This window comes from Aestuariimicrobium ganziense (assembly GCF_015352975.1).
Taxonomy (GTDB): domain Bacteria; phylum Actinomycetota; class Actinomycetes; order Propionibacteriales; family Propionibacteriaceae; genus Aestuariimicrobium; species Aestuariimicrobium ganziense.
Genome location: NZ_JACYIZ010000002.1, coordinates 342296 through 397675 on the forward strand (window position 1 = coordinate 342296; position 55380 = coordinate 397675).

General features: G+C 69.3%; 59 protein-coding genes, 2 tRNA genes and 5 pseudogenes (1 of these 66 running past the window's edge). 38 read left to right on the forward strand and 28 right to left on the reverse strand.

Annotated elements, in window-relative coordinates:
* Positions 1 to 75 precede the first annotated feature (75 nt).
* The 6 genes and pseudogenes from idi to IE660_RS05310 all read left to right on the forward strand — a co-directional run.
* Positions 76 to 618: pseudogene (gene idi / locus IE660_RS16350) on the forward strand (isopentenyl-diphosphate Delta-isomerase); the annotation flags it as partial.
* A 189-nt stretch (positions 619 to 807) separates the two neighbouring features.
* Positions 808 to 1728, forward strand: a pseudogene (locus tag IE660_RS16355) (polyprenyl synthetase family protein); the annotation flags it as partial.
* Positions 1725 to 3191 carry a phytoene desaturase family protein gene (gene crtI, locus IE660_RS05295; RefSeq protein ID WP_203567281.1) on the forward strand — a complete coding sequence of 489 codons (1467 nt, stop codon included), beginning with the start codon at positions 1725 to 1727 and terminating at the stop codon, positions 3189 to 3191. The pseudogene IE660_RS16355 and the gene crtI, both read left to right, overlap by 4 nt.
* A complete protein-coding gene (locus tag IE660_RS05300) occupies positions 3188 to 4117 on the forward strand; it encodes a phytoene/squalene synthase family protein (protein ID WP_203567282.1) in 930 nt (309 codons plus the stop codon). Before crtI ends, IE660_RS05300 begins: the two co-directional genes overlap by 4 nt.
* Complete coding sequence (locus IE660_RS05305; RefSeq protein WP_203567283.1) at positions 4114 to 4836, forward strand: class I SAM-dependent methyltransferase; 723 nt, start codon at positions 4114 to 4116, stop codon at positions 4834 to 4836. The genes IE660_RS05300 and IE660_RS05305 overlap by 4 nt, the downstream gene beginning before the upstream one ends.
* Positions 4833 to 6338 carry an FAD-dependent oxidoreductase gene (locus IE660_RS05310; protein ID WP_203567284.1) on the forward strand — a complete coding sequence of 502 codons (1506 nt, stop codon included), beginning with the start codon at positions 4833 to 4835 and terminating at the stop codon, positions 6336 to 6338. The genes IE660_RS05305 and IE660_RS05310 overlap by 4 nt, the downstream gene beginning before the upstream one ends.
* Before the next feature lie 58 nt (positions 6339 to 6396).
* Here IE660_RS05310 and IE660_RS05315 read toward each other — a convergent pair whose 3' ends face one another.
* Complete coding sequence (locus IE660_RS05315) at positions 6397 to 7425, reverse strand: Atu2307/SP_0267 family LLM class monooxygenase (protein WP_203567285.1); 1029 nt, start codon at positions 7423 to 7425, stop codon at positions 6397 to 6399.
* A 56-nt stretch (positions 7426 to 7481) separates the two neighbouring features.
* Here IE660_RS05315 and IE660_RS05320 point away from each other — a divergent pair.
* Positions 7482 to 7601 (forward strand): annotated as a pseudogene (locus tag IE660_RS05320) (IS3-like element ISAar45 family transposase); the annotation flags it as partial.
* 145 nt (positions 7602 to 7746) lie between these two features.
* Here the strand turns inward: IE660_RS05320 and IE660_RS05325 are convergent.
* The 7 genes and pseudogenes from IE660_RS05325 to IE660_RS05345 all read right to left on the reverse strand — a co-directional run bounded on the left by IE660_RS05325 (position 7747) and on the right by IE660_RS05345 (position 11231).
* Positions 7747 to 8058 carry a hypothetical protein gene (locus IE660_RS05325; RefSeq protein ID WP_203567286.1) on the reverse strand — a complete coding sequence of 104 codons (312 nt, stop codon included), beginning with the start codon at positions 8056 to 8058 and terminating at the stop codon, positions 7747 to 7749.
* A gap of 139 nt (positions 8059 to 8197) precedes the next feature.
* Positions 8198 to 8398 carry a hypothetical protein gene (locus tag IE660_RS05330; RefSeq protein WP_235997038.1) on the reverse strand — a complete coding sequence of 67 codons (201 nt, stop codon included), beginning with the start codon at positions 8396 to 8398 and terminating at the stop codon, positions 8198 to 8200.
* A 41-nt stretch (positions 8399 to 8439) separates the two neighbouring features.
* Positions 8440 to 8706: a response regulator transcription factor gene (locus IE660_RS15715; RefSeq protein ID WP_328701851.1), complete on the reverse strand. Its 267-nt coding sequence runs from the start codon at positions 8704 to 8706 to the stop codon at positions 8440 to 8442.
* 67 nt (positions 8707 to 8773) lie between these two features.
* Positions 8774 to 9061 (reverse strand): annotated as a pseudogene (locus IE660_RS15720) (response regulator); the annotation flags it as partial.
* The gene (locus tag IE660_RS05340; protein ID WP_328701852.1) at positions 9058 to 9792 is read right to left on the reverse strand and encodes a sensor histidine kinase; all 735 of its coding nucleotides are present in this window, start codon (positions 9790 to 9792) and stop codon (positions 9058 to 9060) included. The gene IE660_RS05340 and the pseudogene IE660_RS15720, both read right to left, overlap by 4 nt.
* A 29-nt stretch (positions 9793 to 9821) precedes the next feature.
* Positions 9822 to 10157 carry a MarR family transcriptional regulator gene (locus IE660_RS15525; protein ID WP_207730996.1) on the reverse strand — a complete coding sequence of 112 codons (336 nt, stop codon included), beginning with the start codon at positions 10155 to 10157 and terminating at the stop codon, positions 9822 to 9824.
* 6 nt (positions 10158 to 10163) lie between these two features.
* Entirely contained in the window at positions 10164 to 11231 is a 1068-nt protein-coding gene (locus IE660_RS05345) for a TerC family protein (RefSeq protein WP_203567288.1), read from the reverse strand.
* 587 nt (positions 11232 to 11818) lie between these two features.
* On the opposite strand from IE660_RS05345, the gene IE660_RS05350 reads away from it, so the two are divergent.
* Positions 11819 to 12703 carry a fructose bisphosphate aldolase gene (locus IE660_RS05350; protein ID WP_203567289.1) on the forward strand — a complete coding sequence of 295 codons (885 nt, stop codon included), beginning with the start codon at positions 11819 to 11821 and terminating at the stop codon, positions 12701 to 12703.
* Here the strand turns inward: IE660_RS05350 and IE660_RS05355 are convergent.
* Together IE660_RS05355 and IE660_RS05360 are read right to left on the reverse strand one after the other, a co-directional pair.
* Complete coding sequence (locus IE660_RS05355; protein ID WP_203567290.1) at positions 12603 to 13160, reverse strand: hypothetical protein; 558 nt, start codon at positions 13158 to 13160, stop codon at positions 12603 to 12605. The genes IE660_RS05350 and IE660_RS05355 overlap by 101 nt on opposite strands.
* 21 nt (positions 13161 to 13181) lie before the next feature.
* A complete protein-coding gene (locus IE660_RS05360) occupies positions 13182 to 13403 on the reverse strand; it encodes an NAD-dependent epimerase/dehydratase family protein (RefSeq protein WP_203567291.1) in 222 nt (73 codons plus the stop codon).
* Positions 13404 to 13608: 205 nt separating this feature from the next.
* Here IE660_RS05360 and IE660_RS05365 point away from each other — a divergent pair, with 205 nt between their 5' ends.
* The 3 genes from IE660_RS05365 (at position 13609) to IE660_RS05375 (ending at position 15643) form a co-directional block, all read left to right on the forward strand.
* Positions 13609 to 14769: a DUF1727 domain-containing protein gene (locus IE660_RS05365; protein ID WP_328701867.1), complete on the forward strand. Its 1161-nt coding sequence runs from the start codon at positions 13609 to 13611 to the stop codon at positions 14767 to 14769.
* Complete coding sequence (locus tag IE660_RS05370) at positions 14766 to 15491, forward strand: type 1 glutamine amidotransferase (protein ID WP_203567293.1); 726 nt, start codon at positions 14766 to 14768, stop codon at positions 15489 to 15491. Before IE660_RS05365 ends, IE660_RS05370 begins: the two co-directional genes overlap by 4 nt.
* 76 nt (positions 15492 to 15567) lie before the next feature.
* Positions 15568 to 15643, forward strand: a tRNA-Lys gene (locus tag IE660_RS05375).
* A 71-nt stretch (positions 15644 to 15714) separates the two neighbouring features.
* Here the strand turns inward: IE660_RS05375 and IE660_RS05380 are convergent.
* Together IE660_RS05380 and IE660_RS05385 are read right to left on the reverse strand one after the other, a co-directional pair.
* Positions 15715 to 16188, reverse strand: a complete 474-nt coding sequence (locus IE660_RS05380) for a hypothetical protein (RefSeq protein WP_203567294.1) — start codon at positions 16186 to 16188, stop codon at positions 15715 to 15717.
* A gap of 7 nt (positions 16189 to 16195) precedes the next feature.
* Positions 16196 to 16510 (reverse strand): DUF3618 domain-containing protein, encoded by a 315-nt coding sequence (locus IE660_RS05385; protein WP_203567295.1) that lies wholly within the window; start codon positions 16508 to 16510, stop codon positions 16196 to 16198.
* A gap of 25 nt (positions 16511 to 16535) precedes the next feature.
* Here IE660_RS05385 and bcp point away from each other — a divergent pair, with 25 nt between their 5' ends.
* Both bcp and IE660_RS05395 read left to right on the forward strand, forming a co-directional pair.
* Positions 16536 to 17015 carry a thioredoxin-dependent thiol peroxidase gene (gene bcp, locus IE660_RS05390; RefSeq protein ID WP_203567296.1) on the forward strand — a complete coding sequence of 160 codons (480 nt, stop codon included), beginning with the start codon at positions 16536 to 16538 and terminating at the stop codon, positions 17013 to 17015.
* Positions 17016 to 17052: 37 nt separating this feature from the next.
* Positions 17053 to 17134, forward strand: a tRNA-Leu gene (locus IE660_RS05395).
* A gap of 124 nt (positions 17135 to 17258) precedes the next feature.
* On the opposite strand, the gene IE660_RS05400 is transcribed toward IE660_RS05395, so the two are convergent.
* Positions 17259 to 17480, reverse strand: coding sequence for a substrate-binding domain-containing protein (locus IE660_RS05400; protein WP_203567297.1), 222 nt, complete (start codon positions 17478 to 17480; stop codon positions 17259 to 17261).
* A gap of 156 nt (positions 17481 to 17636) precedes the next feature.
* Here IE660_RS05400 and IE660_RS05405 point away from each other — a divergent pair, with 156 nt between their 5' ends.
* Positions 17637 to 18098, forward strand: a complete 462-nt coding sequence (locus tag IE660_RS05405) for an Hsp20/alpha crystallin family protein (RefSeq protein ID WP_203567298.1) — start codon at positions 17637 to 17639, stop codon at positions 18096 to 18098.
* A gap of 68 nt (positions 18099 to 18166) precedes the next feature.
* Here IE660_RS05405 and IE660_RS05410 read toward each other — a convergent pair whose 3' ends face one another.
* On the reverse strand, positions 18167 to 19003 hold the full coding sequence (locus tag IE660_RS05410) for a hypothetical protein (RefSeq protein WP_203567299.1): 837 nt from the start codon (positions 19001 to 19003) through the stop codon (positions 18167 to 18169).
* Between the two features lie 91 nt (positions 19004 to 19094).
* On the opposite strand from IE660_RS05410, the gene IE660_RS05415 reads away from it, so the two are divergent.
* The 15 genes from IE660_RS05415 (at position 19095) to IE660_RS05480 (ending at position 34570) form a co-directional block, all read left to right on the forward strand.
* Positions 19095 to 19706 (forward strand): CDP-archaeol synthase, encoded by a 612-nt coding sequence (locus tag IE660_RS05415; RefSeq protein ID WP_203567300.1) that lies wholly within the window; start codon positions 19095 to 19097, stop codon positions 19704 to 19706.
* Positions 19703 to 22135 (forward strand): PEP/pyruvate-binding domain-containing protein, encoded by a 2433-nt coding sequence (locus IE660_RS05420; RefSeq protein ID WP_203567301.1) that lies wholly within the window; start codon positions 19703 to 19705, stop codon positions 22133 to 22135. The genes IE660_RS05415 and IE660_RS05420 overlap by 4 nt, the downstream gene beginning before the upstream one ends.
* Positions 22136 to 22152: 17 nt before the next feature.
* The gene (locus tag IE660_RS05425; RefSeq protein ID WP_203567302.1) at positions 22153 to 22806 is read left to right on the forward strand and encodes a CDP-alcohol phosphatidyltransferase family protein; all 654 of its coding nucleotides are present in this window, start codon (positions 22153 to 22155) and stop codon (positions 22804 to 22806) included.
* Entirely contained in the window at positions 22803 to 23753 is a 951-nt protein-coding gene (locus tag IE660_RS05430; protein ID WP_203567303.1) for a phosphatidylserine decarboxylase, read from the forward strand. Before IE660_RS05425 ends, IE660_RS05430 begins: the two co-directional genes overlap by 4 nt.
* Positions 23750 to 24688, forward strand: a complete 939-nt coding sequence (locus IE660_RS05435; RefSeq protein ID WP_203567304.1) for a UbiA prenyltransferase family protein — start codon at positions 23750 to 23752, stop codon at positions 24686 to 24688. Before IE660_RS05430 ends, IE660_RS05435 begins: the two co-directional genes overlap by 4 nt.
* A complete protein-coding gene (locus IE660_RS05440) occupies positions 24688 to 26958 on the forward strand; it encodes a PEP-utilizing enzyme (protein WP_203567305.1) in 2271 nt (756 codons plus the stop codon). Before IE660_RS05435 ends, IE660_RS05440 begins: the two co-directional genes overlap by 1 nt.
* Positions 26958 to 28010, forward strand: a complete 1053-nt coding sequence (locus IE660_RS05445; RefSeq protein ID WP_203567306.1) for a hypothetical protein — start codon at positions 26958 to 26960, stop codon at positions 28008 to 28010. Before IE660_RS05440 ends, IE660_RS05445 begins: the two co-directional genes overlap by 1 nt.
* A 59-nt stretch (positions 28011 to 28069) precedes the next feature.
* Positions 28070 to 28360 (forward strand): LLM class flavin-dependent oxidoreductase, encoded by a 291-nt coding sequence (locus tag IE660_RS05450; protein ID WP_203567307.1) that lies wholly within the window; start codon positions 28070 to 28072, stop codon positions 28358 to 28360.
* A 10-nt stretch (positions 28361 to 28370) separates the two neighbouring features.
* Positions 28371 to 29807, forward strand: coding sequence for a recombinase family protein (locus IE660_RS05455; RefSeq protein WP_203567308.1), 1437 nt, complete (start codon positions 28371 to 28373; stop codon positions 29805 to 29807).
* A 393-nt stretch (positions 29808 to 30200) separates the two neighbouring features.
* The gene (locus tag IE660_RS05460; RefSeq protein ID WP_006215448.1) at positions 30201 to 30449 is read left to right on the forward strand and encodes a hypothetical protein; all 249 of its coding nucleotides are present in this window, start codon (positions 30201 to 30203) and stop codon (positions 30447 to 30449) included.
* A 351-nt stretch (positions 30450 to 30800) separates the two neighbouring features.
* Positions 30801 to 31406, forward strand: a complete 606-nt coding sequence (locus IE660_RS16655) for a Rep family protein (protein ID WP_456237012.1) — start codon at positions 30801 to 30803, stop codon at positions 31404 to 31406.
* A gap of 3 nt (positions 31407 to 31409) precedes the next feature.
* A complete protein-coding gene (locus IE660_RS16660; RefSeq protein WP_235997040.1) occupies positions 31410 to 32213 on the forward strand; it encodes an RNA helicase domain-containing protein in 804 nt (267 codons plus the stop codon).
* Positions 32210 to 32800, forward strand: a complete 591-nt coding sequence (locus IE660_RS05470; protein WP_203567309.1) for a hypothetical protein — start codon at positions 32210 to 32212, stop codon at positions 32798 to 32800. The genes IE660_RS16660 and IE660_RS05470 overlap by 4 nt, the downstream gene beginning before the upstream one ends.
* The gene (locus IE660_RS05475; RefSeq protein WP_006215444.1) at positions 32797 to 34083 is read left to right on the forward strand and encodes a relaxase/mobilization nuclease domain-containing protein; all 1287 of its coding nucleotides are present in this window, start codon (positions 32797 to 32799) and stop codon (positions 34081 to 34083) included. The genes IE660_RS05470 and IE660_RS05475 overlap by 4 nt, the downstream gene beginning before the upstream one ends.
* 10 nt (positions 34084 to 34093) lie before the next feature.
* Positions 34094 to 34570: a hypothetical protein gene (locus IE660_RS05480; protein ID WP_006215443.1), complete on the forward strand. Its 477-nt coding sequence runs from the start codon at positions 34094 to 34096 to the stop codon at positions 34568 to 34570.
* A gap of 370 nt (positions 34571 to 34940) precedes the next feature.
* On the opposite strand, the gene merA is transcribed toward IE660_RS05480, so the two are convergent.
* Complete coding sequence (gene merA, locus IE660_RS05485; RefSeq protein WP_203567310.1) at positions 34941 to 36362, reverse strand: mercury(II) reductase; 1422 nt, start codon at positions 36360 to 36362, stop codon at positions 34941 to 34943.
* A gap of 105 nt (positions 36363 to 36467) precedes the next feature.
* On the opposite strand from merA, the gene IE660_RS05490 reads away from it, so the two are divergent.
* The 8 genes from IE660_RS05490 (at position 36468) to IE660_RS05525 (ending at position 42821) form a co-directional block, all read left to right on the forward strand.
* Entirely contained in the window at positions 36468 to 36857 is a 390-nt protein-coding gene (locus IE660_RS05490) for a heavy metal-responsive transcriptional regulator (RefSeq protein ID WP_006215441.1), read from the forward strand.
* 38 nt (positions 36858 to 36895) lie between these two features.
* Positions 36896 to 37669, forward strand: a complete 774-nt coding sequence (locus IE660_RS05495) for an LLM class flavin-dependent oxidoreductase (RefSeq protein WP_203567311.1) — start codon at positions 36896 to 36898, stop codon at positions 37667 to 37669.
* A 62-nt stretch (positions 37670 to 37731) separates the two neighbouring features.
* Entirely contained in the window at positions 37732 to 39549 is a 1818-nt protein-coding gene (locus IE660_RS05500) for a SulP family inorganic anion transporter (RefSeq protein ID WP_203567312.1), read from the forward strand.
* Entirely contained in the window at positions 39536 to 40063 is a 528-nt protein-coding gene (locus IE660_RS05505; RefSeq protein WP_203567313.1) for an SRPBCC domain-containing protein, read from the forward strand. The genes IE660_RS05500 and IE660_RS05505 overlap by 14 nt, the downstream gene beginning before the upstream one ends.
* Before the next feature lie 45 nt (positions 40064 to 40108).
* Positions 40109 to 40564 (forward strand): acyl-CoA thioesterase, encoded by a 456-nt coding sequence (locus IE660_RS05510; protein WP_328701854.1) that lies wholly within the window; start codon positions 40109 to 40111, stop codon positions 40562 to 40564.
* Positions 40565 to 40628: 64 nt separating this feature from the next.
* Positions 40629 to 41867, forward strand: coding sequence for a type III sulfide quinone reductase, selenoprotein subtype (sqr, locus tag IE660_RS05515; RefSeq protein WP_203567314.1), 1239 nt, complete (start codon positions 40629 to 40631; stop codon positions 41865 to 41867).
* A 2-nt stretch (positions 41868 to 41869) separates the two neighbouring features.
* Positions 41870 to 42187, forward strand: a complete 318-nt coding sequence (locus tag IE660_RS05520) for a TusE/DsrC/DsvC family sulfur relay protein (RefSeq protein ID WP_203567315.1) — start codon at positions 41870 to 41872, stop codon at positions 42185 to 42187.
* A 13-nt stretch (positions 42188 to 42200) separates the two neighbouring features.
* A complete protein-coding gene (locus IE660_RS05525) occupies positions 42201 to 42821 on the forward strand; it encodes a DsrE/DsrF/DrsH-like family protein (protein ID WP_328701855.1) in 621 nt (206 codons plus the stop codon).
* A gap of 240 nt (positions 42822 to 43061) precedes the next feature.
* Here the strand turns inward: IE660_RS05525 and IE660_RS05530 are convergent, their stop codons facing one another.
* The 12 genes and pseudogenes from IE660_RS05530 to clpS all read right to left on the reverse strand — a co-directional run bounded on the left by IE660_RS05530 (position 43062) and on the right by clpS (position 53061).
* Positions 43062 to 44453, reverse strand: a complete 1392-nt coding sequence (locus IE660_RS05530) for a DNA polymerase IV (RefSeq protein ID WP_203567316.1) — start codon at positions 44451 to 44453, stop codon at positions 43062 to 43064.
* A gap of 3 nt (positions 44454 to 44456) precedes the next feature.
* Positions 44457 to 45413: a dihydrofolate reductase gene (locus IE660_RS16565; protein WP_203567317.1), complete on the reverse strand. Its 957-nt coding sequence runs from the start codon at positions 45411 to 45413 to the stop codon at positions 44457 to 44459.
* Positions 45414 to 45422: 9 nt separating this feature from the next.
* Positions 45423 to 46217, reverse strand: a complete 795-nt coding sequence (locus IE660_RS05540; protein WP_203567318.1) for a thymidylate synthase — start codon at positions 46215 to 46217, stop codon at positions 45423 to 45425.
* Positions 46214 to 46882, reverse strand: coding sequence for an RdgB/HAM1 family non-canonical purine NTP pyrophosphatase (rdgB, locus tag IE660_RS05545; protein ID WP_203567319.1), 669 nt, complete (start codon positions 46880 to 46882; stop codon positions 46214 to 46216). Before rdgB ends, IE660_RS05540 begins: the two co-directional genes overlap by 4 nt.
* Positions 46879 to 47607: a ribonuclease PH gene (gene rph, locus IE660_RS05550; protein WP_203567320.1), complete on the reverse strand. Its 729-nt coding sequence runs from the start codon at positions 47605 to 47607 to the stop codon at positions 46879 to 46881. Before rph ends, rdgB begins: the two co-directional genes overlap by 4 nt.
* A 59-nt stretch (positions 47608 to 47666) precedes the next feature.
* Positions 47667 to 48500, reverse strand: a complete 834-nt coding sequence (locus IE660_RS05555; protein ID WP_203567321.1) for an oxidoreductase — start codon at positions 48498 to 48500, stop codon at positions 47667 to 47669.
* 69 nt (positions 48501 to 48569) lie between these two features.
* On the reverse strand, positions 48570 to 49388 hold the full coding sequence (gene murI, locus IE660_RS05560) for a glutamate racemase (RefSeq protein WP_203567322.1): 819 nt from the start codon (positions 49386 to 49388) through the stop codon (positions 48570 to 48572).
* Positions 49389 to 49806: 418 nt separating this feature from the next.
* Positions 49807 to 49965, reverse strand: coding sequence for a hypothetical protein (locus IE660_RS16570; protein ID WP_407928999.1), 159 nt, complete (start codon positions 49963 to 49965; stop codon positions 49807 to 49809).
* 427 nt (positions 49966 to 50392) lie between these two features.
* Positions 50393 to 51697: pseudogene (feoB, locus tag IE660_RS15745) on the reverse strand (ferrous iron transporter B); the annotation flags it as partial.
* A gap of 111 nt (positions 51698 to 51808) precedes the next feature.
* On the reverse strand, positions 51809 to 52063 hold the full coding sequence (locus IE660_RS15750) for a FeoA family protein (RefSeq protein WP_203567324.1): 255 nt from the start codon (positions 52061 to 52063) through the stop codon (positions 51809 to 51811).
* Positions 52064 to 52145: 82 nt separating this feature from the next.
* Positions 52146 to 52733, reverse strand: a complete 588-nt coding sequence (locus IE660_RS05575) for a DUF2017 domain-containing protein (protein WP_203567325.1) — start codon at positions 52731 to 52733, stop codon at positions 52146 to 52148.
* A gap of 28 nt (positions 52734 to 52761) precedes the next feature.
* Positions 52762 to 53061 (reverse strand): ATP-dependent Clp protease adapter ClpS, encoded by a 300-nt coding sequence (gene clpS / locus IE660_RS05580; RefSeq protein WP_203567326.1) that lies wholly within the window; start codon positions 53059 to 53061, stop codon positions 52762 to 52764.
* A gap of 73 nt (positions 53062 to 53134) precedes the next feature.
* Between clpS and IE660_RS05585 the strand changes: the two genes are divergently transcribed.
* Complete coding sequence (locus tag IE660_RS05585) at positions 53135 to 54472, forward strand: nicotinate phosphoribosyltransferase (RefSeq protein ID WP_203567327.1); 1338 nt, start codon at positions 53135 to 53137, stop codon at positions 54470 to 54472.
* A 24-nt stretch (positions 54473 to 54496) separates the two neighbouring features.
* Here IE660_RS05585 and malQ read toward each other — a convergent pair whose 3' ends face one another.
* Positions 54497 to 55380 carry the end of a 4-alpha-glucanotransferase gene (gene malQ / locus IE660_RS05590; RefSeq protein ID WP_203567328.1) on the reverse strand. Its footprint extends 1288 nt past the window's final position, so the window shows 884 of its 2172 coding nt (coding positions 1289–2172); its start codon lies off the right edge, out of view — the gene reads right to left on this strand; it ends in the stop codon at positions 54497 to 54499.

The window sequence follows — 55380 nt, forward strand, 5'->3', positions numbered from 1 at the left end:
AGGCTGCTTTCTGCAACGATCTGGTGTTCCCCCGGACAGCGACCGCGCACGATTGGACGAACCTTGGAACTTCAGATGCCCGTCCAGCAGGACTCTGCGCCGCGCGAACCCGACGTCGCCGTCGCCGACGAAGTCGTGCTTCTCGACGAGCAGGGCCAGCCCGTCGGCGCCGCCGACCGGCGTAGTGTCCACACTCGCCAGACCCCGCTCCACCTCGCCTTCTCCACGTACCTGTTCGATTCCGAGGGCCGGGTGCTGATCACGCGGCGTGCCCTCCACAAGGCCACCTGGCCGGGCGTGTGGACCAACAGCTGCTGCGGGCACCCGCTTCCGGGCGAGGACATCGAGGCAGCGGCCCGGCGGCGCGTGAGGGAGGAACTGGGCCTGGAGGTCACCGAGCTGCTCCCGGCGGTGCCCGACTTCCGCTATCGGGCAGTGGACGCCAGCGGAATCGTGGAGAACGAGTTCTGCCCCGTCTTCATCGGCCACGTCTCCTCCTCCCGCGTCGCCCCCGACTCGGACGAGGTCGCTGAGCACGCTTGGGTGAGGTGGGAGGACCTGGTGGCCGCGATCACCGCCACCCCCGCTGTGTACAGCCCGTGGAGCGTCCTCCAGGTGCCCCGCGTCGCGCTTGCGCTCGAGGGCGCCTCGTGCACCCCGGCCCCTTCGCTCACGGATTTCGTCGACCGCGTGGACGGGCTGCTGACCACCACCTTGCGCGACCTGGCCGGCACCTGGGAGCGGACCAACCGTGCCGAGGGCGTCGAGGTGCTCCCTGACGACCTGCCGGCCTGGCTCGAACGCCTGCTCGTGGGGCGCGGCAAGCGCCTGCGCGCCACCATGCTCCACTGGGCCTTCGTGGCGGCCGGCGGTGACATCGCCGGCCCCGACTATCCGGGGCTGATCCGGATCGCCGCGGCCCTGGAGACCCTGCACCTGTTCGCCATGGTGCACGACGACATCATGGATGAGTCGGGGTCACGTCGCGGGATGCCGGCCGCACACGTCGAGGCCGCCGAATGGCACCGGCAGGCGGGGGCCGCCGGTGAGCCCAACGCCTTCGGGATCAACCTCGCCATGCTCTTGGGCGACTTGGCGCACACGCTGGCCGACAGCCTCGTCCAGCCGCTCCCCCTCCGACTGCGCCGCCTGTGGTTCGAGCTCTGCGTCGAGCTGATGGTCGGGCAACGCGCCGATCTCACTGGCGCCGCGGCAGGTCGACGTGACCTTGCCCACGCCGAGCACATCGCCCGGCTCAAGTCAGGCATGTACACCATCGAGCGCCCCCTGCAGCTTGGCGCGCTCGCTGCGAACGCCGCGGAGGGCACGTGCGCCGCACTGCAGCAATGGGGAGAGCACATCGGCCGCGCCTTCGCCCTGCGTGACGACCAGCTGGGGATCTGGGGCGACCCGGCGCTCACCGGGAAGCCGGCTGGCGACGATCTGGCCGAGGGCAAGGCCACGGTGATCCTCGCACTGGCCTTCGAGCGCCTGGAAGGTCCCGCCCGCGAGGCACTCACCCGCCTCGGGACCGTGGATCTTCGCCCGGGCGACGTCGCCGTGGTGAGTGATGCCCTGGTATCCACTTGCGTCCGCGACGACATCGAAACCATGATTGAGGACGCCGTGGCACACGCCGACGCCTGCCTCGCCCACGGCCAGCTCACCGAAGCCGGCATCGAGGGGCTGCGATCCGCGGCCCGCGCCATCGCCTGGAGGGACGCATGAACGTAATCGTCATCGGAGGCGGCCTGTCCGGCCTGTCCGCTGCGCTGCACCTGCGGGGGCAGGGTCACCACGTCACGGTGCTCGAGCGTGCTGCTGTGCCCGGGGGGCGGAGCGGCCGCATCGAGCGCGACGGGTTCACCTTCGACTCCGGCCCGACCGTGTTCACCATGGTGGACCTGCTCGACCAGGCCTTCCGCGCGGTGGGTCGCCGCGCGGACGACTACCTGACGATGCAGCTGCTCGACCCGGCCTATCGTGCGTGCTTCGACGACGGCTCCACCCTCCACGTGCGCCACGGAGTGGAGGCGATGCGCGCCGAGATCGCCCGCGAGTGCGGGTCGGTCGACGCCGCCGCCTACGAGGAGTTCGTCGTCTGGCTGCGCAAGCTGTACCTGGCTGAACTGCCCCACTTCATCGACGTGAACTTCGACCGTCCGACCGACCTGCTGCGCAACCCGGTCGCGGCCGCCCGTCTGGTCGCGCTGGGCGGCTTCGAGCGCCTCGGTCCCGCCATCGAGCGCCGCTTCTCCGACCCGCGCCTCCACCGCATCTTCAGCTTCCAGGCGATGTACGCCGGCCTCGCGCCCGCCCAGGCGCTGGCGCTGTACGCCGTCATCACCTACATGGACTCGGTCGAGGGCGTCTGGTTCCCCGAAGGAGGCATGCGCGCGGTCCCCGATGCGATGGCGCAGGCCGCCATGGACGCCGGGGTCGAGTTCCACTACGGGGCCACCGTTAACCGCATCACCTGCGCGCAGGGGCGAGCCACCGGCGTGCGGCTGGCCGGTGGAGAACGCCTGAACGCGGATGCCGTGGTCTGCACGCTGGACCTCCCGGTCGCCTACGAAGAGCTCCTCCCCGAGGTCCCCACACCCCGCGTCGCCGCGCGGGGGCGCTACTCCCCCTCGTGCGTGGTGTGGCACCTGGGCGTCAAGGGCGCCCCACCGCCGGAGGCCGCCCACCACAACATCCACTTCGGGCAGCAGTGGCACGACGCCTTCGACGACCTGCTCCGGCGCGGGCGTCCCATGGCCGACCCCTCCCGCTTCGTGGCCGTCCCGTCCCTGCACGACCGCGACGCGGCACCCGAGGGCTGCACCAGCCTCTACGTCCTGGAACCCACCCCCAACCTGGAGGTGGGCCGGCTCGACTGGCCCAGCGAAGGCCCCCGCCTGCGCGAACGCATGCTCACCGACCTGCAGCGCTGGGGCTACCCCACCGACATCGTGACCGAGGAGTTGGTCACTCCCCAGGACTGGCTGGCGCAGGGCATGGCAGCGGGAACCCCGTTCGCGCTCGCCCACACGTTCCGCCAGACCGGCCCCTTCCGCGCCAAGAACGTCGACAAGCGCGTGAAGGGCCTGGTCTTCGCCGGGTCGAGCACCACCCCCGGTGTGGGTATCCCCATGGTGCTCATCTCCGGGAAGCTCGCCGCCCGACGCGTTGCGGAGATGACCTGGTGAGCACCCTGCTGGAGGACGGGTACCGCACCGCCGCACGCCTCACCCGCGAGCACGGCACCACGTACTACTGGGGCGCCCTGCTCCTGCCCCCACCCCAGCGCCGGGACGTGCACGCGGTCTACGCGCTGTGCCGGCTGGCCGACGACATCGTCGACGAGCCGGACAAGACGCCCCACCCATCGGTGCCGGCCCACGGCACCCCGACGGAGCGTCTCGACGCGTTCCGCGCCTGGTTCTTCGCGGCATTGGCCCGCGGCACCTCAGACGAACCGGTGATGGCCTCGGTGATCGACAGCTTGCGGCGACGCGGCACCGACCCCGAGTGCTTCGAGCGGTTCTTCGACGCCATGGCGCTCGACCTGACCCACTCCACCTGGCCCACGTGGCCCGCGCTCCGCGACGGCTACATGGAGGGCTCGGCGGCCGTCATCGGAGAGATGATGCTGTCCGTCCTGGAACCCACCAGCGACGCTGCCCGCGACCACGCACGCTCTCTGGGATTGGCCTTTCAACTCACCAATTTCCTGCGTGACGTCGACGAGGACCTCAGCCGTGGCCGCGTCTACCTGCCCCAGGACGAGCTCACCAGGCACGGCGCCGACCCCCACCTGCGCCAGGTGACGCCGCAGTGGCGCACGTTCATGGCCGAGCAGGTGGACCGCAACCGCACGCTGTACGCCCACGCAGCCGATGGCCTACCCTATCTGCCCGAAGCCTCGCGCCGCTGCGTTGGCACCGCCCTTACCCTGTACCAACGGATCCTCGACCGGATCGAAGCAGCCGACTACGACGTCTTCAACGGACGCATCCGGGTACCCGCCCACGAGAAGCTGGCCCTGTTCGGTCGCCAAGCCGCAGTCGGCGCGCTACGCCCCTCGCGTTGGGCGGGCGTCCGAGGCCGCGTGGACCGCCACCAGCAACCATGAGCACCCGAGCAGCGTTCGACCGCGGGGCGCGGCACTACGACCTCATGGTCGCCCTCAATCCCGGCTACCACGCCCATCTGCGCAGGGCAGCCGCATCACTGGTGGACACGCTGCGCGGCCAGCCCGGACCATGGCGCCTCCTCGACCTCGCTTGCGGTTCGGGAGCATCCACCCGAGCACTGGTGGACGCAGCCCCACCCGACACCCACATCCAAGGGTTGGACGCCTCCCCCGGGATGCTCAGCCGCGCCCGCGCCAAACACTGGCCTGCGTCGGTCACCTTCGCCGAGGCCACCGCCGGCTCGCTGGACACCCAAGCGTGGCAGCCCGGAACCCACCACGGCATCCTGTCGGCCTATCTCTTCCGCAACCTCACGCCCGCTCAACGCCGAGACGCACTGGCGGAGATCCAGGCGCTGCTCACACCCGGCGGCACCCTGACCGTCGTCGAGTACTCCGTGCGCGAGCGATTCCGCGCGCAACTGGTGTGGAGCATCGTGAGCTGGCTGGTCATCATCCCGCTCGGAGCCCTGCTCGACCGCAACCCCTCGCTGTACACTTACCTCTGGCGCAGCGTGATGGAGTTCGACACACCGACGCAATTCATGAAGCAGCTCCACACCGCCGGCTTCGTGGACATCGCCACCCGGAGTGTGCCCGGCTGGCAACACGGCATCCTCCACCTCTACATGGCCCGCAAGCCCCAGGAGACCGCATGAAGCGACCCGCCCGCCCCGGCCGCGATCGGCGCGCCGTCCACCACCCCGGTCCCTCCGGTGCCGAGCGCCTGACGGGCGAAGCGAAGGTCGTCGTCGTCGGAGGCGGCATCGCCGGCCTGTCGGCCGCCACCATCCTGGCCGAACGCGGAGTCCGAGTGACGCTGGTGGAGGCATCACCCCGACTCGGCGGACGCGTCGCCGCGTGGCCGCTCGAGGACGGACGCACCATGAGTCGCGGCTTCCACGCCTTCTTCCGCCAGTACTACAACCTACGAGCGGTGCTGCGCCGACCCGACCCCGACCTGGCACGGCTGATCCCGATACGCGACTACCCACTGCAGCGTCCCGACGGAATGCGGGACTCCTTCAACAACATCCCCAGGACGCCACCGTTCAGCGTCATGGGGTTTGTCGCCCGGAGCCCCTCATTCACACTCGCGTCCCTGGCGAAGGTCGACCTACCCGCCGCCCTGGAGCTGTTGCGCGTCCGCTTCCCCGACACCTACAGCCATTACGACGGCGAATCGGCCGCCGCGTTCCTGGACCGACTGCGCTTCCCCGCCGACGCACGCGACCTCGCCCTCGAGGTGTTCGCACGCTCCTTCTTCGCCGATCCGAACGACTTCGCCGCCGGCGAACTGGTCGCCATGTTCCACACCTACTTCATGGGCTCGGCCGAAGGACTCCTGTTCGACGTCCCCGACGACGACTACGACACCGCCCTGTGGCAACCCCTCGGCCACTACCTGGCCCGACTCGGCGTGGAGGTACGCACCGGCGTCCGCGTGAGCACCATCGGCCCGACCGGAGCCCGGACCAACCACGGCGAGCTCATCGAGGCGGACGCCGTCGTCCTGGCCACCGACCCCCGCACTGCCCGCTCCCTGGTGGCCGGCATCGGCGACCCCTCTGGGCCGATGGACGCGTTCACGCGCCGGGTCGCCGAGACGGTCAACGCACCCCCGTTTGCCGTGGTGCGGCTGTGGCTCGATGCGCTGGTCGCCCCCCAGCGCCCCGCCTTCCTGGGCACCAGCGGCTACGGCGCGCTCGACAACGTTTCGGTGCTGGAACGCTTCGAGGCAGGAGCCGCCGCCTGGAGCCGGGCACACGGAGGATCCGTCGTGGAACTGCACGCCTACGCGTGCGACCCGGACGTTCTCGGGAACGAGGGCTCGACCGACCGCCTCGTCCAGCACCTGACCAGCGAGCTGCACCGGGTCTTCCCCGAAACAGCGCACATGGGGACGCTGCACCGTGAGGTGTTGGTTCAGGACGACTGCACCCTCATCACCCCATCCCCGTGGAACGACCGTCCGGGGGTGGAGACACCTGCCTCCTGGCTCGTCCTGGCCGGGGACTGGGTACGCAGCGATTATCCCGTGGCGCTGATGGAGCGCGCCGCAACGACCGGGATCCTGGCAGCGAACGCATTGCTCCAGCGATGGGGAGTCCAGGGCGAGGGCCTGTGGACCGTCCCGACCCGCGGACTCCTGGCCCGCTGAGGTCCCGACCCCCGGAGGGTTCCGTTGCCACCGTGCACGGTGGGCTCGTCGCCGAGCGTCAGGCCAGCATCTCCCGCACCAGCGGGACGACGCGCATGGCGTACAGCTCGATGGACTTCATCAGCTGGCTGTGCGGCATGGGCCCGTTGGCGTACTTCAGGTCGAACTGGTCGACTTTGAGTTCGCGCACGGTCGCGGCGATCTTGGCCGCCACCGTCTCCGGCGACCCGACGTACAGCGCGCCGTGCTCGATCTCGTTGGTGAACTCGTCGGACCCCATGGCCCCCCAGCCCCGCTCCCGGCCGATGCGGTCACGCTGGGCCTTGAAGTGGGGGAACAACTGCTCGGCCGCCAGCTCGTCCGTCTCGGCGACGTGGCCGGGGCTGTGCACGGCGACGGGCATCTCGGTCGTCACGCCGAACTCGTCCACCGCGCGGCGGTACAGGTCGGCGAACGGCTTGAAGCGCTGGGCGGGGCCGCCGATGATCGCGAGCTGCAGCCCGAACCCGCGGTGGGCGGCGCGGACGACCGACTGCGGCGATCCGCCGACCGCGACCCAGGAGCGCATGCGTCCGCCCTCGGTCTTGGGGAACACGTCGACGTCGGCAAGGGGCGTCCGGTAGGTGCCCGACCAGGTGACCGGGCCCTCCTCGCGCAGCAGCGAGAAGACCTCGAGCTTCTCCTCGAAGAGCTTCTCGTAGTCGGCCAGGTCGAAGCCGTACAACCCGAAGGACTCGATGAAGGACCCGCGGCCCAGCACGGGCTCGGCGCGTCCGCCGCTGAGCGCGTCGATGGTGGCGAAGCGCTCGTACACGCGGATCGGGTCGTCCGACGACAGCACCACGACGGCCGACCCGAGGCGGATCCTCCCGGTCGCGGTGGCGAGGCCCGCCAGCACCGTGTCGGGCGCGCTGACGGCGAAGTCGGGGCGGTGGTGCTCCCCGATGGCGAAGTAGTCGACGCCGAGGGAGTCGGCGAGGACGCCCTGGGCCACGACGTCGCGGATCACCTGGGCCTGCGTGACCGGCTGGCCCGCGTCGTCGACGGTGACGTCACCGAAGGTGTCGAGCCCGAACTGGAGATCCATGACGTGCCTCTCGAAGTAGTTGATTATTCAACTCGCCGCGCGGCCGGTTCATTCCGGCGATCGTCACCTGGATCGAACGGACCCACCACCGCCGACGACGACAAGCCCAACTCGGCAGGTTGACCCCCGCCGCATCCGAACCAGTTCAATCAACACAGCCGGCAACAGCCGCCTGAAAACCCGTGTCAACCACACTCACGGCAGACCCGAGGATATCGTGACACCGATCGGATCGGTCGGCCGGCGACAGCTTGACGGGCCACCGACCGCGAGCCAAGACGGGCCGGGCATCGGCGTCGCACGCGCAGCAGAGTCGGCAGCCTACGACGGAGATCGTGCCTGTCCGGAGACATCTATCCACTCGCACGGCTCGCCAGCCGCCTCGGCAATCTGTGCCGTGACGGCGGCGATCCATTCCTCTTCGCGGTCCAACTCACCGCAGATCGTCACCTGCCAACCGGGCATATCGCCCGAGTACGAGACGGTCGCTTCACCCACGCGTACAGCAAACTCTCCGTCGCCGGCCAACTGCTCGGCCGACCAGCCGCTCGGGACGAGCACATCCGCAATCCTGCTCACGTGGAATCCGGGCCACTCGTGCCGGGCGCTCGTCCGGATCAGAAACTCGCGCATCTCTTCAGCCTAGCCTTGTTCCACCGACGTACTACGGGTGTCGCGGGGCTCCGGTCTCGGTCTAGAAGCCAGTTAGCAGTCGGTGCCCTGGCGTCGAGACGGCTCAGACCGTGGGCTGCGGCCGCGATCCCATCGCTGGTCACATCCCGATTGCGGTCGCGCTCGGCGCGGCGGCCTGCTGAGGTGCAGCGAAGGCGGCTGAGTCGCGCCCGGTCCCACCCCGCTCGGTGCGATCCACCTCGTAGCGCGTGCGGGCGAGGTCGTGACCGATGCGAGTCGCGATGAACTCCCAGCCTTCGTACCGCTGGCCGTTCCGCTCGTAGGAGTAGCCGCGCACCACGGGTCAGGGGTTCCTTTCGATGGGCGGATGTCTGGTCGCGGTCAGATCAGGCCGGTCTCCTGCGCGACGTGGATCGCGCGGGAGCGGCTGTCAACACCGAGCTTGGTAAAGATGTGGACGAGGTGGCTCTTGACGGTGGCCTCGGTGACGAAGAGGGCACGGGCGATCTCTTTGTTCGCCGATCCCGTTGCGAGGAGACCGAGCACGTCGATCTCGCGGTCGGTGAGACGTGGGGGTGGGCTGCGCAAGCCCTTGAGCACGCGGGAAGCGAGATCGGGGGGCGAGTGCCGTGTCGCCGGCTGCAGCACGCTGGATGCCGTCGATGATGACGTCGGGGTCGACTTCTTTGAGGAGGTAGCCCGCTGCGCCTGCTTCGATTGTCCCGAGGATCTCGGCGTCGCGATCGAAGGTGGTCAGGATGAGCACCGCAGGGGCGGGGTCGAGGGCGCGGAGCGCGGTCGTGGTCTGGATGCCGTCGACGCCGTTGCCGAGGCGCAAGTCGCAGAGCACCACATCGGGGCGCAGATGTGCTGCCAGGGGGAGTGCCTCCTCGCCGGTGGCGGCTTCCCCGACGATCTGCAGAGTCTCCGCCGCCTCGAGTACGGCACGGAGCCCGCTTCGCACGACCGGGTGATCGTCGACCAGGAGCACGGTGGTGGTCATGGCATCTCCTCTGTGGTGGGGTCGGCGCCGGTGGCCGAGACTGGGCCGGGACGGATCGGCAGGTGGATGGAGAGGGCAGTGCCCTCACCGGGGGTGCTCTCGATGTCGAGGCCGCCGCCGAGTTCGCGGAGGCGGGCCCGCATGAAACGCAGGCCGTAGCTCGGTCCGGCGTCCGCGGCCTGTTCCCAAGCGGGCTGGTTGAAGCCGGTGCCTTCGTCGATGATGTCGAGCCGCACGGCGTCGTCGACGTCGATGAGGCTCATGACGACACGGGATGCTCTGGCGTGGAGGCGAACGTTCGCGAGGGCCGACTGCGCGGTGCGCAGGAGCACGACTTCGACCTCGGTCGGCAGGATCGGCATCGAGTCGTCCACAGGCAGCTCACCGTGGAGCCCGGTTTCGTCGCGGATACGGTCGAGCATGCGTTGCAGCGCGGCGGCGAGGGCGTCGTCTTCGAGTTCGGAGGGGGCGAGCGCGGCGACGATGCGGCGCACATCGGCGAGGCTGTCACCGGCGAGGGTCTCGACCTGTTCGAGGGTGCGCGCTGCGTCTGGGTCCTCGATGCGGCCGGCTCCGGCGTGGGCGAGGAGTCGGATCGAGGAGAGTGCCTGGGCGATGGTGTCGTGGATGTCGCGGGAGATGCGGGTGCGTTCGGCGATGGCACCCGAGTGGCCATCTTCTTGAGTCTGCCCATGCTGTCTCACCTCCTTCCACGCCGACTGGAGTGTCACTTTCAAGTGGGGCTCGGCCGGTGGGTTCGTCAGCGGTCGGTGAAGATGGCCATCAGCTCGCCGATCTCGTGGGTGGCAGTGGCCGGGTGTCGGAAGTGCCCGTGGTAGTTGACGGTGTAGTGAGTTCGCCGCCCGATGCGCGTGCGCGCCACGTAGTTGGCCGCTTCGAGGTCGTGAAGAATGGCCAAGGTCGCGCGGGTGGTGATTCCGACCTGGGCGGCGATGTCGCTGAGCCGCGCGTCGGGAGCTGCCGCCACGGCGAGCAGAACGTGGCCGTGGTTGGTCAGGAAGGTCCACTCGGGCCGACGTCGCGGACCGTTCGGCACGGTGGGTTGGTGGAGGTGGGGCAGCTCACTGATGCCCATGAGTGTTCACTCCCCTTCGCGGTCGTCCGGGTTGGTCGTGCTCTGTGCCGCGGGCTTGCCCGGGCGGGGGTGCCACCGCCAGACGGGTTCGCAGGCGGCGATTTCCTCTTCGGTGGCGAGTCGGAACGGTGCGGTGGCTGACGCCGGCAGGGCCTGGCGGCCCTGGCCGCGGGTGGCGCGCAGGCTCGCCACGATCGATACACCGATGATGGTCGCGACGATGGCCAGGGACAGGGGCGTGGGGACGTAGAACAGATCCACCTTGAGCATCATCTTGATCCCCACCCAGATCAGCACCAGGGCGAGGCCGATCTTGAGGTAGACGAAGCGGTGGATGAGGTCGGCGAGCAGGAAGTACATCGCCCGCAGTCCCAAGATCGCGAAGGCGTTGGCAGTGAACACCAGGAAGGGCTCAGAGGTCACCGCGAAGATCGCCGGGATGGAGTCGACCGCGAAGACGATGTCGGTGACCTCCACCAGCACCAGGACAGCCAGCAACGGGGTGGCCATGACCATTCCTGCCTTGCGGATGAGGAAGTGCTGCCCGTGGTAGGCGTCGGTCATCGGCACCCACCGGCGGAACATCCGCAGGGCGCGCGACTTGTCGGGATCGAGGTGCTCGTTGCGTTGGCGGATCATCCGATATCCGGTCCACAGCAGGAACACGGCGAAAATGTAGAGTACCCAGGAGAAGTTGGCGATGAGGACCGCGCCGAGGGCGATGAAGATGCCGCGGAAGACGAGTGCACCCAAGACACCGAGGAACAGCACCCGGTGCTGGTACTCCCGCGGTACGGCGAAGTAGCTGAAGATGATCGCCCAGACAAAGACGTTGTCGACTGCCAGCGACTTCTCGATGAGGTAGCCGGCGAAGTACTGCTGGCCCAGCTCGGCGCCGTAGCCGATCCAGATCAAGACGCCAAACGCGACCCCGAACATCACCCACACCGCCGACCACGACGCCGCCTCCCGCACGCCGATCACGTGGGCATGACGGTGAGCGAACAGGTCGAGAGCGAGCATGGCGACGATGAAGCCCAGCACCGCCGCCCACACCCAGAACGAGACATCCATGACAAGAACACTCCGATCGATCCGAGCGGAGGTCTTTCCCAGTCCGGTGGTCGGGCCCGCCCGCCGGACACCCGCGGGGGTGTCGAAATGGCGACGAAGCGCTCGGGGATACTCCCCTCCAATGGAACTAGTGAAGCAGACTTCATGTGTTGCGCGCAAGACGACAAAGAAGCCGAGGGGTTGCAGAATCGTCGAGGCTTCCTGATCTGCCGTCTGCGCCCAGCTTCTCCTGCGCGGATCGGGGTCTGTCGGATCAACGGTGTGTGGGGCCCGGCGGTTTCTAGTGGGGTGGTCCTTTCGAGCCTGCCTGCGAAGGTGATCGCGAAGGCGTTCAGGGCGGGCTTCCACCTGACGACCCCGCGTGACCGGCCCTGGCCGGTGGGGTCAAGGGGAGCGGGTGGTCAGGTACCACCTTTCGCTCCGGTGGATCACCCCCCTGCGGGGTGGGCCGCCGCCCCAGCCCGCGCGGCGGGCGTCGACCCGCCCCGCCGTCGGCTCGGGAGCAGGCTCGTGGGACGATGGAGGTGGGAGTCGGACACACGACGTCACCCATCCAGTCCGGCTCCGGACGAGGAAGGGACAGTGTCATGAACGAGGCTCAGTTCACCAAGATGAAGGACGCGAAGGGCTTCATCGCCGCGCTCGACCAGAGCGGTGGCAGTACCCCCGGAGCCCTCAAGCGCTACGGCGTCGATTCCTGGGCCGACGACGCCGAGATGTTCGAGCAGGTCCACCAGATGCGGGCCAGGATCATGACCAGCCCGAGCTTCGACGGTGACCGGGTGCTGGGAGCGATCCTGTTCCAGGACACCCTGGGCCGTGAGGTCGACGGAAGACCCACCGCCGACTACCTGTGGAACGTCAAGAACGTGGTGCCGATCCTCAAGATCGACAAGGGTCTGGCCGACCACGAGGCCGGGGCTCGGCTGATGAAGCCGATCACCGACCTGGACGAGGTGCTCCCTGAAGCACTGGCCCAGGGGGTGTTCGGCACCAAGATGCGCTCGGTCGTCGACGAGCCCGGCCCTGGCCTGATGGCCGTGGTCGAGCAGCAGTTCGACATCGGACGACACGTGCTGGCCCACGGGCTCGTCCCGATCCTGGAACCCGAGGTCGACATCAGGAGCCCGCTCAAGGCCGAGGCCGAGGAGCAGTTGCACGACGCCCTGCTCACCCACCTCGACGGGGTTCCCGAGGGCCAGGTGGTGATGTTCAAGCTGACCCTGCCCGAGGTCGACGACCTCTACCGCGACCTGGTCGACGACCCGCGGGTGCTGCGGGTGTTCGCGCTGTCGGGCGGTTACAGCCGGGCCGAGGCGAACGCGCGATTGGCACGTCAGCACGGCATGGTGGCGAGCTTCTCGCGCGCCCTCACCGAAGGGCTGACCGCGCAGCAGTCGGACGAGGAGTTCGACGCCGCGCTGGACGACTCGATCGAGAGCATCTACCAGGCGTCGGTGCAGCCCGGCTGAGTCCTGCTGGTCGACCCATCCGGACGATGCCGGCCTCGAGGGCCCCGGCCGCCGCTTGGCCCACCTGCAGGGCGGTCACGGCGCTGCTGCTTTGGCAGGGGTGCATCGCCATGGGCACGGCGGCGATCCGGCCGAACAGCCACTCCTTCCGCATCGGCACCCTGCCGGGCACGGTCCCGAACACGAAGGGGATCTCGAGCACGCTGACGTCCATGCCTCCGACGACTCTTCCGGCGCCTGTGTCGATGGCCACCTCGGCCTGGTCGAGCCTGGCCTGCACGTCGCTGTGCTTGCTGGCCAGGTCGAGGTCGGGACGCATCCGGTGCCAGGTGGCGAAGTACGATCCGAGCACCACCGCCCGCTGCACTCCGGCGCGCCGGGCCAGGGCGAGCACTCGTCCGGTCTGGTCGACGAGCTGTCGCTGCAGGTACTCCCCTGCCGCGATGGGGTGGGGCACGCCGTCGTCGGGGCCGAGTGCCTACACGCAGGCGTCGGCCCCCTCGAACACTCCAAGCAACTGCGGCCCGTCCGCCGACCACACGTCGAGCACCCGCTGATCGTGGTGGTCGTCCCCCAGGCCGGGCAGCCAGTCGAGGCAACTCTGTCGGCCGACCAGCCTGACGCTGTGCCCGCGGCGCACCAGTTCGGCCGCCGTGTGCTGGCCGAGCAGCCCACTGCCTCCCAGGATGACGACCTTCACGACGCGAACACTACGGTCTGGGGTGCACGCGGCCGCCTCTGCCAGAATGTGCGGCATGGCCGTACCCCGACACCGCAGCACGAGGTTCACCCCCGGCATCTTCAGTCGGTTCCGGCTGCAGGTGGCGACGCTGGCCGGTCGCGCCGCTGCCACCGCCTCCCGGCTGGCCGGACGCGGCTCGGGCGCCTCGATCCGCGGTCAGGTGATGCTCAAGCTCGATCCGAGTGCCTTCGCCACGCTGCTGGCCGGGCGTCGCATCGCCTGCGTCTCGGGGACCAACGGCAAGACCACCACCACCCACCTGCTCACCGCTGCCCTGAGGCGGGTGGCCGCCGACGACGAAGACGTGGTCACCAACGCCGACGGCGCCAACCTGCACCACGGCATCGCCTCGGCCCTCTCCGAGCACCGCAGGGCCCTGGTGGCGGTGCTCGAGACCGACGAACGGGTCGTGCCGAGCGTGGTCGACAAGGGCGATCCCGAGGTGCTGGTTCTGCTCAACTTCAGCCGCGACCAACTCGACCGCCATCACGAGATCAAGGCGCTGGGCAGGGGCTGGCGCGACGCCCTGACCAAGGCCGGTGACGCCGGCCCGGTGGTCGTCGCCAATGCCTGTGACCCGCTGGTGGTCTGGTCGGCTCAACCCGCCCGCCGGGTGGTCTGGATCGACACTGGTGACGTCTGGGGCCAGGACGCGGCCCTGTGCCCCGGTTGTGGCGCGGTGCTCACCCACCGTCAGGTCGACGGCCGAGGGCACTGGGACTGCCCGGCCTGCGAACTGACCCAACCCCAACCCGATTACCGGGTCGATGGCGACACCGTCTCAGACCCCAATGGGCACTCCTGGACGCTCGAGTTGCAGGTGCCTGGTCGCTTCAACCGCGCCAACGCCGCCTGCGCCTTCGCCGCCGCCCGGATCATGGGCGTGCCGCCACGCGAGGCGCTGGAAGGCATGGCCACCGTCACCGCGCCTGCCGGACGCTTCGCCACCACCACCATCAGCGGCACCTCGGCCCGGTTGCTGCTGGCCAAGAACCCGGCGGGCTGGGCCGAGTCGCTGCCGCTGGCCACCAGCGACCCGGTCGTCCTCGCCATCAATGCCGCAGCCGCCGATGGACGCGACGTGTCGTGGATGTGGGACGTGGCCTACGAGCAGTTGGTGGGACGCCGCGTGATCGCCACCGGACCCCGCGCCCAGGACATGGCCGTGCGGTTGGCCTATGCCGAAGTCGAGGACGTGGCAGTCGTCGAGGACCTCGCCACCGCCTTCGCCCACCCCTGGCTCGCCGGGCTCGACCAACCCGTCGACGTGGTGTCGACCTACACCCCGTTCCAACAGCTTCGCAAGCTGGGAGGCCTGGCATGACTCGACCGGTCAAGATCGCCCTGGTCTACCAGTCCCTGCTGGGGATCTACGGCGACCGCGGCAACGCCACGGTGCTGGGCAAGCGCCTGCAGTGGCGCGGCATCGACCACGAGTTGGTCGTGGTCGAGCCCGGTGACGCCGTGCCGGCCGACGCCTCGATCTACCTGCTCGGGGGCGGTGAGGACATGGCCCAGGTGTCGGCGGTCTCGGCGCTGCAGACCGACGGCAACCTGTTCCGCGGGCTGGACGAGGGGGCGGTGCTGTTCGCGGTCTGCGCCGGGTACCAGATCTGCGGCAAGACCTTCACCGTCGGCGACCGGGACGAGGTGATCGAGGGGCTGGGCCTGCTCGACGTCACCACCGAACGCGGCCCCCAGCGGGCGGTCGGCGAGATCCTGACCCGCTGGAGCCGCGCGGATGGGACGACCAGCCTGATCACCGGTTTCGAGAACCACGGCGGCTACACCACGCTCGGTCAGGACGCCAACCCCCTGGCCAGGGTGGTGGTCGGCGTCGGCAACGCCAACGACGGGTCAGAGGGTGCGGTGCAGGGACGAGTGATCGGGACCTACCCGCACGGCCCGGTGCTGGCCCGCAATCCCGACCTGGCCGACCACCTGCTCGAACTGGCCACCGGCACCACCCTCGAGCCGCTGGACAAGCCCGAGATCGAGCGGCTGCGCGAGCAGCGGATCGAGGCGGTGCAGCGCGGCGCACGGTGACCTCCCGGGGGGTGTCACCACAGCCGCGGAGTCGATTTCGCGTCCGTCGCGCAGATGCTCTAGACTTTCTTGTCGCGCACCTCTAGCTCAACTGGCAGAGCAGCTGACTCTTAATCAGCGGGTTCAGGGTTCGAGTCCCTGGAGGTGTACCACCACCAACAGTGGCCCCCGACTTCGGTCGGGGGCCGCTGCTGTTGTGCGGGATCCGGAGGGTGGCGAGGGATCAGTCCGTGCTCCAGGCCGGAGCGGCGGTGGCTCGTTCACGCAAAGCGCTGAGCTCACCGAACAGGGTGGCCAGCCCGGCCACCAGGGTGACCACGACGGTCGCGACGGCCAACCAGTTGTCGATGCCCACGTCGACAGCGTCGGCGGCGTGCCGTAGCCCCCACCCGATCGCCAGCCCGGCGATGACCGCCCACGGGGCGAGGTGCGCCCAGACATTGGGCGCCAGGTCGAGGCCGTCCGGCGGATGGTGGTTGATCACGTTGCGACGCTTCATGCCGATCACGGCGGCAGCACCGGCGGCACCGAAGCCGATGACCATGGCGCGCACCGGCAGCATGTCGAGGCTCGAGGGTGCGAACCGGTCGACGCCGACCAGGGCAGCCACGATCACCACGATGGCGAGCAGTGCGATGATGCCGCTCCACAATGCCAGTCTCAGGCCCAGCGAGGCACTTCGTCGGGTCTCGCTCATCGGCGGGTCAGGCTCGCGACTTCTTGATCCTGCCCACGATGGCGCGCACCGTCAGCAGGAAGGTGGCCACACCGAGCAGGGCTCCCCCGACGATCACGAGCCGGTCGGTTCGCCAGCCGTCATCGTCCTTGACCTGCGACTTCAGGTTCGTGAACTCGTCCTGGGCGAAGCTCTTGGCGTCGTTGACCGTGCGCTGCTTGACCGCAGTGGGATGCACCTGTTCGACCAGCCCTTCGACGCTGGCTGCCATGCGTGAGCGGGCTGCCGAGATGTCGGCGCGGATCTGGTCGATGGAGCGGGTGTCCTTGCTGGTCTGGGCCATGCGAGGAGCCTATATCGTTGGCCCCATGAGCACCCGCCTTGAGATCGGTTCCCCTGCCCCGTCCTTCACGCTGAAGGACGCCCAGGGTCAGGACGTGTCGCTGTCGGACTTCGCCGGCCGTCGGGTGGTCGTCTACTTCTACCCCGCCGCGATGACCCCGGGCTGCACCATCCAGGCGATCGACTTCACCGCTGCGGTCTCGGAGTTCGAGCGCGCCGGCTACGCGGTGGTCGGGATCAGCCCCGACACCGTCGAGAAGCTGGCCACGTTCCGCGAGAAGGAGGCCCTGGGCATCCCGCTGCTGGCCGACCCCGACCGCGTCGTCCACGACGCCTACGGCACCTACGGCAAGCGGATGCTCTACGGCAAGGAAGTCGAGGGCGTGATCCGTTCCACCTTCGTGATCGAGGTGGACGACGACGGCAACGGCACTATCCAGGTGGCCCAGTACAACGTGAAGGCCACTGGTCACGTCGACAAGCTCAAGCGTGACCTCGGCATCTGATCGGGCTGCTCGGCGCCAGTAGGCTTGAGGACGCCCGACCGGAGTGGTGGAACTGGCAGACACGCAGGATTTAGGTTCCTGTGCCGCAAGGCGTGAGGGTTCGAGTCCCTTCTCCGGTACCCATCAGTTCGCGCGCCCGAGCGGCGGGGCCGTCGAACCCGGGACGACCAGCCGTGGCTGCAGACTGACGTGCTTCAACGGCCCTTCCACGGCGGGGTGCCTGACCAGGTCGACGGCGAGCTTTCAGGCCAGCCGTCCCACCCACGTCTTGGGTGGGCTGCCCGCGTCCAACGGAGTCGGCTCCCAGTCAGCCTGCTCGTCGTCGTGGACGACCAGAGAGACGTCGGCACCGATCCGCAACCCGCGCTGCTCGACGGCGCGGACGAAGCGTCGTCCGACCTGGTCGCAGTGGGCGTAGACCGCCGTCAGGTCATCACCGACACGGGCCCGCGAGACCGCGACCAAGCCGCTCTTGGTGATCCGACTGCGCCGCGGCGCCGCCGTGTTCGCCCACAGCGAACGACACTCCCCTTCGGGGAATACACCTTGAGTCGAGGACGCTCAACTTGGTGACGCTGGTCGATGGCCGACCAGCCCGATTCCTCCCAGGAAGGAAGCATCATGGCTCGTTTCGATCCGTTCCGTGAAGTGGATCGCCTGCTCAGCGACGTCACCCGTACCCCCGTGGCCGCGGCCATGCCGATGGACCTCTACCGCGACGGCGACACCTTCGTGGTGGCGGTCGACCTGCCCGGCGTCGACCCGTCGACCATCGACATCGACATGGACGGGGCAACCGTCACCATCCGTGCCGAGCGCACCTCGGGTGCTCCCGACGGTGCGCAGTGGCTGGCTCGCGAGCGTGCGGTCGGCACCTTTGCCCGACAGCTCACGCTCGGGCGTGGTCTGGCCACCGACCAGATCGGCGCCGACTACTCCGACGGCGTGCTCACGCTGACCATCCCCGTGGCCGAGACCGCGAAGCCGCGCAAGATCCAGGTGCAGCACACCGGACAAGGGCGCCAGATCGAGGGCACCGTCGTCGACGACGCCCCCTCCGGTCAGGACGAGCAGCAGGCCTGATCGCCCACCCCTCCCCCTCGCTGGCTCGGCCTCGACCCACCCCGGTCGGGGCCGAGCCTCATCTGGCGTCAGTCCGCCAGACGGTGCCGCTCGAGTCGTCCACCAGGAAACCGCGACCGAGCCACCACCCTCGCCACCGGCCACAGGAACCGTGGCGTGTACCAGGCTTGGCTGGGCTTGTTCAGGGCGAGGCCGCCGCCCACGGTGACCGCTGCGTGCGCCGCGTGCCCGGCTTCACGCCAGACCAGGACGGTGCCCGGCTGGTCGTCCCAGCGCGCCGTCGCCACGGGTCGGCAGCGGGCGGCGAGCCACGCCTCGAAATCGTCGACCTGGGTCCACTCATCGGCGACGTCCGCACCGGCCGCAGCCATCACCGTGGCGAAGCAGTTGGCGCCGGACCGTTCAGCGAAGGTACCGGCCAGAGCCTGGGCTCCCGGTAGCCGCTTCGCCGCCCTGGCCCAGTCGACGCGCTCGAGCGGAAGCGAGTCGGGCCAGCCGCGGCGGACGAACTCCAGCACCACCTCGTCGGCCACCGGGGCCACCAGGTGGGGCCACCAGACGAACCGGTGACCGTCGGCCTGCGCCCTCGCCGCCTCTCGGACCTGGGCAGGCGCCGACCGCACGGATGGGACCTCCCCTCGTCCGACCGCAGCCTGATGGCGCACCAGGCGCGCTCGCAGAGCAGCGTCGAGGGCGCTGAACTCGTCCTCGGTCAGCCACCACAACCGGCGCTTGCCGTAGAGCAGGAAGGTGTCGAGGTCGTCCATTCCGGGGCGCTGGTCGAGGTCAACGTCGCGTCCGGCGACAAGGTCGTCGTCCACGACGAACGGCTGGCGCGCGGGCACGAGTCTGCGCACCCAACCCTCGATCCGGGCCTGGTTGATCTCGCATCCCAGCACCTGCATCGCACCCCTCCTGTTCGAGCGTCACAGTCTCGCAGTCCACGGCGTGCTGGCAAGGTCGGACGAGCCCGGCGCAGGGCACACTGGGGGACATGTGTCCCACCTCGGCGAGGCCACGATGCTGACCGGCCTGGCCCAGGTCTACGCCAGCCTCACCCCGGCGATCATCGCCGCCGTGCTCAACATGGCGTGGGTGAAGACCCCGTGGCTGCGCTCGTGGGGCCCGATCGACGCAGGGCGCGTGCTGCGTGACGGGCGACGCCTGTTCGGCGACAACAAGACCTGGAAGGGCCTGCTCGGCGTGACCGTGCTCGGGGTGCTCGCCGGACTGGCGTGGGGTGCCCTCGGTGAGGGCAACGCGATCGGGCGCAACAACCTGTTCCTGCTCGACCACGCCTCGACCCCAGCCTGGCACGCCCTGACCGGCGGGCTTCTCGGCCTGGCCTACGGCTTGCTCGAACTGCCCAACTCGTGGCTCAAGCGCCGGGTCGGGATCACCCCCGGCCACACCCACGCCGGAGCCTGGCGGCCGCTGTTCGTGGTACTCGACCAGATCGACTCCGTGGTCGGCTGCGCGGTGGTGCTGGCGCTGTTGGCTCCAGTCTCGGGCGCGATGTTCGTCGCGATCATCGCCCTGGGCGGCCTCACCCACCTGGTCTTGAACCTGCTGCTGTACGCCGTCGGCCTGCGGAAGCACCCGCTGTGATCGTCGGTCTGGGCGAGGCCGCCGACCACCCCGACCAGGATTTGGGCCGCAAGGCCCAGGGCCTGGCGGACCTCATGGCTGCGGGCTTCGACGTGCCGGACGGATTCGTCCTCACCGACACGTGGTTGCGTCGCGTGGAGGACGAGCCGGCGGTGCGCGAGCAGTGGGCCGCCGACCTGGCAGGCCAGCTCGCCCGGTGGGAGCCGGGCACGCTGTTCGCGGTGCGCTCGTCGTCGGCCGATGAAGACCTGGACGACCTGTCCTTCGCCGGGCAGTACCGCACGCTGCTCGACGTGCCCGCCGATGGCGTGCTCGAGGCCGCGCTGGAGTGTCGCGCCTCGGCCCGATCGGAGGCCGTGCTCACCTATCGCACCGACCACGGGCTGACCAGCGACGGCCAGTTCTGCGTGCTGGTGCAGCAGATGGTGCCGGCCAGCCATGCCGGTGTGGCGTTCAGCATCAACCCGCTGACCGGCGCGGACACCGAGGTGGTCGTCGAGGTGGTCGAAGGCCTCGGTGAGGCGCTGGTGTCGGGTCAGGTGCGCCCCGAGCGGTTCGTCGACGACTGGTGGCACGCCACCTCGGTCGAGACCACCGACCTGTTGTCACCCGCCCAGCAGGCAGCGGTGGTCGAGCTGACCCTGGCCGTGCAGACCCACCTGGGCCACCCCTGCGACCTCGAGTTCGCCATCACCGGCGCCGCCGACCAGCCTCGGGTGCACCTGCTGCAGGCTCGTCCGATCACGCGGGTGCACCACGCCGGCATCACCGACCAGTGGACGAACGCCGACTTCAAGGACGGTGGGGTCTCGTCAACGGTCTGCACCCCGATGATGTGGAGCCTGTACGAGTCGATCTGGGAGCGCTGGCTGGCCAGGTTCATGCTCGACTCGGCGCTGCTCACGCGCGACGACCTGCGCCAACTGGGCCGGATGTTCTTTGGCCGGCCCTACTGGAACCTGTCGGTGGTCAAGCAGGCGATGGCGGTCGTTCCCGGCTACGTCGAGCGGCAGTTCGACGAGGAACTCGGGGTGCGGGTCACCTACGCCGGACCAGGCGCCACCACACCGACCACGCCCCGCACCCTGGCCCGGATCGCCCAGGTGGCCTGGCGGCAACGCTCGATCCTGACCGAGCACCGCGACACCGTCGAACAGACCCAGGCCGACCTGCTCGCGCGCGCCGACCAGGTGCAGACAGAACTCGACACCCGTCCCGGCCCTGACCAGACCGCTGCGTTGTGGCGCAGGCTCGTCCACCACGACTACCAGCGCAGCGAGGGCACCTACTTCTGGCAGATCTTCCTCAACACCATCCACCAGCAACTTGCCCGCGAACGCATCCAGAAGGTGGTCGGTGACGTCGGCTACTTCCACCTGATCTCGGGGCTGCCGGTGGTCTCGCACCTTCGTCCCTTCCACGACGCGTGGACGACCAGCCGCGCCATCCACGACGACCCGGCATCCCTGGCCTGGTGGACGACCACCCCGCGCGAACAGATCGTCGAGGCGCTCGACGCCGGTGACCAACGCCACCACCTGGACGAGGTGCGCGCGATCATCGCCGAGCACGGTCACCACTCGGTGCGCGAACTCGACATCACCCACCCGAACTTCGACCAGGACCACCTGGCGGTGGTCACCATGGTCGCCGACACGGTCGCCCTCGACGACTCCTACTCCCCCGACCACGACCGGGCCCGGCTGGAGTCGACGTACACCCAGACCCTGGCGCAGGGCCTGTCGTCGCTGCCGCGCTGGCGGAGGGCACGGTTCGCCCGGACGGTCGAGCGCACCCGGACGATGCTGTGGTGGCGCGAGGAACTGCGCGACACCTCCACCCGCTACTACCACCTGCTGCGCCAGGCCTGCCTGCAGTTGTCGTCACACCTAGCCGAGGCCGGCACGCTCGACCAGGTCGACGACATCTGGTTCACCACCGTCACCGAGGTCACCGACCACCTCGAGGGGCGCCTCGACGCCGACCACTTGCGGCGTCGGGTCGCCAGGCACCGTCGCTACCACGACTCGTTCCGCCAATTCACCCCGCCGAACGAGTTGGGCCGCAGCTTCGACGCCCAAGTTGAGGCCGCAACCGCCTCCGGCGACGGGACGCTGGTCGGGCTGGGCGCCTCTCCCGGGCGGGTCACCGGCACTGCACGGGTCGTGCAGGGCCTGGAGGAGGTCGACCGCATCCAGCCGGGCGACATCCTGGTCACCCGGTTCACCGACACCGGCTGGACCGGCAAGTTCGCCCTGGTGCAGGCGGTGGTCACCGAGTACGGCGGGGTGCTGTGCCACGCCTCGATCGTCAGCCGCGAGTACGGCATTCCTTGCGTGGTCGCCCTGCACGACGCGATGCGGCACGTGCCCGACGGGGCCACGATCACCGTCGATGGCAGCTCTGGTGAGGTGGTCATCCACCTCTGATGTGCCACGCTTGACAGGTGCGCGTGCTCTCGAACCTGCTCCACCCGTCATCAGCGCTGACCCTGCTCGGGCTGCTCGCCGCGCTCGCCGGCATGGTGGCCGACCTCAGGACCGCGCTGATCTGCTTGGTCGTGGCTGGCCTGTGTGACCTGGCCGATGGGCCGGTCGCGCGCCGGATGCGGCGCAGCGCCGAGCAGCAGCGGTTCGGCGTGCACCTCGACAGCCTGGTCGACGTGGTCTCGTTCCTGGTGCTGCCGGCGGTGATCATCTGGGCCCACCGGACCGACCTGGGAGCCCCGACGCTGCTGTTGCTCCTGGTCACCCCGCTGTACGTGATTGCCGGTGTTGCCCGTCTGGCCTCGTTCACCGCCGACGCCGAACCCGACACCCGCGTGACGCACTACACCGGGCTGCCGGTCACCTACGCCGCCCTGGTGCTGCCGGTGCTGGCCACTGCGTGGCTGTGGTTCGGGGTCGACCTCGACCAACCGCGCACGCTGACCACACCGGCGCTCGCACCGCTGGGCACCTGGTGGCTGTGGGCGATGGCGGCACTGGCGGTGCTGTACGTCGCCCCGCTCAGGATCCCCAAGCCACGGGGCATCGCCCACGTGGTCTTCGCCGTACTGGCGGTGGTCGTCCTGGTCGGGCTGGCCACGGTGCGCCTGTGACGCCCAGCACCACGTCGACCACGAGCACCGCATCGACCCCGAGCACCGCATCGACCCTGAGCACCTCGTCGAATCAGGGCGGCCCCTCGCGGGTCCGCGACCGTCGCACCGGTGAACTCGTCGAACAGCCACTGTTCGGTGAGCGTGGGCTTCGTCTGCTCTACCGCTCCCGGTTCGGCCGGGCCCTGCAACCGATGGTCACCCAGAGTTGGATGAGTGAACTCGCCGCCTTGACCAGGCGTCGTCCGGGGTCGGCCCGAGCCATCGCCGGTTTCGTGCGTGACCACGGCATCGACCTGGCCGACTTCGTCCAGCCTGAAGGAGGTTGGCGAAGTTTCGCCGAGTTCTTCGTCCGCGACTTCGCCCCGGGCGCCAGACCGCTGCCGGACGACCCGCGGCTGCTGCTCAGCCCGGCCGACGGCAAGCTGCTCGTCGTCGGTCTGGACGACGACCGGCTGCGACTGAAGGGGATCGACTACACCGTGGACGCCCTGCTCGGCGACCGAGTCGCGGCCGAGCGCTACCGGGGTGGGACGGCGGTGGTCGTCCGGCTCAGCGTGGACGATGCCCACCGCTTCCAGTTCCCCGCCAGCGGGCGGCTGCTCACCGGCAGCAGCACCCGTCGACGCCTGCACACCGTCGGACCCGCCGGCGACGCCCGCTTCCTGGTCACCAACTCGCGGCGCTGGCGGCTGCTGCGCACCAGGTACTTCGGCGACCTCTGCCTGGTGGCGGTGGGTGCCCTGCTGGTCGGCCGGATCGTGCTGCACGCCCGGCCACGCTTCGAGCGCGGGGACGAGGCCGGCGTGTTCGAGCTGGGCGGGTCCACCCTGGTGGTGCTCTCCGAACCCGGACGCGTCGAGGTCGACGCCGACCTTGTCGAGGCCTCCAGCCAGGGCATCGAGACCATCGTCCGGGCCCGGGAGCCGATCGGGCGGGCGCTGTGAGCCAGACCGTCGCCCCGGCGACGGCTCGTCCGACGTGGGCGGGCCGGATCCGCGACTACCTGGCCGAGATGTACCCGGTGCTGCCCAGGCTCGTGCTGGCCGCGATCCTGTGGTTCGAGATCTACTTCGTGCTGCTGCTCAACTACGGCGTCACAGACTTCCGGATGGGCTGGCAGGAGGTGGTCGGCGCCTGGACCGTGTTCGCGTTCCTGCTCACCCTGCGGATCGCCGACGACTTCAAGGACCTCGACCACGACCGGCGGATCTTCCCGCACCGGCCGCTGGCGTCCGGGCGGGTCACGGTGCGCGACCTGCGCATCCTGATGGCGGCGGTGGTCGTGCCGACCGCGGTGCTCAACGTCGCGGTGATGAACAACCTGCTCTTCTTCGTGGTGCTGTTCGCCTACGGGGTGGCGTTCTCGCTGTGGTTCTTCGCGAAAGCCAAGATCCAGCCCAACCTGTTCCTGGCACTGGTCACCCACAACCCGATCATGATGGTGATGAACCTCTACGTGATCTCGTTCGGGGTGATCAAGTACGACCTCGAGCCGTTCACCTGGGTGACCTTCCTGCTGGCGTGGACGATGTACTTCCCCAGCCTGATCTGGGAGGTGGCGCGCAAGATCCGCAGCCCCGGCCGCGAGGACGACTACGTCACCTACTCCCGGATCTGGGGCCACCGCAAAGCGATCCTGTTCGTGCTCGCGGTGATCTGGGTCGACGTGGCCACCAACCTGTCGCTGGTGTATGCGGTCTCACGGGTGGCGATGGTGCCGCTGCTGGCCAACCTGGCCTGGATCACGTGGACGATCCTGCACTGGTTGCGTGACCCCGAGGCGTTCGTCATCGGGCCGAAGGTCGACCGCTACACCTATGGCGTCGAGGGCCTGATGGTGCTGGCGGTGGCGACCTACCTGTTCGTGGGGTACTTCTGATGGTCGGCGGTGGCAAGGCTGAGGGGCTTCGGCTGCTGGACGATGCCGGTGAGCGGGTTCCGCCGTTCGTCGTGGTGCCTGCCGACCTTTCCCTGGAGCAGCTGCCCGGCCTGCTGGCGGTGTTCGCCGAGGACACCAGGGTGGCCGTGCGTTCGTCCGCGCTCGACGAGGACGAGGACGACCAGTCGCTGGCCGGGCACCACCTGAGCCTGCTCGACGTCGCCCTCAGCGACGTGCCCGAGGCGGTTGCCCGGGTGCGGGCCAGCGGTGGCGCCGACCACGCGATCCCGGTGGTGGTGCAGCAGATGGTGTCCGCAGATGTGTCCGGGGTGGTGTTCAGCGCCGAACCGGCGGGGGTGCTCGACCTGGCGGTGGTCTCGGCCGGTGCCGGGGCCGGTTCGGTGGTCGCGGCCGATCGTCCCAGCTGCACGGTGACGGTCTCGCGGGTCGACGGACGACGCTGGACGACCGCCGAGGCCGGGGCGCCGGACTTGCCGCCCGGTCTGGTCGACGACCTGGTCGCGATGGCGGCCAGGGTCGAGTCGCAGCGCGGGCGCCCGGTCGACGTCGAGTGGGCCTGGAGCAGCAGCGAGGGGCTCTGGGTGCTGCAGGCGCGTCCGATCACCGGGTTGCCCGACGACGATCCGGTCACCCTCGACAACGCCAACATCGTCGAGAACTACCCGGGCACCTGCCTGCCGCTGACGCTCAGCTTCGTGCCGATCAGCTATCGCGAGGTGTTCACCAGCCTGGCCCGCCGGCTGAGTGGGGACGAGGCCGTGGTCGAGGCCTTCCAGCCGGTGCTGTCGCGCTTGGTGCAGGCCCAGTCGGGGCGGCTGTTCTACCGACTCGAGAGCTGGTACGCGGTGATGTCGCTGGTGCCGTTCTCGAAGCAGTACACCAGGGCCTGGCGGGCCTCACTGGGGGTGGCTCAGGGAGGCTCCTCCGGGCCGTTGGTCGAGGTCTCGCGGCGCACCCGGCTGCGGGTGGCATGGTCGCTGCTGCAGGAGTTGCGCACCACACCTGAGCAGGTGCGCGCCCTGGCACCGAAGGTGCAGCGAGTTCAGGACTGGGCTGCGCCACGCATTGAGTCGGCCACCAGCTTGGACGAGTTGGCCGAGACCTACCAGCAGATCCTCACCGACCTGGTCGCCCACTGGGACGTCACCCTGCTCAACGACGTGCGTGCCTTCGTGCTGCCCGCGCTGCTCGGGGCGACACTGGCGCCGCGCCGGCGCCGCGAGCGGCTGTGGGAGCTGTTCAGCGGCGTGGCCTCGATCGAGAGCCTGCGACCGGTGGCGGCGATGGCCCACCTCGCCGAGCAGGCGCCCCAGCGTGCGCCGGAACTGGCCGACGTGACCACCGCCGAACAGGCCCGGGAGTGGCTCGCGGGCCCCAACCCGTTCGCCGCCGAGGTGCGCGAGCACGTGCAGCGCTACGGCGACCGGTGGCTGGCCGAACTCAAGCTCGAGTCACCCACGCTGCGCACCGATCCGCTGCTGGTCGTCCAATCCCTGCGCACACCCTTGTCGTTGCCTGCCCGATCGCACCACGAGGCCCGGCTGCTGCGCGGGCCGGTGCGGCCTCGACTGGCCCGAGCGGGGCTCGAGGCGATCGCGCTGCGCGAGTCGTCACGGCTCGACCGGGCCCGGGTGCATGGTTTGGTGCGCCGGATCGCCCTGCGGGCCGGTGAGCTGATGGTGCGCGATGGGCTGCTGGACGAGCCCTCGCAGGTGTTCTGGCTGACCATGGACGAGGTGTTCGCCCCGCGCGCCGGCCTGCGCTCGGTGATCACATCGCGTCAGGACGACCACGCCTCGTTCGCCCAGCTGCCCCCGATCGGACGCCTCACCTTCGCTGGGGAGCCGTTCGACCTGCACCCACCGGTCGTCGGCACTGTCTCTGGCGGTGACGCCGCTGGTGGGGAGCGAACCGGCCTCCTTCGCGGGCAGGGCGTCTCCCCCGGCACCGCCGCCGGGCCAGTGGTGGTCGTCGAGGACGCCAGCCGCGCCGGTGACCTCGCCGGCGCCGTGGTGGTCTGTGCCACCACCGACCCGGGCTGGGTGTTCCTGCTCGCGCGCTGCGCCGCCCTGGTCGCCGAGCAGGGCTCGCCGTTGTCGCACACCGCGATCGTGGCCCGCGAACTCGGCGTGCCGGTGGTGGTCGGGCTGGCTGGAGCGACGAACTCGTTCACGTCGGGTGAGCGGGTCGAGGTCGACGGCCGGCGCGGCACGGTGCGCCGGCTCGACGTGGACGAGGGGACGCGCTGATGGCGATCGTGCGCGTGGGGCCGGGCCAGGTGGACGAGTTCGTCGGCGTGGTCGCACAGATGAACCCGCCCGGCACCTGGGACCAGGATCTCGATGTTGAGCGTGAGTTGTTGCTGGGCACCCACCCGCTCAACCGCGGACGACAGGTGGTCGGGCTGCTGGCCAGGGCCGGCGTCTCGACGGTGGGCAGGATCGGGGTGACCCTGCCCGACGACTCCGACGAGGCACACATCGGCTTCCTGCAGGCCCCAGGCTCGGGCAGCACGGCGCGCACGCTGTTCGACGCTGCCGCCGCGGTCGCCGCCCAGCACGGTCGCCGCGCCCTGATCGGGCCGGTCGACGCCTCGTTCTGGTACCGCTACCGGCTGAAGGCGAGCGGGTTCGGCTCTCGTCCGTACTTCACCGAACCGCTCAACCCCCCGCACCACGAGGCGCTGTGGCACGCGGCCGGGTTCGAGCAGTGGGTGCGTTACCGCTCGTCGTTCTACCACCCCACCCGCGCCGACATGGACCTGCGACAGTTCGCGGCGCGGCGGGCCCGTTTCGGCGAGCAGGGTTTCACCTTCGACCACCCCACCCGCAAGTCCTTCGACGAGCACCTGCAACAGGTGCACACCCTGCTGCACGAGCTGTACGCCGACATGCCGGTGTTCAGTCCACTGCCGTGGGAGGCGTTCCAGGCCCACTACGGGAGGCTGCGGACGGTGATCGACCCCAGACTCGTCCGCGTGGTGCACCGAGAGGGCGAACCGGAGGGCTTCATGGTGGTGCTGCCCGACCACGGCCTGGGGCTTCAGCACGGCTCGAACTCGGCACGGCTGTGGCGACTGCTGCGGGGGCGACGCCGCACCGACCGCTACGTGGTGGCCTACCTCGGTGCCCGCCACCCCGGCCTGGGCACCGCGCTGATGCAGGAGTTGTTCACCGAGATGGCGGCCCGCCACGCGTCGGTGGTCGGGTCGCTGGTGCGCGTCGGGGCTCCCTCGGAGGGCTACGCTCGCCGCTACATCACCTCACGCAATGAGTACCTGTTGCTGCGCCGCGAACTCTGAGCCTTTTGGGGAGTGCCACGCGCAGGCATGAACCGCGGTTGTTGAATGTTGAACCAGGCATGACCCGCAAGTCCATCGGATTCCTGTCCTTCGGCCGCTGGACGCCGCACGCGTCGTCGGCCACCCGCAGCGCCGCCGACGTGCTGCACCAGTCGATCGACCTGGCCGTGGCCGCCGAGGAGCTGGGCGCTGACGGCGCCTACTTCCGCGTGCACCACTTCGCCCGACAGCTCGGTTCGCCGTTCCCGCTGCTGTCCGCGGTCGGGGCCCGTACCTCGCGGATCGACATCGGCACCGGGGTCATCGACATGCGCTACCGCATATCGTGGTTGCAACGCCCGTTCACGTAAGCTTGGTTGCATGGTCGAACTGGTAGCGCTGAGGAAGACGAACGAGGTGGCCGCGTACGTCGGCGCCTCCATGGACCGCAAGGGCGACCGCTGGACGGTCGATACGCAGCTGAGGAAGATCAGGGCGCTGGCCGAGGCCAAGGACTGGAACGTCGTCGAGGTCTACGAGGACAACGCGGTGTCGGCGACGAAGAAGCGCCGCGCTGGCACCCGGTGGGCCGAGATGCTGGACGACGCCCGCGCGGGCCGGTTCTCGATGGTGGTCGCCGTGGACATGGACCGGCTCCTGCGCAGCACGAAGGACCTGAACACGCTGATCGACCTCGGTCTGCGCGTCGTCACCGTGGACGGCGAGATCGATCTCTCGACGGCGGACGGCGAGTTCCGGGCGACGATGCTCGCCGCTCTCGCCCGGTTCGAGGCGCGTCGCAAGGCCGAGCGACAGATCAGGTCGAACGAGCGCCGACGTGCCGAGGGCATCCCCACGTCCGCCTGGAAGGCGTTCGGATGGTCGAGGGAGGGTGAGCTGATCGAGGAAGAGGCCGACGCGGTTCGGCGGGCCTTCGACGCGTTCCTCGGCGAGCCGTCGCTGTCGATCCGGCGCATCCGCGAGGACCTGAACAGCGCTGGTCACCTCACCGCCCGCGGCTCGGAATTCTCCGTCGATGCCGTGCGCTACCTGCTCGCGAACCCGCTGTACTGTGGCTACATCAAGCACTACGCATCCGGCGAGCTGTACCCGGTGCAGGGCGAGGCGTTCCCGCCCATCGTCAGCGAGCAGACGTGGCGGACCGCGGTGGCGAAGCTGGAGGACAACGTGCGGAGGTCGGCCAGGCAGGGCAACCAGCCGAAATACCTCCTGTCGACGATCGGGCTGTGCGGGAAGTGCGGTGCGACGCTCGTCTCGGGGACGAACAGCCGCAAGCAGCCGACGTATCGCTGCGGCGAGCAGTTCCACCTCACCCGCCAACGCGAGCCCGTCGATGCGATGGTCACCGAGGCAGTGCTCACCCGCCTGTCGTCGGTGGACGTGCACGACCTCGTGATGCCGCAGGAGGACGACGGGCCGGACCGCGAGGAGCTGCTGACCGAGCGGAACGCCCTGGTCGAGCGCGTAAAGGAGCTGAGCCCGCTGCTGCGCGACATCCATCAGCCGGTCCTGGAGATCACCGCGGCGATCAACGACGTGAAGGTCCGCATCGACGAGATCGACGCGGAGCTGCTCGACCGCTCGGTATCCGTGGCGGCGAAGCTGCTGGCAGACGTGGAGGAGGCGGTCGGCACCGCGGAGCGTCGCGAGGTTGTCGAGTCGAAGTGGAAGGCGTTGGACATAGACCGCCGCCGGATGCTCGTGGACGAGCTGGTGACTGTGACCATCGAGCCCATCGCGCCCGGTCACGTGAAGTTCGACCCCGACCTCATTCGCATAGAGCCGCGTCGCGACTGACTCATGAGTCAACTCGTCATTGCAATGGTGAGTCGACTCGTGGGAGAGTGGTTGCAGACAAGAAGATCCCACCGGGGCCGCGACTTAGAAGCGCGGGGTTCTGCTCCCGGATGAGTAGCCGGTCAAACAGCCCAACTACCGTGGCGGGGAACCGGAAGATACTCATATCTGAGGACTTCCGATGTCTGTCGTTATCGACGTTCCCCGCGCATCCGCGCTTGACTGCCCTGCTCTCGATCAGGACTCGTCTCCCGTTCCGCATGCTGATGGGCTCGATCCCGTCATCGCCGCCGCCCGCGCCGCCGGTCGCCGAGCCGGTGAGCGCTTGGCACTCACTCCGCTGACGCCGCGACAGCGCGCCGCCGTCGCCGCCGTGATGGGCGGTGGTCGCTGATGAGCGCGAACTCCGCCGCCTTCGATCACCTGACCAGCTTCCGCTGGCGACAGGGCGACCCGTCCCTCGCCGATGGCGAGGCCCAGCTCTACGACCTCGGCGTGCTCCGCTCCGTGCTGGAGGAGGCCGTCGAGATCGCCGTCGCCGACGCCCGCGCCGACGGGGTGACCTGGGCCAGGATCGGCGACGCCCTCGGCGTCACGCATCAGGCTGTCATCAAGCGCTACGGCCGGGGCGGTGGTCGCTGATGCACGCCGACGCACGCAACCTCAGCACCGCACCCGCCGACCTGACCCCGCCCGGAGGGCCTGGCCTGGCACCCGCCGAAGGCGGGCTGCCCATCGCCGTGATGACGGTCCGCAGCCGTGCTTCGCACTCCAAGAGTTTCGGGGGCCTCATTCGTTCCTACGGGCGCGGCAAGGGCTTGTCGATTGCCGCGCCTTGCAACAACGCGCCTGGTCAGAAGCCGATTCCGTCTTCGCTGCGTCGCGTCGCCTCGCGGGTTCATTTGAGGTCTCATTTGGGGGTCAATACGGGGTCATTTAGGCGCCGCACCCCCTCTGCGGCCCTCCACGCCGCCTGCGACGGGGGTGGTCGCCGTGGCTAAGCAGGAGAACAACCCGACGAGCATCGGGCTCACGCAGTACCTCGATCCGTCGTACTGGACCTGGGCTGCCGAGGACCCGAACGGGGCCGCGCTGCTCGAGCAGGGAGCCGGGGCGATCCTCGCCTACGTCGCGCAGCGGCTCGAGGCCATCGGCTGCGAGGTCATCGAGGCCTACGGAATCGTGCACGACAAGGATGAGCGCGAGGTCTGGAGCGACACGGAGAAGGCTCTGGTGGTCGAGCCGAAGCCCGATCACCTGCACGCGGTCATCAAGTTCGCCAGCCGTGCGAAGAGCGCGCCGCTGGCTCGGCTCGCGTTCGGCATCGGCGTCGAGCCCCAGTACGTCGAGAAGCCGGGCCGCGGTCGGTACGCCTTCGACAACATGCTGTCGTACCTGACTCACGTGAAGTATGCGGACAAGCATCAGTACGCGCCGTCGGAGGTCGCCACGGTGCGCGGGCCGGACTACCTCGGGATCGACGCCCAGCGCCGGGAGACCTGGCTCAAGGGGCGCGCCCACGTGAAGAAGAAGGTCGTCGCGGAGAACTTCGAGGACATGCGGGAGCGGGTGCTGCAGGGCGAAATCACGCGGGATTAGATCATGCTCACGGACGAACTGTTCGACATCTACTCGCGGCATCAGCGGGAGATCGACGACGCGCTGTCGGCCTACGGCCAGCGCCGCGCGTACCGGGCGGCCGCGAAGCTGCGCGCCGGTGCCTTCTCGACGCACGTGGTGTTCGTCCACGGGGATGCCGGGATCGGCAAGACTCGGTTCGCAACGGATTTCATCACCGAGGCGATTAGCGCGGCCAATGCACATGGCGAGCGGTGGCAGGTCTACCGTGCCGCGACGGGGAACCCATTGGATGACTGGCGGGGCGAGGAGGTGCTGCTGCTGGACGATCTGCGGGCCTCGGCGATGGACGCGAACGATTGGCTGCTGCTGCTCGATCCGTATAACGCCTCGCCTGCGAAGGCTCGGTACGAGAACAAGGGCGAGGTGGCTCCGCGCCTCATCGTGATTACGGCGACGATCGAGCCGGTCGAGTTCTTCTACTACGCCCGCCAGAAGGGCAACGTGGACGAGGCGCTGGACCAGTTCATCCGCCGCCTGGCGTCGGTCGTGAAGGTCTACCGCGCCGACGACATCAACCGCTACCTCGTGCAGCACATCGGGAAGATCGAGCCCTACGAGTGGCACCAGTGCAGCATCCCGACCGCCGCGCACACGCCCGGCATGTACGGCAACGCGTACCACCAGAACGCCGGGTCGCGGGAACTGACGTACGGTCCGGAGACCTCGGCGGAACACGACGCGGACGGTGCGGTCGCGGAGCTGCTCAGCGGGCTCGCGGTGCGAAGTCCGGACGTGCCGCTGGCGCTGATCGAAGGTGCCGCATGAGCACCGATCAGCATTCGCTCTTCCAGGGGGTCGAGGGGGCCGGAGGCCCCTCGCAAGCAGGGCTGGAGGACACGAGCGTCAGCGATGTGTCCGACAGGCCTACTGCTTGCCACTCTGGCGTACAGGTGGAGCAGCAGACCGACTCCCAGGTGAACACCGGTCGGGCTGATGCGGAGGCTGTGCGTCAGAGTCACGGCGGCGCGAAGCGTCGTCGTGGGGGCCGCGCGAAGCTCGATACCGACTTCGGGGAGGAGACGCTCGCGGCGCTTCGCACTCGTGCGAAGCGGCTCGGGCTGGCTCCGAGCACGTGGGTACGGACCGTCGTACGCGATGCCCTCCACGCCTCCCGCTCGGAGGAGTTGGACGCCGCCGTGGCGGCGCACCTGCTCGGGGTCGAGGCGCGTGTGCAGGCGTCGGCGGACGCTCGTGAGCTGGCTGCCCAGGTGCGCCCGCTGGCGATCAACGTCAACGACTTGGATCGCCGCGCGCGCGCCGGTGAGGCGGTGGCGCTGTCGTCGGAGGTGCTCGAGCTGATCGAGCTGCTGCGCGAGGTCCGCGCCTTGCTCGGGGATCGGACGGCCGCATGAGCACCACCCACTACAGCCCGAGCACCAGCGCCGCCGACACCGAGCGCTATATCCGCGGGAAGGAGGACGAGCGGGGCGTCGCGATCACGTGCGAAGTGCCGGGAGGCCCTGGCGCATTCTCGGCGCGCGCACGGGCGCTCACGCAGAACACCACGCGCGAGGTCGAGGCGCTGCATTACCGGCAGTCTTTCAGCGACGAGGAGTTTGACCCGAAGAACCCGGAGCACGTGCAGCGGGTGAACGATCTCGGCTATCAGCTCGCGAAGAGGATGCACCCCGACTCGGACTGCCTCGTGGTCAGTCACGTGGATGGCCGGGGCAGAAAGCCGCATAACCACATCTTGGTCATCAATCACAGCAACCGGACCGGAAAGGCGCTCTCGGACTACCGGACGTTCCACGATCGCAAGGCCGGGAACCAGCGGGGCGTGCAGTCGGCGAACGACGAGCTGATGCGAGAGCACGGGCTCTCGGTCGTGAAGCGGCTGGAGCACGCGCCGAAGGACTGGGAGCTGCGCCGCGAGGACTTCGCGGAGGGCGGGCTCGACCGCGAGATGGGTGACCGGATGAGCGCCGCACTGGCCGACCCCCGCGTGGTGGACAAGGCCGGTCTCGAAGCGGTGATCGAGGAGCAGAACCAGCAGCTCGACGACGCCGGGGAACGTGTGCCGAGGATGCGGCTGCACAGCCCCGTCAGCAAGAAGGGCAAGCGCGCCGGGCAGGAGACCTGGACGCTCTACATCGAGGACCGCCGCGGCGAGTCCGGCCGCGCCGATCGCCGCAAACGCGCGAGCGCGCTCTCGGCGGACTTCACCCCGGAGGGCGCGCAGGCGTTCTTCGACTACCACCAGCAGCAGAAGGAGCAGGAACATGAGCGCAGCGCTCGACAGGCTGAAGCAGCAGAACGGGCCCGTGCAGTCGCCGCAGCCGCTCGGCAGTCCGGAGACGATGGAGCTGTTGACCTCGATCCTCGCCGCCGTCGAGGCGCAGAATACGAGGATTGCCACGCTGACCGAGCAGCAGAAGAAGCTCGCGGGGTTCGTGAAGGTCATGGACGAGGAGACGACGAGGCGGCTGGAGCGGATCACGACCCCGGCGTCGACCTCCTCGCCCTCCAGCGACGTGTCCGCGAGGATCGCGAGTATCGAGAGCAGGCAGAACGAGATCGCGAGCACGCTCGGCGAGTTCGCGCAGAGTCTCAACGGCGAGAGCTTGAACGCCGCGTCGCGAACCTTGGTCGCGGAGGCGCAGAAGAATCGCGCGGCTACGGCCTCGGCGATTGAGGGTCTGAAGGTGCAGGCCACAACGAACCAGAAGCTTGTGAGCCAGGTCGGCGGCGCGGTGCAGCGGATCGAGAAGCGTACTGAGGAGCGGGTCGAGAAGGCCGTCGAGCAGGTCGCCGGGGAGGCCTCGGCCACGATGACCGCGAACCTCGACGCCTCGAACGAGCGCGCCGAGCGGATGATGGCGGCGACGGCGAAGCTCGAAGCGCGTCAGCTCTGGTCGGCCGCCGCTGCGATGTGCCTCGCCCTGCTGCCGGTGGTCGTGGTCGTCGCCGGGCTCTGGATGGGCATCGCCGGTCTCATCACGGGCGCTCAGTGGGCGCTCGACGTGGACGGGCGCATCTGGCTCGGCATCGGGCGCTGGCTCGTGGTCTCCGTGGGTCTCGCCGGGGCCGGCTACGGGCTCTTCGCGTCCGTCCGCTCGGCCGCCGGTCTCGTGGAGACGTGGAAGGGTCGCGGGGTGCCGAAGTGGCCGAGGTGGCGATGATGGCTGGATCCGCTCGAGCTACCGGTTCCGATCAGCGGTCGAAGGATTTTCGCAGCAGCCGGTCCTGCGGCCTCGGTGCCGCCGCCCTAACCTGACGAGCATCCCCGCCGTGACGGCCATCACGACGGCGATCCCGGCACCGATGATCCAGGGGTTACCGAGGAGCCCACCGACGCCCGCGAGTGCTCCGCCCGCCGCGATGAGCGGCAGGCCGCAACAGAGCAGCAACGGAAGCGCGCAGCATGCCAGCAAGAGCAGTCCGGTCCCTGCAGCGACGACGGGACCGGCGCGCCGTTCGTCGCGGTCCTGATCGGCGCTCGTCGTCTGCACCTCTTCAGGATGAGATCTCCCCGATTGCCTGCGCTGCCGGTCATGCGCAGCACGACAGCAGCGACGGGTCGGTGGTGAAGGCCTTCGCGGCGATCCGGATGCCCTCGGCCATCGTCAGGTAGGGAGCCCAGGCGTCGGCGATCTCGGCGACGGTCTTGCCGAGCACGTGGACACCGGCGGCGGCGAGCTCTCCGGCGTCCTTGGCGACGGCGGTCAGGCCGAGGATCTCGTTCGTGTCGGCGTTCACGACGATCTTGATGAACCCGCGGGTGTCGCGGTTGACCAGCGCGCGGGGCACGTGGTGCAGCGGCAGGACGCGGCAATCGCAGCGGATCCCCGCAGCAAGCACTTCCTTCTCGGTCATCCCGACCGCTCCGATCGCGGGCCCGGTGAACGTCACCCGCGGCAGGCGGGAATAGTCGACGGCACGATCGGCGTCGGCGAACGCGTTCTCGGCGACGAGGGTGCCGTGGTGGGCGGCGACGTAGACGAACTCGGGGTGCCCGGTCACGTCGCCCGCGGCCCAGATCCGCGGGTTCGAGGACCGCAGCCGGTCGGAGACGACCACCTCGCCGGAGTCCCCGGTCTTCACCCCGACCGCATCGAGGTTCAGGCCATCGGTGACGGGACGGCGTCCGAGGGCGACGAGCACCTGCTCGGCGCGGAACTCCTGCGAGTCGCCGGACACGTCGGCGGTCACGACGGCCTCGCCTCCCGTGCCGCGGGAGACCCGGGTGGGCACCACGCGGCGGACGACGCGGATGCCTTCGTCGGCGAACGCCTCCTGAAGCGCCTTGGACACCTCCGGCTCCTCCTTCGAGGCGAGCCGGGACCGCACCAGCAGCGTGACCTGCGAGCCGAGGCGAGCGAACAGCTGCGCCTGCTCCAGGGCGACGTAGCCGCCGCCGAGCACCAGCAACGACTCAGGAACCTCAGCGAGTTCCATTGCCGTGGTCGAGGTCAGGTACCCGGTCTCCTCCAGGCCGTCGATCGGCGGAGCCCACGGGCGAGAACCAGTCGCGACCAGGAAGTGGTCGGCCTCGATGGTCTCGACCGTCCCGTCGCCGGCGATGATCTCCAGTACCGGGGCGTCTGGGCCGCTGGCGAACGATGCATCGCCGCGGCGGACCTGCCAGCCGTAGGAGTCGGCGACGTCGGCGTACTTCTCGCCGCGCAGCGACTCGACCAGCGCCTGCTTCCCGGCGATCAGCGCAGGCATGTCCACTGTCTCAGCCGTCGCCGCGATCCCCGGGAACCGGCCTGAAGCGTCGGCGGCGACGTGAAGGGTGTCGGCAGCGGCGATGAGGGCCTTCGACGGCACGCAGCCGGTGTTCACGCAGGTGCCGCCGAGCGTCCCGCGCTCGATCATCACCACCGACTTGCCGAGCGTGGTCGCACGGATGGCGGCGGCGAATGCTCCGCCTCCGGATCCGATGATGGCGAGGTCGTACTTGGTAGGCATCGCTGCTCCTGTCAGTCCTTGGCTTTCTGCTCTGTCTCAGCCATACTGGACCTTCCAGTGCAGGGGAAGGTCAAGCCTGCTCCTGCCGAACGATCGGAGGCCGCGATGCGCATCGGAGAACTCGCCGAACGCGCGGGCACCACGGCGAAGACGCTCCGCTTCTACGAGGGGCAGGGGCTGCTTCCGCCGGCCGAGCGCACGCAGTCCGGCTATCGCGACTACGCACCCGAGACGGTCGCCCGGATCGACTTCGTCCACCGCGGCCAGGCCGCGGGCCTCACCCTCGCCCAGATCCGCCAGATCCTCGACATCCGCGACGGCGGCCATGCGCCCTGCGAGCACGTGCGCGACCTGCTTGACGTGCGCCTCGCTGAGATCGAGCAGCAGATCGCGCAGCTCTCCGTGCTGCGCGACACTATCGCGGACCTCAGACAGGACGCCGCGCACCCGGACCCTGAAACGTGCAGCACCGATCAAGTGTGTAGGTACTTGTAGACGACGGTAGCCAATGACTCCAACGCTACAACCCCGATATGCGCTACGAGAACCCGCACTACATGGTCGAGGACGCCGGGGCGGCCGACCTGATCTCGGCAGGCCGCCTGCAGCTCGGCGTGAGCCGGGGATCGCCCGAGCAGGTGATCGAGGGCTACCGCCACTTCGGCCACGTGCCCCGCGACGGCGAGAGCGATGCCGACATGGCCCGACGGCACACGATGGAGTTCCTCGACCTGCTCGAGGGACGCGGCTTCGCCGAGCCCAACCCTCGTCCGATGTTCCCCAATCCACCCGGCCTGCTGCGCCTCGAACCACACTCCGAGGGGCTACGCCAGCGGATCTGGTGGGGTGCCGGGTCGGCAGACACCGCCGAGTGGGCGGCCGACCACCAGATGAACCTGATGAGCTCGACCCTGCTCACCCAGGACACCGGCCAGCCGTTCCACGTCGCCCAGGCCGACCAGATCGAGCGCTTCCGGACGAGGTGGGACGAGCGCGGCCACGACTGGACGCCGCGCGTGTCGGTCAGCCGCAGCATCTTCCCGCTGGTCAGCCGGCTCGATCACAACTACTTCGGGCTCGAGACTCGCAGCAGCGACCAGGTCGGCATCATCGACGGTGGCCGGGCGATCTTCGGCAAGACCTACGCCGCCGAGCCCGACCAACTGGTCGAGCAGCTGGCCGCCGATGAGGCGATCGCCGCGGCCGACACTCTGCTGCTGACCGTGCCCAACCAGCTCGGCGTGGACTACAACACCCACGTCATCGAGCAGGTGCTGGCCGTGGCCAAGGAGCTCGGCTGGCGCTGAGCCAGAACCTGCTCGTGCGTTGCTGACGCCTGACTGCCGCCCCGGGCCCTAGGCTTCGGGGGATGGAGGAGGCCACCGACCAGCCGCGGTGGGCCCGGTGGGCCCCCGGGGTGCACGTGCTGGCCCACTACGACCGCTCGTGGCTGCGCGGCGACGTGGTCGCCGGGGTGACGGTGGCGGCCTACCTCGTCCCCCAGGTGATGGCCTACGCCGAGATCGCGGGCCTGCCCGCCGTCACCGGGCTGTGGGCGATCCTGCTGCCGCTGCTGATCTATGCCGCGCTCGGGTCGTCGCGCCAACTCTCGGTCGGGCCCGAGTCGACCACCGCCCTGATGACCGCCGCCGGCGTCGGCGCCCTGGTGGGCGTCGCCGGTGGAGCCGAGCGCTGGGCCGACGTGGCCGCTCTGATGGCCATCGCTGTCGGACTGGTCTGCCTGCTCGGGGCAGTGCTGCGCCTGGGGTTCCTCGCAAACCTGCTGTCGCGCCCGGTGCTGGTCGGCTACATGGCTGGCATCGCGGTGCTGATGATCACCAGCCAACTGGGCAAGGTCACCAAGACCGACGTCACTGGCGACTCCCCGGTGGCCGAGCTGCGTTCGCTGTTCTCCCAGCTCGACCAGGCGCACGTCCCGACGCTGGTGCTGTCGGCCAGCGTGCTGGTCCTGCTGCTGCTGGTGACCTGGGTCAAGCCCAGGTTCCCGGGACCGCTGGTGGTGATGGTGCTGGCCGCCATCGTGGTGGCCGTCTTCGGGTTGGAGCGCCACGGCATCGTCCTGATCGGTGAGGTGCCGCGCGGCCTGCCCACCCCCGAGGTTCCCTCGCTGCGCGATGTCGACCTGTGGGCCCTGGTCCCCTATGCGATCGGCATCGCCGTCGTCGCCGCCTCTGACAACGTGCTGACCGGACGAGCCTTCGCCTCGGCCCGCCGCGAGCGGATCGACGCCGGTCAGGAGTTGTTCGCCCTGGGGGCGGTCAACGTGGCCAACGGCTTCGTGCAGGGCTTCCCGGTCAGCTCGTCCGGGTCGAGGACGGTGATCGGCGACGCGGTCGGTTCGCGCACCCAGGTGCACTCCCTGGTCGCGATGCTGCTGGTCGTGGCCAGCCTGCTGGTGCTGGGACCGGCCCTGTCGACCTTCCCCGCGGCTGCCCTGGGGGCGCTGGTCGTCTACGCCGCGCTGCGGCTGATCGACGTCGCCGAGATCCGGCGAATCGGCCACTTCCGGCGCAGCGAACTGATCCTGGCCGCCCTGACCACGACCTGCGTCATCGTCTTCGGCGTGCTCAGCGGCATCGGGCTGGCGATCGCACTGAGCCTGCTCGACCTGATCCGCCGGATCGCGCACCCGCACGACGGCGTCCTGGGCCACGTACCCGGGCTGGCCGGCATGCACGACGTGGACGACTACCCTGATGCCACGCTGGTGCCGGGGCTCATGGTCTATCGCTACGACTCCCCGCTCTTCTTCGCCAATTCCGAGGACTTCCTCGCACGGGCAATGGCCTCGGTCGAGGCGATGGACCCGCCGTGCGAGTGGTTCGTGCTCAACGCCGAGGCGAACACCGAGGTCGACCTGACCGCAGTCGACACCCTCGACCAGCTGCGACAGACCCTCACCGACCGGGGGATCATCGTGGCGTTGGCCAGGGCCAAGACCGAACTGGTCGACCAGTTGCGAGCCGCCGGCTTCGTCGACCGGCTCGGCGAGGATCGGATCTACCCCACCCTGCCCACGGCGGTCGCCGCCCACGCCGCCTGGTACCAGGCCAGACACGGCCACCCACCCACGTCCACCCCGCTGCTGCGCAACGGCAACGGCAACGGTTCGCGCGCCGGGAACGGTGCGACCGCCACCAGGAGGAACCACGATGCCACGCCATGACGCCGTGTTCGCTGACGAGCCCGCGCGCGTCCGGTTCGTCCGGCTGTTGCCACTCAACCCCGATCGGCTGTGGTGGTTCGTCGGCGACCCCGAGGGCCTGCAGGAGTGGTTCCCCGCACCGGTGGTCAGCTACGAGTCCAGGGCCGGCGGACGAATCTGTCTGAGCGGCGACCCCTACAAACCCGACGGCTCGTCCGGGCGGGTGCTGGTCTTCGAGCAGGGTCAGCGGTTCGCCTTCGAGTGGGGCGAGGACGAACTGGAGCTGTCGGTCTCGCAGACGTCGATGGGGCTGGCCCAACTCGAACTGGTCAACCGCCTCTCAGACCGCGACGGTGCGGCCCGCAACGCCGCCGGCTGGGACCTGTGCCTGGACGCCCTGGAGTCGGCCGCCACCGGCTTCTGGGTCGCTGAGGACGACCACACCGGTGCCTTCGGCGCCCTGGTCGGCCACTACCGAGACCAGGGCTTCCCCGACGACGGCTGGCGTCCCGTCGCACCCGCCGACCCGAACTGATCGGGCCGCGACAGCGCACAGCCCACCGGAGTACGGTCAGTGACCGTGAACACGACCCCCTACGCCAGTGCGCCCATCGGGCCGGCCGACGACATGCGCTTCCACTCCCGCAAGTGGGTCAAGCCCGAAGACCTCAACGCGAACCAGACGCTGTTCGGCGGCAGCCTGCTGCGCTGGATCGACGAGGAGGCCGCGATCTACGCGATCATCCAACTCGGCACCGAGCGGGTGGTGACCAAGTACATGTCCGAGATCAACTTCGTCGCCAGTGCCCGCGAGGGCGACATCATCGAGTTGGGGCTGCTGCCCACCCGCTGGGGACGTTCCTCGCTCACCCTGCGCTGCGACGTGCGCAACGTCTTCACCGGGCGCTCGATCATCACGATCGACCAGATCGTCATGGTCTGCCTCGACGACGAGGGCCACCCCACACCCCACGGCCACAACTCGATCACCTTCGACCGCGACCGGGTGCCGGCCAGGCTGCGCGACCAGCACTGAGCTGCCTCGCCGAATTGCCCGGGGGCGCTGGCGAGAAATACCCCCCGGGGCATATGCTGTGGGCATGACCCGCCTCGTCATCCTCGGCGCCGGAACTGCGGGCACGATGCTCGCCAACGCCGTCGCCAAGCACCACCCGACCTGGTCGATGACGGTCGTCGACGCCGACGACCAGCACGTCTACCAGCCCGGCCTGCTGTTCCTTCCCTTCCGCGGACGACCAGATCGGCTCGTCCGCTCACGCAAGGCGCAACTCAACCCCAGGGTTGACTACGTCAACTCCCCCATCACTGCCATCCACCCGGACCAGAAGCGTGTCGACCTGGGCGTCGGGATCATCATCGACTACGAGTTGCTGGTGATCGCCACCGGATCGCACCCTCGTCCCGACCTGGTCGAAGGGCTGACCGACGAACGCATCTGGCGCAGGCGTGCCCACGAGTTCTACTCACTCGAGGGGGCGATCGCCCTGCAGCGCACCCTGCGCACCTTCAGCGAGGGCAAGCTGCTCGTCCACATCGCCGAGATGCCGATCAAGTGCCCGGTCGCACCGCTGGAGTTCGCGCTGCTGGCCGAGGACCACTACCGCAAGCGCCGGCTGCGCCACAAGGTCGACATCACCTTCGCCACGCCCTTGGACGGCGCGTTCACCCGCCCGGTCGCCAAGCAGACCCTGGGTGACCTGCTCGTGGACCGTTCGATCAGGGTGACCACCGACGTCGCGGTGGAGCGCATCGACCCGGCCAGTCAGCGTCTGGTCGCCTACGACGGACGAGAACTCCCCTTCGACCTGCTGGTGACCATCCCGCCGCACACCGGGGCCCGGGTGCTCGAGGGCACTGGGCTGGTCGACGACGTCGGCTTCGTCCGGGTCGACCCGCACACCCTGCGCTCGGTGGTCGACCCCTCGGTCTTCGCGGTCGGCGACGCCACCAACGTGCCGACCTCGAAGGCTGGTTCGGTGGCCCACTTCCAGGTCGAGCACCTGCTCGAGAACCTGGCCGCAGTCGCCGAAGGACGAGAGCCCACGGCCCGCTTCGACGGCCACGCCAACTGCTTCGTCGAGTCCGGACGAGGCCAAGCCCTGCTGCTCGACTTCAGCTACGACGTCGAACCACTTCCGGGCACCTACCCACTGCCCGGCGTCGGACCGATGAGCCTGCTCAAGCCCACCCGGCTCAACCACCTGGGCAAGCTCGCCTTCGAACCGATCTACTGGAACATGCTGCTGCCCGGGCGCCCACTGCCCGTGCCCACCACCCTGACGCTGACCGGCAAGCGCCCGGTAACCGGGAAGGACTGACCATGCCTGCCACCAACACCATCGACGGCCACACCTTCGCCATCAACGAGGAGGGCTTCTTCACCCAGCGCGACGACTGGAACGAGGAGCTGGCCGGCATCCTCGCCGAGCTGATCGGGGTCGAGATGACCGATGCGCACTGGAAGGCGCTGCGGTTCATGCGCGACGACCAGGCCACCACCGGGGTGACCCCGACACTTCGCCGGATGCAGACCGTCGGCGGCTTCGACGTCAAGGAGCTGTACCGACTGTTCCCCGGTAAGCCCGCCAAGAAGATGAGCTACCTCGCCGGGCTGCCCAAGCCCATCGGCTGCGTCTGACAAGGAGAGAGACGTGCGTAGTGTTCCTGAAGGCTTCGTCGTGCCGAACTTCGGCCCGGCACCTGCTGCGGCTGCCGCCAGTGGCCGGACCCGGACCGAGGTGGCCGGCGGTGGTTCGTCCGGCGACACCGGCCCCCGCAAGCTGGCCCTGATCTGCTCCAAGGGCAACCTCGACATGGCCTACCCGGGGCTGATCCTGGGCAACGCGGCCGCGTCGGAGGGTGTCGAGGTGCATGTCTTCTTCACCTTCTGGGGCCTCGACATCGTCAACACCAAGACCAACGGGAACCTGAAGTTCACCATGGTCGGCAACACCGCGATGCACATGAACGAACTGGGCCGGATCAAGCCCGGGCTCGAGCACCGCTCGATGCCCCAGATCATGGGACGCATCCCGGGCATGACCAAGTTCGCCACCTGGATGATGAAGAAGCAGATCGCCGAGTTGGACGTGCCCGATGTCCCTGACTTCCTCGACCTGATGCAGGCTGCCGGCGTGCACATGTACGCCTGCCGGATGACCTTCGACATGATGAAGCTGATCGAGGCCGACATGCACCCGGGCGTGGAGGGCGTGATCAGCGCCACCGACTTCATCGAGATCAGCGAGAACGCCCAGACGATTTTCATCTAGCGGCACTGCCCTCGGGCTTCCCCCGCACCAAGATCGAGTTCCCGCACCAACGATTGGTGCGGGAACTCGATCTTGGTGCGGGGGAAGGGGTGGGTGACTCCCACTCCGCTCTGGGGCTGGGCGGCACAGGTCAGTCGTCGTCGCGGGCCTCGGGCACCTCGNATTGGTGCGGGAACTCGATCTTGGTGCGGGGGAAGGGGTGGGTGACTCCCACTCCGCTCTGGGGCTGGGCGGCACAGGTCAGTCGTCGTCGCGGGCCTCGGGCACCTCGTGGGTCATCGGCAGCAGGCCGGCCCGGTGCAGCGCCGGGTCATCCACCGCGAACGAGCGGACGCGTCCGCCCGGGGCGTGCCGGGTCTCGAACCGCACGGTGACCCGGCCGTGGCCGGCACCCCAGACCCAGCCTCGTCCGTGCTCGTCGTGCTCCACCTCGACACCGGGTGACCAGCCACCGCCCCGGCGTCGTCCGAACGGGCCACCCACGTGCTCGACCGGCTCCAGCCCGGCTCGCTCGGTGGTGGTCTCGTCGACTCCCTCGACCTGCTTCGACTCGGGTCCCTCCAGGTCGAACAGTTCCTCCTGGGCAGCCATCGTGAACCCGGACAGCCCCAGCCCGAGCAGCCGCACCCCCTCGCGAAGGTCGAGGTGGCGCAACAGCGAGATCGCCACCGCGGCCACCCGCTCGGGCTGGTCGGTGCCGCCAGCGAGGGTGCGCGACCGCGTCCAGGTGGTGAAGTCGCCCAGGCGCACCTTGATCGTCACGGTCCGCGCGAAGGTGCCATGTCGCCGCACCCGGGCGCAGACCAGGTCGGCGTCGGCGACCAGGATCCGCTCGAGGTCGGCTCGGTCACGCAGGTCGTGCTCGAAGGTGTCCTCGACCGAGATCGACTTGGTTTCGCGGTCGCTGGACACCTCGCGGTCGTCACGGGCGAAGGCAAGCTCGCGCAGCCCGTGACCCCAGGACTGGCCCAACTCACGCAGCAGTTCACCCTCCGAGGCGTTCTGCAGGTCACGCACCGTCTGCAGGCCCAGCCGCTGCAACTTCTCGTGGGTGGCCGGCCCCACGCCGGGAATCGCCCGCACCGACATGTCCGAGATCACGTCGAGTTCGGTCCCCGGCTCGATCACCCGCACGCCGTCGGGCTTGGCGAGTTCGCTGGCCACCTTGGCCATGAACTTCGAGGTGCCGATGCCCACCGAGGCGGTCAACCCCTCGGTGCGCACGGTCAGTTCGGCACGCAACGTCTCGGCCAGTTCGACCAGCGCCTCGGACGACGAGCAGTCCACTCCCCCGGCCGCGAGGTCGACGAACGCCTCGTCCAGACTGAGCGCCTCCACCTTGGGCGAGAGTTCTGCCAGCAGCGCCATGACGATCCGGCTGGACTGGTGGTAGGCGTCGAATCGTCCCGACAGGTAGGCCGCGTACGGTGCCCGACGCCGGGCCTCCGACATCGGCATCGCCGACCGCACCCCGTGCACCCGGGCCTCGTACGACGCGGTCGAGACCACGCCTCGTCCGCCCAGGCCGCCGACGATGACGGCACGGCCCTTCAGCGAGGGCTTGTCACGCTGCTCGACCGCGGCGAAGAACGCGTCCAGGTCGAGGTGCAGGATCGAAGCCTGCGCGCGCACGGCTCAGACCAGCTCGCGCGCCACGCCCTGGTAGATGGTCTCCGGTTCGCCATCGGGGCCGACGCGATCGTCGAACTTCTCCAGCCCAAGGTCGAGCACGGCCTGGATCGCCTTCGGGTCGTCCTGCCGGACGATCACCCGCACCCGCCCCAGCGGGTCGATCCGGTTGACCTCGACCAGGGCCTGCTTGGCCACCTCGACCGCCCACGAGCGGTGCTCGGTCTCGGGGGACAGCCGGTGGTGGAAGACCCACACCTTGGCCTTGTTGGGCAGCACGTGGGTGTGCACGCCAGCCACGCCGACGGGGTCGCCGCCCTCGAGGTTGCGCACCATCCACAGCCCCAGCCCGTCCTCGAGCCAGTTCTCGTTGTGCTCCTCGAGGGTGTGCTCGGCGCTGATCCGCGACCACGCATCGGCGTCGCCCAGGGTGATCGGACGAAGCTCCAGACTCTCGGTACGCACCACCGGGGCATAGCGGACGAAATCAAAACCGTCCCGCTCGTCGCGGGAGATCTCGACCCACTGGTCGGGGTCGATCTCGGGGTAGTACGCGTCTCCCTCGGGGCTCTGGTGCACCTCGGTGATGTCGAGGCCGGTCACCTTGTCCATGGTCTGGGCATAGATCTCGCCACCACCGCCGATGAAGCAGATGTCGCCCACGGCCGACCCGCGGGTGGTGCGGGCCAGGTGGATCGCCTCGTCGATCGAGTGCGCCACCAGCACCCGGGTGGCGCCGTGGGCCTCGGGGGGCTCCCAGTCGGTGTTGCGGGTCACCACGATCGAGGTGCGGTTGGGCAGCGGGTCGCCGATCTGCTCGAAGGTCTCACGCCCGAGCACGAGGAAGTGACCGGTGGTGCGCTCGCGGAACCGGTCCCAGTCCTCCTTGATCCGCCAAGGGATCTCGGGGCCGTTCCCGATGACGCGGTTGTCGGCGACGGCAGCGATGCTGATGACTTGCATGTCACTTCCTCAGACGGCGATGGGTGCCTTGATGGTCGGGTGGGGATCGTAGCCCTCGACGGTGATGTCGGCCAGGGTGAAGGCGTCGATCTGGTCCACCTCAGGATTCAACACCAACCGGGGCAGCGGGCGCGGCTCACGCTCCAACTGGGTGTGCACCTGGTCGAGGTGGTTGAGGTAGATGTGGGCATCACCGAAGGTGTGCACGAAGTCACCGACCTGGTAACCGCAGACCTGGGCCATCATCTGGGTGAGCAGCGCGTAGGACGCGATGTTGAACGGCACCCCGAGGAAGATGTCAGCGCTGCGCTGGTAGAGCTGGCAGCTGAGCCGACCGTCGGCGACGTAGAACTGCATGAACGCGTGGCACGGGGGCAACGCCATCTCGTCCAGTTGCGCGACGTTCCAAGCGCTCACGATGTGGCGGCGCGAGTCGGGATTGGCCTTGAGCTGCTCGATCACCGTGGCCAACTGGTCGACGTGGCGACCGTCCGGGGTGGGCCATGACCGCCACTGGTAGCCGTAGATCGGGCCGAGATCGCCGTTCTCGTCGGCCCACTCGTCCCAGATGGTGATGTTGTTCTCGTGCAGCCAGCCCACGTTGGTGTCGCCGCGCAGGAACCACAGCAGCTCACCGAACACCGACCGGGTGTGCACCCGCTTGGTGGTCAGCAGCGGGAACCCCTCGGCCAGGTTGAACCGCAACTGGTGGCCGAAGACGCTGATCGTCCCCGTACCGGTGCGATCGGACTTCTGCACGCCCTCGTCGAGCACCCGGCGCAGCAGGTCGTGGTACTGCTTCACCGTTCCTCCTTGCGGGGGACGACCCCCTGCACCCCCGCGAGGGTGCCCACCAGTAGCGGAAGCATCGCATCCATCGCCTGACCGCGGTGCGAGCGGCTGTTCTTGTCGGACGACTCCAGCTCGGCACTGGTGCGTCCGGGCACGTCGTCGGGCAGGAAGATCGGGTCGTAGCCGAACCCATTGGTCCCGCGCGGTGCGGTGGCCAGTCGTCCTTCCCAGGTGGCGCGGACGACGCGCTCGTCCCCACCCGGGACGACCAGCGCTACCGCGGCGACGAACCGCGCCGTGCGGCGCGCGTCCGGCACGCCGTCGACCTGGCTCAGCAGCAGGTGCAGGTTGTCGTCGTCGGAGGCGTCCGCACCGGCCCAGCGCGCCGACCTGATACCCGGCATCCGGTCAAGGGCATCGACCTCGATGCCGGAGTCGTCGGCCAGCGCCGGCAGGCCCGAACGGGATGCAGCGTCGTGGGCCTTGATCAGGGCATTCGCCTCGAAGGTGTCGCCGGTCTCGTCGGGCACCGGGGCTCTGGGCAGATCGTCCAGACCGAGCACCGTGACGTCGACGTCGGATGCCTCGAGCATCGCCTTGAGCTCGGCGAGCTTGCCGGCGTTGTGGGTGGCGAGCACCACAGCAGGCCGGGAGTCGAAGTAGGGCAGGGGCCTCATGCCCCCTCCTGCAGGGCCTCAAGTTGCAGGCGGCGCAGCTCGGCGCAGCCAGCCAGGCCCAGGTCGAGCAGGGTGTCGAGTTCGTCGCGGCGGAACGGAACCCCTTCGGCGGTGCCCTGCACCTCGATGAAGTCGCCATTGCCGGCCACCACCAGGTTGAGGTCGGTGTCGGCCGAGGAGTCCTCCTCATAGGCCAGGTCGAGCATCGGCACGCCGTCGACGATGCCGACCGAGACCGCCGCCACCGAGTCGCGCAGCGGCTCACCGACCAGCGCACCACGGCCCCGCAGCCACGAGACCGCGTCGGCCAGCGCGACGTAGGCGCCGGTGATCGCCGCGGTGCGGGTGCCGCCGTCGGCCTGCAGCACGTCGCAGTCGATGACGATGGTGTTCTCACCCAGCGCCTTGGTGTCGACGACCGCACGCAGAGCACGGCCGATCAGGCGCGAGATCTCGTGGGTGCGTCCGCCGATCTTGCCGCGCACCGACTCCCGGTCGGAACGGTCGTGGGTGGCCCGGGGCAACATCGCGTACTCGGCGGTCACCCAGCCCTCGCCCGAACCCTTGCGCCACCGAGGCACCCCTTCGGTGACGCTGGCCGCGACCAGCACACGGGTGCGTCCGAACTGGACGAGCACCGAGCCCTCGGCGTGGTCGAGCCAGCGCCGGGTGATCGTCACCGGCCGCAACTGGTCGGGGGTGCGTCCGTCGATGCGTTCAGCCATGCGGACGACCCTACCGGCTGGCGGTGACGAAACGCTCCCTCACCGCCTGCCGTGGCCACTCAGGCGTCGGCGTCGCTCGAGACCACCAGGTCGCGGTGCTCGTTCATCGCGTCGAGCCGGGCCTGCAGCGACGCGGTGATGGTCTTGTGGGCGTCCGATCCCATGCCGATGAAGCGCGGCGGGTTGTCCATGTCGACCAGAGTGATGATCGTCTGGGCGGCCTTGGCGGGATCGCCGCCGGTGTTGAGGCTGGGGTTGACGCCCTCGACCGGACGACGGCTGCCCGAGGTCTCCATGTAGTCGTCGATCCGGGTCGGCGACTGCTCGATCGAGCGCCCGCCGAACTCGGTGCGAAAGCCCCCCGGCTCGATCAGGATCGCGCGGATGCCCAGCGGGGCGACGTCCTCGGCGAGCGAGGCGGTGATGCCCTCGAGCGCGGCCTTGCTCGAGGCGTAGTAGCCCGAACCGGCCAACGGACGAGACGCGGCGATCGACGACAGGTTGACGATCGTGCCGCTGCGCCGGGCGCGCATGCCGGGCAGGGCGGCCTTGATCAGGTTGACCGGGCCGAACAGGTTGGTCTCGAACAGCTTGCGGACGCCGGCGTCGTCGCCCTCCTCGATGGCGGCGCGGTAGCCGTAGCCGGCGTTGTTGACCAGCACGTCGATCGCGCCGAACCGTGCCTCGGCCCTGGTGACCGCGTCAACTACCTGGCCGGGGTCGGTGACGTCGAGCGCGACGGCGTGCGCGGTCTCGGGATGGGCGTCAACCAGGTCCTGCACCGACTCGGGGCGGCGCACGGCCAGCACGACCTGCTCACCGTTGTCGAGGACGGCCTGAGCCAGGGCTCGTCCGAGCCCGGAGGAGGCGCCAGTGATCAACCAGGTACGCATGTGCGGGATCCTTTCGTCGGTGTGGTCACCATTCAACCCGTTGGACGAGAGCGCAGACAGGGATTGGTGTTACCCCCGACCGACGGGCACCTGTGCCACTTCGTCCACCAGGTCGCCGATCAGGCGTCGTCCCAGTTCGGCGAACCGGCGCGGGTCGCCGGTGGTCAGGAAGAGCCGTTGGCCGGGGCGTTCGTCCCCCGACAGCAGGTCGAGGTCGGTCAGCGTGCTGAACACCGAGCGGGCGCAGGTGGTGGCGGACGAGACCAGGGTCACGTCCTCGCCGAGCACGTAGCTGATCACGCCCTCGAGCAGCGGGTAGTGGGTGCAACCCAGGATCAGGGTGTCGCAGCCGGCGGCCTGGATCGGTGCCAGGTAGTCGCGGGCGACGGCGAGCAGGTCGGGTCCGCCGGTGATGCCGGCCTCGACGAACTCGACGAAGCGCGGGCAGACCGCAGTGGTGAGGGTGACGTGCGGGGCCACGGCAAGCGCGTCGTCGTAGGCCTGGCTGGTGGCGGTGGCCTGGGTGCAGATCACCCCGACCCGGTCGGTGGCGGTGGCGGCGACCGCGCGACGGGCGGCCGGGAGCACCACTTCGATGATCGGCACGGCGTAGCGTTCACGGGCGTCGCGCAGCACAGCCGCAGAGGCGGTGTTGCAGGCGATGACCAGCGCCCTCACCCCATGGGCGACCAGGCGGTCGAGGCACTCCAGGGCGAACTCGCGCACTTCCGCGATCGGACGAGGTCCATACGGCGCCCGGGCGGTGTCGCCCAGGTAGACCAGATCTTCGTGGGGCAACAGGTCGAGCACCGCGCGCGCCACGGTGAGGCCACCGAAGCCGGAATCGAAGATCCCGATCGGGGCCCTCAGGTCGGCTTCGGAATGCATGGCTCGCAGACTATCCCCGCGCAAGCATGCGCACCCAGGCACTCCCCCACAGGAGCAGACTGGTGCCATGGCCAAGAAGATCGCCATCCCAGTCGGACTGGGACTGCTGACCTGCTCGACCAGCCAGGTCGTGCTCAGCGCCGCAGCGACAGTTGCACCAGCACCGGACCACGTCGCTGGGACGAGGGTCCAGTCGCCCCGCAGCCGGCAGTGCCGCCGACCTGGCCTGAGGCGCACGACCCGCAGCCACCGCTGGGGCATCCAAGGGCCAACTCGGTGGCCTTGAGTCGTCCAGACCGGCGCAGGTGGTCGATCGCGGCGTCGACCACGTCGCGTGACAGCCCGGTGCGGGCACACACCTCGTCCACGCTGGTCACCCCGGCCCCGAACGCCGCGAGCACCACGCTGAGTGGCCCGGTCACCACAGCAACCTGCCGACCTGGAAGACGACCACGGCTGCGGTCCACGCCACCACCAACTGCATCAGCACCCCGAACAGCGTCCAGCGCATGCCGATCTCTCTGCGCTGGGCCGCCAGCGTTGCCACGCAGGGGGTGTAGGCCAGCAGGAACACCATGAAGGCGGCCACCGCGGCGTGCGGGTGGCCACCGGAACTGATCGTGAAGGCCTGCAGGATCTGCTCCCCCAGCGCCCCGGGGGCGCCACCCGACGGGTCGGCGACGGCGTAGGTCTGTGCCCAGGAACTGATCACCGCCTCCTTGGCGACGAAGCCGACCACCAGGGCCGAGACGGTCTGCCAGGTGGCGAACCCCGCAGGACCGAACGCCGGAGCGACGAACTGGGCGATGCGTCCATAGACCGAGTGCTCGACATCGACGTGGCCGAACGAGGCGCCGGGAACCACGGGGATCGCCTGCAGCAGCCAGACCACGACGAACGGTGGCGACGATGATCCCCGAGGCGGTGCGAAGGAACCCTGCGAGCCGCACCCAGGTGACGCTGCCGATCAGCCGCGGGGTCGGGCGTTGGTAGGGCGGCAGGTCGAGCAACAAGGGATCAGCGCCGAACTTTCGCCACAGCGTGGCCTGCAGCAACTTGCCCACCCCGACCACGAACAGGATGCTGATCACGTACATCGCGAACACCACCGTGCCCGCCCAACGTCCGAAGAACACCGTGCCGACCAGCGCGTACACCGTCAGCCTGGCCGAGCACGAGGTGAACGGGATCAGCAGCGAGGTGAGCAGCCGCTCGCGAGCGGTCGGCAGGATTCGGGTGGCCGAGATCGCCGGCACGTTGCAGCCGAAGCCAACGACCAGCGGCAGGAATGCCCGTCCCGGAAGTCCGATCGAGCGCATCAGGCGGTCGGTGACCACCGCAGCCCGGGCCATGTAGCCGGAGTCCTCGAGCAGCGCGAGCAGCGCGAACATCAGGGCCATCAGCGGGGCGAAGGTGAGCAGCATGCCGACGCCGGCGACCAGCCCGTCGACGACCAGCCCTCCGACCCATGATCCGCCCAAGCCCACCCGGGCGAACAGCCAGCGCAGACCGTCGCTGACCGGGCCCGAGAAAAGCCCGTCGAGCAGGTCCTGCAGGGGTGCCGCGACGGTGGTCGTGGTCTGGAACACCAGCCACATCACCACGAGGAAGATCAGCGGCCCGAACACCGGTGCGGTCACCCAGCGGTCGACCTTGTCGGTCAGGGTGCGGCGGCGCTCGCCGGTGCGGTGGGTGGCTGCGGACGACGCGCGGTCGATCAGGGTGAACCGGTCGTCCTCGCGCGCCAGGTCTGCCTCGATCGGCGACAGGTCGCCCGACACCGCGAGATCGGGGACGCGCGGTGCTGGGGCGTCCTCGCCGACCAGGCCGGCGACCACGGCGGCCAACTCGTCCAGACCGGTGCGCCGACGTGGGTCGATCAGGACGACTGGCACGCCCAGTTCACGCTCCAGGGCGGCGGTGTCGATGGTGATGCCCCGGGTGGCGGCCACGTCGACCATGGTGAGCGCCACCACGACCCGAAGCGGATGCTCCCGCAACTGGGTGACCAGGTAGAGCCCACGCGCCAACTGCGAGGCATCGACCACGGCGACGGTGACGTCGGGCACCTCGTCGGCGGGCACGTCGAGCAGCAGTTCGTGGGTCAGCGCCTCGTCCGGGCTCATCGGGTCGAGGCTGTAGGCGCCGGGCAGGTCGATCAGGGTCGTCGGCAACTCGGCGTTGCGCCACACGCCCCGCGAGACCGACACCGTGGTGCCCGGCCAGTTGCCCATGGTCACCCGTGCCCCGGTGAGCGTGTTGAACAGGGTGGACTTGCCGACGTTCGGCGCTCCGACCAGCGCGACCACCGCCGCGTCCGGACCGGCCCCGGCCCCGCCCCCGGCGCCAAGGCAGGTCGACTTCGCCGGCGCGGGGCCGCTGCACCCTGCTCAGCGGGACGAGGACCGGGCCCGTGGTGGTCATCGCGGCTCCACGGTCAGTCGGTCGGCGAGCTCTCGTCCCAGGGCGATCCGGGCCTCGGCCACGGCGACCACGATCCCCCCGCCGACGGTGCGCTGCACCACCTCGAGGTGGGCGCCACGGCGCAGGCCCAAGGCCGCCAGCCGCCGACAGACCGCCGGTTCCCCGTCGACGCGGCGCAGCAACACCGGCCGCCGAAGCGGCGCGTGGGTGAGCGCCAGCGCCTCATGGGGATGCCGGGTCGAGTACTCCACAGGCACACACTAGGAGCCGCATGACTATGCGCACCAGCGGGTGCGCCTATTTGGACAACGCCCGCGTTTCGTAATCTCCCGATCAGTCGCCGGTGATCGCCGACATCAGCGACTCCAGCAGCCAACCAAGCCACGAGTAGTAGTGGTGGATGACCCCCTTGGGGTCGGAGTCAGGACGCTTGGCAGCCTCGTCGGCCGAGATCTCGTCGGTGATGCCCAACACAACCGACAGCACCAACCGAAGGTTGTTCAACGACGTCATCCAGGCGTGGTGGTGGGCAGCAGGCACCTCGATGCGCCCGGCACGGTCAGCCTTGCGCAGGTCGTCCAGCACCACCTCGATGGCGTCCAGCTTGGCGCGGCGGGCATCGCCATCGGTGTAGCGGCGGAAGTCGGCCGAGGCCGCCGGGTCGTCGTGGTAGGCGTCGGGGAACAGCCGCCGGGTGATCGGGTCGGGGTCGAGGAAGTCCGGGTCTTCCAGGGTCGGCTCGGTTGAGAAGCTCTGCTCCCACACCGCGAACGGGTCGTCGCTGGACGACGGCCCCGGAGCCTCGTCCAACCCTTCCTGCAGCAACCCGGTGAGCTCACCGAACAGCGCCAGCAACAACTCGATCTCGTAGGCGTCGAGGGTCAGCACCACCTGGCCGCGCCTGCGCTGGAACTGTCCCATCAGCGATCCGATCCCCCGTGCACCTGCGTCATGAGCGGTCCACCGTGGCCCACAAGCCATAGCCATGCATGGCGGCGACGTCGCGCTCCATCTCTTCGCGCGAGCCGTGCGAGACCACGGCCTTGCCCTCGTTGTGCACCTTGAGCATCAACTCGTCGGCCTTGTCGCAGGTGTAGCGGAAGTAGGTGACGAACACGTAGGACACGTAGCTCATCAGGTTGACCGGGTCGTCCCAGACGATGGTGACGTAGCCGGGCGCGAGGTCGCTGGCCTCGTCGACCTGCTCGACGGTGGCGGTGCCACCGTTGGGGCTGGACGGTTCCGACATGGCTCCATTGTGGCAAACCTGCGTGGCGGCGTTCGTGACCGTGGTTCGGGCGGGACCGTTAGGCTCAGGATCCATGACCACCGCGTTGCTGACCGACCACTACGAGCTGACCATGGTGCAGGCCGCCGTGGGACGAGGCACCGCCTTCCGCCGCAGCGTCTTCGAGTTGTTCCCCCGCCGGCTGCCCGAGGGACGACGCTACGGCGTGGTTGCCGGGGTGGGTCGCGCGCTGGAGGCGATCGAGAAGTTCCGCTTCGACGAGGCGGCACTGGAGTTCCTGCGCAGCAAGAACGTGGTCAACGACGAGGTCGCCACCTGGCTGGCCGACTACCGGTTCAGCGGCGACATCTGCGGCTACGCCGAGGGTGAGATCTACTTCCCCGGCTCGCCCCTGCTGGTGGTCGAGGGCAGCTTCGCCGAGTGCGTGCTGCTCGAGACCGTGCTGCTCAGCATCTACAACCACGACTCGGCGATCGCCTCGGCCGCCTCACGGATGACCGCGATGGCCGAGGGACGACCGCTGATCGAGATGGGGTCGCGGCGCACCCAGGAGTGGTCGGCTGTGGCCGCCGCCCGCGCCGCCTACATCGCCGGCTTCTCGTCCACCTCGAACCTCGAGGCCGGACGCTGGTACGGGGTGCCCACCGCCGGCACCGCCGCGCACTCGTTCACCCTGCTGCACGACAGCGAGCAGGAGGCCTTCCAGGCCCAGTTGGACGCCCTCGGTGTGGGCACCACCCTGCTGGTCGACACCTACGACGTCGAGGCTGCGGTGCGCAAGGGTGTCGAGCTGACCGACGGGCAACTCGGCGCGGTGCGCCTGGACTCCGGCGACCTGGCGCTGGCAGCCCGCGAGGTGCGCGACCTGCTCGACGACCTCGGCGCGACCCAGACCAGGATCATCGTCACCTCCGACCTCGACGAGTACCAGATCGCTGCGCTGCGCGGCGCGCCGGTCGACGGTTACGGCGTGGGCACCTCGGTGGTCACCGGCTCGGGGCACCCGACCTGCGGCTTCGTCTACAAGTTGGTGGCCCGCGCCGACTCCGACGACCCCGACGACCTGATCGAGCCGGTCGCCAAGAAGTCGCTCAACAAGAACACCGTCGGCGGGCGCAAGTTCGCGATGCGACGCCTGGACGACCACGGCCGCGCCCAGGCCGAGATCGTCGGCATCGGGGCTCGTCCAGACAACGACGGCAACGACCGTGACCTGATGGTCGAGCTGGTCCGCGACGGCGAGATCGTCGGACGAGAGGACGTCTCGGCCGCCCGGGAGCGCCACGAGCGGGTGCGGGCAGAGCTGCCTCCGGCTGCGCTGAGGGTGAGCAAGGGCGAGCCCGCGATCCCCACCATCATGCTCGAGGCCGACGGCGACGTCGCCCACAACCCCTACGCCCCGCGCACCTGAACCTGGGTGGCCGAACGAGAACCTTCAGATCTGGGCGTTGAGTCGTCCCCAGGCCGGGGGCACTGACGAGAAGCCGTTCATCACCGCAGACACCCGCATCGCGCGGTCGGAGGCGAACACGTCCTCGAGCAGCATCGGACGACCGTCCGGGCCGGTCAGCGGCACCCGCCAGTTGGGGTACTCGTCGATCGTGCCGGGCTGGTTCTGCGTGAGCCGGTCGCCGACCGCATCGGTCAGCGCCACGTTGAGCACCCGTGACGGGGTCTGCACCAGGAAGCGGTGCATGGCCAGCACCAGCGCCTCGACCTCGTCGCTCGCCTCGTCCTCACCGTGGACGAAGCCGCGCTCACGCAGCAGCGAGACCACCGACTCCTGCTCCTGGCGGGCGTGCTGGAGTTCCTCGTCCAGGGTCTCGGTCAGCAGACCGAGGCGGTGTCGCAGCCGCACGTGGTCACCGGCCAGGTAGCCGGTGGTCGGGGGCAGGTCGTGGGTGGTGACCGAGGCCATGCAGTACTCGCGCCACGCCTCGGGGTGCAGCGGTCGTCCGTGCTCGTCGTTCTCGAACCACAGCACCGAGGTGCCCAACAGCCCGCGGCGGGCCAGGTACTCGCGCACCCAGGGCTCGACGGTGCCCAGGTCCTCCCCCACCACCAGCGCCCCGAAGCGGTAGGCCTCGAGCGCCAGGATGCCGATCAGAGCCTCGTGGTCGTAGCGCACGTAGGCACCCTGCGAGGGCAGCTTGCCCTGCGGCACCCACCACAGCCGGAACAGGCCGATGATGTGGTCGACGCGAATGCCGCCCGCATGGCGCAGCACGGTCGAGACCATCTCGCGGAACGGGGCGTAGGCCAGGTCAGCCAACCGGTCGGGACGCCACGGCGGCTGGCCCCAGTCCTGGCCGTTCTGGT

Excerpts from the sequence above, each read along its gene's own strand:
- crtI (WP_203567281.1), top strand. The coding sequence starts at position 1,725 with ATGAACGTAATCGTCATCGGAGGCGGCCTGTCCGGCCTGTCCGCTGCG.
- IE660_RS05325 (WP_203567286.1), bottom strand. The coding sequence starts at position 8,058 with ATGCGCGAGTTTCTGATCCGGACGAGCGCCCGGCACGAGTGGCCCGGA.
- IE660_RS05440 (WP_203567305.1), top strand. The coding sequence starts at position 24,688 with ATGGTCGGCGGTGGCAAGGCTGAGGGGCTTCGGCTGCTGGACGATGCC.
- IE660_RS05475 (WP_006215444.1), top strand. The coding sequence starts at position 32,797 with ATGAGCACCACCCACTACAGCCCGAGCACCAGCGCCGCCGACACCGAG.
- rph (WP_203567320.1), bottom strand. The coding sequence starts at position 47,607 with ATGGCTGAACGCATCGACGGACGCACCCCCGACCAGTTGCGGCCGGTG.
- IE660_RS05490 (WP_006215441.1), top strand. The coding sequence starts at position 36,468 with ATGCGCATCGGAGAACTCGCCGAACGCGCGGGCACCACGGCGAAGACG.
- IE660_RS05495 (WP_203567311.1), top strand. The coding sequence starts at position 36,896 with ATGCGCTACGAGAACCCGCACTACATGGTCGAGGACGCCGGGGCGGCC.
- IE660_RS05470 (WP_203567309.1), top strand. The coding sequence starts at position 32,210 with ATGAGCACCGATCAGCATTCGCTCTTCCAGGGGGTCGAGGGGGCCGGA.
- IE660_RS05345 (WP_203567288.1), bottom strand. The coding sequence starts at position 11,231 with ATGGATGTCTCGTTCTGGGTGTGGGCGGCGGTGCTGGGCTTCATCGTC.
- IE660_RS05585 (WP_203567327.1), top strand. The coding sequence starts at position 53,135 with ATGACCACCGCGTTGCTGACCGACCACTACGAGCTGACCATGGTGCAG.
- IE660_RS05520 (WP_203567315.1), top strand. The coding sequence starts at position 41,870 with ATGCCTGCCACCAACACCATCGACGGCCACACCTTCGCCATCAACGAG.
- IE660_RS05555 (WP_203567321.1), bottom strand. The coding sequence starts at position 48,500 with ATGCGTACCTGGTTGATCACTGGCGCCTCCTCCGGGCTCGGACGAGCC.
- IE660_RS05505 (WP_203567313.1), top strand. The coding sequence starts at position 39,536 with ATGCCACGCCATGACGCCGTGTTCGCTGACGAGCCCGCGCGCGTCCGG.
- IE660_RS05575 (WP_203567325.1), bottom strand. The coding sequence starts at position 52,733 with ATGGGACAGTTCCAGCGCAGGCGCGGCCAGGTGGTGCTGACCCTCGAC.
- sqr (WP_203567314.1), top strand. The coding sequence starts at position 40,629 with ATGACCCGCCTCGTCATCCTCGGCGCCGGAACTGCGGGCACGATGCTC.
- IE660_RS16660 (WP_235997040.1), top strand. The coding sequence starts at position 31,410 with ATGCTCACGGACGAACTGTTCGACATCTACTCGCGGCATCAGCGGGAG.
- IE660_RS05445 (WP_203567306.1), top strand. The coding sequence starts at position 26,958 with ATGGCGATCGTGCGCGTGGGGCCGGGCCAGGTGGACGAGTTCGTCGGC.
- IE660_RS05455 (WP_203567308.1), top strand. The coding sequence starts at position 28,371 with ATGGTCGAACTGGTAGCGCTGAGGAAGACGAACGAGGTGGCCGCGTAC.
- bcp (WP_203567296.1), top strand. The coding sequence starts at position 16,536 with ATGAGCACCCGCCTTGAGATCGGTTCCCCTGCCCCGTCCTTCACGCTG.
- IE660_RS05310 (WP_203567284.1), top strand. The coding sequence starts at position 4,833 with ATGAAGCGACCCGCCCGCCCCGGCCGCGATCGGCGCGCCGTCCACCAC.
- merA (WP_203567310.1), bottom strand. The coding sequence starts at position 36,362 with ATGCCTACCAAGTACGACCTCGCCATCATCGGATCCGGAGGCGGAGCA.
- IE660_RS05305 (WP_203567283.1), top strand. The coding sequence starts at position 4,114 with ATGAGCACCCGAGCAGCGTTCGACCGCGGGGCGCGGCACTACGACCTC.
- murI (WP_203567322.1), bottom strand. The coding sequence starts at position 49,388 with ATGCATTCCGAAGCCGACCTGAGGGCCCCGATCGGGATCTTCGATTCC.
- IE660_RS05410 (WP_203567299.1), bottom strand. The coding sequence starts at position 19,003 with ATGCAGGTGCTGGGATGCGAGATCAACCAGGCCCGGATCGAGGGTTGG.
- IE660_RS05460 (WP_006215448.1), top strand. The coding sequence starts at position 30,201 with ATGAGCGCGAACTCCGCCGCCTTCGATCACCTGACCAGCTTCCGCTGG.
- clpS (WP_203567326.1), bottom strand. The coding sequence starts at position 53,061 with ATGTCGGAACCGTCCAGCCCCAACGGTGGCACCGCCACCGTCGAGCAG.
- IE660_RS05370 (WP_203567293.1), top strand. The coding sequence starts at position 14,766 with ATGACTCGACCGGTCAAGATCGCCCTGGTCTACCAGTCCCTGCTGGGG.
- IE660_RS05350 (WP_203567289.1), top strand. The coding sequence starts at position 11,819 with ATGAACGAGGCTCAGTTCACCAAGATGAAGGACGCGAAGGGCTTCATC.
- rdgB (WP_203567319.1), bottom strand. The coding sequence starts at position 46,882 with ATGAGGCCCCTGCCCTACTTCGACTCCCGGCCTGCTGTGGTGCTCGCC.
- IE660_RS05405 (WP_203567298.1), top strand. The coding sequence starts at position 17,637 with ATGGCTCGTTTCGATCCGTTCCGTGAAGTGGATCGCCTGCTCAGCGAC.
- IE660_RS05365 (WP_328701867.1), top strand. The coding sequence starts at position 13,609 with ATGCTCAAGCTCGATCCGAGTGCCTTCGCCACGCTGCTGGCCGGGCGT.
- IE660_RS05315 (WP_203567285.1), bottom strand. The coding sequence starts at position 7,425 with ATGGATCTCCAGTTCGGGCTCGACACCTTCGGTGACGTCACCGTCGAC.
- IE660_RS16570 (WP_407928999.1), bottom strand. The coding sequence starts at position 49,965 with ATGGTGTTCCTGCTGGCCTACACCCCCTGCGTGGCAACGCTGGCGGCC.
- IE660_RS05500 (WP_203567312.1), top strand. The coding sequence starts at position 37,732 with ATGGAGGAGGCCACCGACCAGCCGCGGTGGGCCCGGTGGGCCCCCGGG.
- IE660_RS05380 (WP_203567294.1), bottom strand. The coding sequence starts at position 16,188 with ATGAGCGAGACCCGACGAAGTGCCTCGCTGGGCCTGAGACTGGCATTG.
- IE660_RS15525 (WP_207730996.1), bottom strand. The coding sequence starts at position 10,157 with ATGGGCATCAGTGAGCTGCCCCACCTCCACCAACCCACCGTGCCGAAC.
- IE660_RS16565 (WP_203567317.1), bottom strand. The coding sequence starts at position 45,413 with ATGCAAGTCATCAGCATCGCTGCCGTCGCCGACAACCGCGTCATCGGG.
- IE660_RS05450 (WP_203567307.1), top strand. The coding sequence starts at position 28,070 with ATGACCCGCAAGTCCATCGGATTCCTGTCCTTCGGCCGCTGGACGCCG.
- IE660_RS05385 (WP_203567295.1), bottom strand. The coding sequence starts at position 16,510 with ATGGCCCAGACCAGCAAGGACACCCGCTCCATCGACCAGATCCGCGCC.